Here is a 57,671-nt window from a genome sequence, read left to right as displayed (position 1 = left end):
CGAATCCCGTTATGATAAAGGCATATATGACCAAAGGAGGGCATTGGATGCGACAAGGTGACGCAGCGCTGGCAAGATGGTATGAAGAGCAAAAGGTCGTCAGAGAGCAGCGGGCTGCACAACAAACGGCTGAGGAACGTAAATTAGGACTGCTTGGTCTGCTTCATCAATCACTGGGAGAGTTCGAGCGGACATCCGGATTCGAGCCGGTCTTGCTGGAACGTACCGAGTGTGACGGTTACATACGAGAAAGAGTGGAGTTATCCGCTGTTTCGGGGCTGGCGTTCGGGGCGTATGTATTAATCCCTGAAGGAGCAAGCGGTCGCTTGCCTGGGGTTGTTGCCGTACACGGGCACGGCTATGGCAGCAGACAGATATGCGGGATGACGGCAGATGGCCAGTGGGATACGACGAGCGCGGGCGGCCACTCGCATTTTGCCGTGCAGCTTGTGAAGCGCGGCATGATCGTGATTGCACCTGATGTTATCGGATTCGGTGAACGGCGGCTTGAGAGCGATATTGCCAACGACCCGAATGCACCAAACTCCTGTTATAGGATGGCGACAAAATTATTGATGCTCGGCAAAACGTTAACCGGGCTGCGTGTTACAGAAATATTCGGGGCACTCGACTACTTCATGACTCGGCCTGATGTAGATCCGGCTCGTATCGGGATTGCCGGCTTCTCCGGCGGATCGGTCATCGGCTACACCGCGGCAGCGCTCGATCAGCGAATTGGCGCAGCACTGTTGATCGGCTATCCGAATACGTTCAAGGATAGTATCTGGGATATTCGGCACTGCATCTGCAATTATACGCCGGGCCTTCTTAGCGAGGCGGAATTGCCAGAGCTGCTTGGACTTATCGCACCTCGGCCGCTGTTCCTGGAGTCAGGCAGCAACGATCCTATTTTCCCAGCGGAAGGGTTCGAACGGGCGGCAGCTGAACTGCGAAGGCTGTACGGGGAAGCCAATGCCGAGGATCGGCTGGCTTACGATTTGTTCGAGGGTGGCCACGAGGTAAGCGGTCGCCAATCCTTCGACTGGCTGAAGCAGCAATTGGAAGCGATTCCGATTTTGTAACATTACTGTAATGTTCCACTCAGGTTTATTTCATCTAGCGTTTTTATAATAAGTGACAAGACCCCCCTTATTAATATAAAACTTGAACAAGCCTGCGGCCCGTTGCTGCAGGCTCCTTTTTTTGTCCGAGATTCGATCGCATTGTGGTATACTTCTTAATGGTATTTCAAGTCGAAAGGAAGATCACGATGGTTCGATTTATTTTGAACATTATTATCAGTTTGGCAATACTTGTGTTTTCCATCATTCGCCTGAGCGATGGTAATAATATTTTCTATGTAACGCTGGGATTGTCCATCGTTTCATTAGGCGCGAATGTGTTTATGATGATCAGAAAAACAAAACAGTAAGGTTCGTCTTACAAACCAAAAGCCTGCGGCAGCGCCGCAGGCTTCTTTTTTGTTCCCCGTTCATATCCCGGCTGCCGCAAACTCTTTGATACGTTTACGAACGCTCATCTGCATGTCGCTGATCACTATATGGATTGAAATTGAGACTTCAACGGTTGTTACAACGGCTATTTGACGATATTATAGTCCGTTAAGCCGCTAACGGTTGCCATTGAGGGTATTTCATGTGCAAGAGGTCATATGGCAGCTGCTAAGCGCCAGTACAACCGTTAGATTCCGGCAAGTGACGTTTTTAAACAATTAAGCACGGCTGCATCCGTTAACTGCAAGCTGCAAGCTGCAACGATCCCTATCCTTTTTGCCGTCCGTATGCGCACCTGCACTAGTCAATTCGTTCAATCCCGCAAGCAAAATGGCAAACGGCTGCCCGTTCAACTTCTCGAACGTCCCAACGTTGATTGGCATGCGGTTTGCTCCCGCCCTTTGCCGCCGCAGTCAATTTAACCCGTAAGTTTGCAATCTCAGCCAGCAACGAACGCGCCAAGCAGCTCCACAGCTCCTCATGTAATGGTTCGGTGAATAAACTACCAGCCTGCACCCTCATTATCACACCGTCTCCACGGACAGCCGCGTCTTCGTATCACGCCACACCGTGCTCGGCACCTCGCGCCGAAGCACGGGGGCAATGTCTTCAGCGAAACGCTGCATCTGCTCCCGCTGCTCGGCCTCGGTCAGACCGTCGACGCTTAGTGACAGCACTTGGTGGCCGAACGCTTGCTGGTAGTTCAATATTTTCTCAATGATTTGTTCCGCGCTTCCGACCAGGCTAGGCCCCCGCTCAATCACATCCTCCAATGAGGTAAAAGGCGACTTGTTATGCTGCGCGGCAGCCGTCGCTTGATGCGCATCGTAGTATGGGCGGTACCGCCCAATCGCTTCTTCCGTCGTATTGGCGATGTACAAGCTGCCTGCACCTGCGCCGACGACAGCCTTGCTCGGATCATGGCCATAGTAGGCAAGCCGCTCGCGATAATGCTCGATCAGCTCTTTATACTTCGCCTGCGGGTGGAAGCTGTTCGAGGAGAAGATCGGCTCGCCATAGCGAGCCGCAAGCTCCGTCGACCGCGTGCTAGAGGCACTGCCGTGCCAGATTGGAATCGGCTGCTGCAGCGGCCGCGGCTGTGTCGTCACCCCATCAAGCGGCGGCCGGTATCGGCCCTGCCACGATACATTTTCCTCCCGCCACAACCTTCGCAGCAGCTCATACCGCTCCTCCATGGAATCCCACTGCTCCTCTTCGGTAATGCCGAACAGCGGATAGTGCCGTGGATCATTGCCTTTGCCGATAATCAGCTCCAGCCGTCCGCCGCTGAGGTGATCAAGCGTTGCATAATCCTCCGCGACTCGAATCGGATCAAGCACGCTTAGCACCGTTACAGCCGTCAGCAGCCGGATGCGCGATGTTCTTGCGGCAATAGCTGTGAGCAATACGGGCGGCGAGGACGACAGGAATGGGTCGCCATGACGCTCGCCGATCCCATAGCCATCGAAACCAAGCTCTTCTGCCAGCTGCGCCTGTTTAATGATATTCTCGAATTTCTCAGTCGTCCCGAACTGCTCGCCCGTCACCGGATTCCTCAAATTCATCACGAGCGAGAACCATATGAATTTCACAAGCTTTCACTTCCTTTCGACGTACGGAATGAGGCCGCAGTCTGTCTTCTGCCCAGCAGCATCGAGACCGGAATCGCACACGCCACAATAAAGCTGGATAACAGGAAGACGTCATGCATGCTGTGCACATACGCTTCCTTATAAGGCTGCTCCGCCTGATGAACAGCCAGACGCGAATAAAACAACGAGGTGCAGATGCCGAGCGCCATCGCATTAAATACCTGCCGCAGCCAATTCAACATCGCTGAAGCGTGACCAAGCGATTCCTGAGGAACCGATGACATGCTTGCATTCGTCGCCGGCGTCATCGCAAGACCCGTGCCCATATTGCGGATCGCCAGCCAGACAACAATGGCTGTAAGACTCGTCCCCGCATGAATACCACTGAAATAATAGGTTGTAATGAACAAAATACTGCCGCCCGCAATCATCAGCTTCACGGGCCCCAGCCTGCTATACCACCGTCCCGAGGCAAACGTAGCCGCCGTAAGGCAGCCCGCTGCTGGCAGGAAGATCAAGCCGGTCTGAAATGGCGTCAATCCCTTCATCTCGACTAGAAACAGCGGTAGAAAATAAACGACGGAATAAAGCGCGAACGACATGATGAGCGAGGCCGTTAGACTAAGCGCAAATCTCGCGTTGCGCAGCAGGCCAAGCTGAAGCAGCGGATGCTCGCTTTGCAGCGCCTGCACAATAAAGAGCGCGAAGCAGGCCGTTCCTGCAACCAGCAGGCTCCACGTAAGCGGACTGTGCCAACCCCAGTGGCTCATGTTGCCGAACAGCAGGAGCAGCAGCAAGCTTCCGACTGTTGCAAGCAGCAGGCCTAACCAATCGAGCTTGGCTTGCGCATTGCCTCGGTCCTGAGGCAGTACAGCATAGCCCGCTGCCCAAGCGACAACACCAACCGGCGCAGTAACAAGAAAGATCAGATGCCAATCCACACTTTGCAGAAAACCACTGAGCGTCGGGCCGATTGTTGTGCCTAACACGGTCGAGAATGACCAAACACTAAGCGCAAATGCCTGCCGCTCGGGTTTAATGCTGCGGTAAATGAGCGCGAGCGAGACAGGCTGAATTAGCCCGCAGAATAACCCTTGTATAATCCGAAACGCGATTAGCGTCTGAACATTCCAAGCCAAGGCGCACAGTATGGAGCTGACGGTTACACCACCGATCGCGAGCAAAAACAGTCGTTTGCAGCCGAATCGATCCATGGCGAAGCCGCTGACTGGCACGATGATGCCGCTGGCGAGCGTGAAGCCCGTCAGCATCCACTGTACAATTCGAAGCTCCGTATCGAAGATATCGATAAAGCCTGGGAGCGATACATTTAGAGAGACGACGTGATACATGCCTGCGAAGGAGCCGAGGAAAATCGCGGCAAGAACCGGCCAGAACGCCGGATAAGAAGCGGGTGTTTCCGTTGGTATGATAGGTACACGTCTCATACAAGCGAATAATGGCAGGCGACATAACGGTCATCATCCAGTGGACGAAGCGCTGGCTGCTCCTCCTTACAGCGTGCGGTCGCAAACGGACAACGGGTGTGGAATCTGCATCCGCTCGGCGGATTGGATGGCGATGGAATTTCGCCTTGCAGAAGCGGCGTATCCCGACGTTTTCCTGGTATCGGCTGCGGAATGGAGTCAATGAGCAATCGAGTGTACGGATGCGCTGGCCGGAGGAACAGCTCCTCGCTGGGTGCAATTTCAACCAGCTTGCCAAGATACATAACGCCAATCCGGTCTGAGATATGACGCACAATCTGAAGGCCATGCGCGATGAATAGGTACGTCAAGCCAAGCTTCTGCTGAAGATCCTGCAGCAGGTTGACGATTTGCGCCTGCACGGATACATCAAGCGCGGATACAGCCTCATCCGCAAGAATAAAGCTCGGATTAAGCGCAATTGCTCGGGCGATGCCAATCCGCTGCCGCTGTCCGCCGGAGAACTCGTGCGGATATTTGTTCGCACTGGAAGCATCCAACCCAACTAGCTGCAGCAGCTCCTCCGCTCGCTCACGACATTCACGGGCTGTCAGCACGCCGTGAACCTTGAGCGGCTCCGCGATGCTGTCTCCCACTGTCCACCTAGGGCTAAGCGAGCCGTATGGATCTTGGAAGATGACCTGCATCTCCCGCCGCAGTGGTCTTAGCTGTGCCGCGGTCAGCGAGGTTAGATCCGTTCCTTGAAAATGGATCTGGCCCGATGTCGCCTGCTCCAGCTGCAGCAGCACGCGGCCAAGCGTCGACTTGCCGCTGCCCGACTCGCCTACTAAGCCGAACGTCTCGTTCCGACGAATCGAGAACGACACATCATCGACCGCCCGCACATACGAACGTGGTGCTGTGAGACTCTTTCGTTTGAGCGGGTAGTATTTATGTAGATTTACAACCTCGAACAAATCATCAGACGTCGAAGGTGATGAGGATTGCCCGCCATGCAGCTCATCTGTCGAATGAAACACGCTGCTGAGCGTAGCGATCACGGACGACGATGCTTCTCTCGTCACAATAAAGCTCTCCTGCAGGCCGCTTCTCTGATCCTCTGGCCTCACGCCTTCTGAGCGGGCCACAGCAGATGTAATCGTGTCGATATGCCAGCAGGCTGCCTCTCTGCCTGCCTGCCCGATTAGCGGCGGCGCCTCTGTCCGGCAGCGATCCGTCGCATATTCGCAGCGCGGATGAAATAGGCAGCCGCTCGGCAGCGCAGCAAGCGACGGGATCGCACCTTGGATCGCATGCAATCTAGAGCCTCGGACGCTGTCCAGCGGTGCAGCAGATTGCAGCAGTCCTCTTGTATAAGGATGCAAAGGCTGTGCGAACAGCTCTGCCGTCGCCCCTTCCTCAACGATCTGGCCCGCATACATGACGATGACACGATCAGCGATTTCGGCTGCGATGCCAAGATCATGTGTGATGAGCAGAATCGACATGCCCAGCTCATGCTTCAGCTCCTGCAGCAGCTGCAAAATTTGCGCCTGAATCGTCACATCCAGCGCTGTTGTTGGCTCATCTGCAATAAGAAGCTCCGGGCCGCAGGAGAGAGCCATCGCGATCATCGCCCGCTGCAGCATGCCGCCCGACAACTCACCAGGATATTGCTTCATTCGAAGCTCAGGCTCAGGGATGCCAACCCGCTTCAGCAGCTGTACCCCCCGCTCCCAAGCCTCACGCTTGCTAGCCCGTTCATGGCGCAGAATCGTCTCTGCGATCTGCTGACCAATCGTGAATACCGGATCGAACGCTGCCATCGGCTCCTGAAACACCATGGCGACGCGTTTGCCCCGAATGCGTCGAAGCTCCGCCTCTGGCAGCTTAGCCACATCCTGACCCGACAGCAGCACGCTGCCCTCGGTGATCCTGCCGCTCTCGTGCTCGATCAGCCGCATGATTGCTTTGGAGGTAACCGTCTTCCCACTGCCCGATTCGCCGACCAGACAGACGGTTTCGCCAGGCTGGATGGAGAAGGAGACCTCGGATATTGCCGTCAACAGACCATGCTTAGTCTGAAAATCGACGGACAGTTTGCGGATATCTAGCAGCGCTCCCACGATCGCCTCCCCCTAACCTTTTGTATTTTTCTTCGGATCCAAATTATCCCGCAGCCGGTCGCCAACGATATTGACGGCTAACACGAACAACGTAATGGCTACACCAGGAAACGTACAAATCCACCATGCCACGGTCAGGTAGCCGCGCCCTTGAGACAGCAGCGTACCCCAGTCCGGAATTTCGCGCAGAACGCCAAGTCCCAGGAAGCTAAGGCCTGAGCCCGTCAATATTGCAGTCCCTACACCGATGGTTGCCATGACGAGCAGGGGCGACAGTGCATTCGGCAGCACATGCTTCCAAAAAATATGAAGGGGCTTCGCGCCGACCGATCGGGACGCCGCAATGAAGGTCCGTCCTTTGATGCTAATGATCTGGGCACGCATAATGCGCGCATAGCCCGGAATGGAAGAGACAGCTACCGCCAGCACAATATTAAACAGCCCTTTGCCAAGCGCACTTGCGATAGCAAGCGCAAGCAATATCCCAGGAATCGTCATTAGAATATCGTTGCATCGCATGAGCACGCTGTCGACCCATCCACCCGCATAGCCAGCGAGCGCCCCGACAGCACCGCCTGCCAATCCTCCGACAAGAACGGAAGCGAAGCCGATAAAGAGCGAGTCGCGACTGCCGTAGACGACAACGCTGAATATATCCCGGCCAAAATAATCCGTGCCGAATAGATGCGCACGGCTCGGCGCCTGCATAATGCTGTCCGTCAGCATCGCGGTTGGTGAATAAGGTGCGATCAGCGATGGCACAGCCGCACAGGCAATAATGAATGCAATCATAATACCAGCGCCGATCAAGAACGAATCGGCTGCTGCGAGACGGCGCAGCCTGAGCGTTGCAAACCGCGCTCTCCCACCTCTTCGCCAGACTGTGCTGGCCGTTACAGCTTCCCGCATGCTTTCCTCAACTCCTTTCTACTTATGCCGAACGACGTACCCTCGGATCAATGAACGTATAGGACAGGTCGACAAGCGTATTTACGATCACATAAACAAAAGCAGAGAAGAAAATAACCCCTTGAACGACCGGAAGATCCTTCGCCATCAAAGCATCCGATATGATGCGTCCAATCCCCTGCCGTGAGAACACCGTCTCGATTACGACCGTGCCCGCCAGCATCTCGCCGATCAGCATGCCGATCATCGTTATGGCAGGTATAAGCGCGTTACGAAGCGCATGCTTATACATGACTGCCCGTTCCGACAACCCCTTGGAGCGCAGCGTCAGAATAAAATGCTCGTCGATAATATCAAGCATGCTGCTTCTCACCATCCGAACGATGAAACCCGCTCCAACAGTGCCGAGCGTAATCGCCGGCAGTACGAGCGTCTTCCAGCCGTCAGACCCCATTGCCGGGAACCAGCCCAGCTTCAAGCTGAGCAGTACAATGAGCAAAATGCCCGACCAGAAGGTCGGCATCGAGATGCCGAACAAACCGACAATACGGGCAATCAGATCAATCGGGCGATTGCGGTGAACAGCCGACAGGACGCCGAGCACAAGGCCGATGCTGACCGCAACAAACGAGCTTGCCGCCGTCAGTGCCAGCGTGGCTGGGAAGTGATCGAGTATTTTGCCAAGCACCGGTTCCGAATTCATCAGCGACTGTCCAAAATCGCCTCGTATCATATCGCCGAAATAGCGAGCGAATTGGATATAGAACGGCTGATCGACACCAAGCTGATGCCGCAGGTTCGCCACCACCTCCGGCGTAGCAACCGACGGATCGATGATCGTATCCGTCGGATCGCCTGGCAGGACGTACAGGATGGCAAACACCAGAATGAGAGAGCCGATGATGACGAGCAGCGAAGAGAACAGCCGTCTAGCAAGAACACCTGCCATCCTATGGTTAGCTCCCTTCTATTTCTTAATTGAAGCCGAGTTGAAGATCGGATAGCCGAGCGTATCGAAGACGATGCCTTGCACCGAGCGATCTGCCGCAACCGTGTAAGGGAATACGTAGATTGGCAGGACAACCGCCTGATCAATAATGTAGTGTTGGATTTGCTTGTAGATTTCGGCACGCTTCGTATCGTCCGTCTCTACAAGTCCCTGCTCCAGCAGCTTATCGACATCCGGGTCGGACAGACGCGGCAGCGTCGGAGTGCCGTTCGGCTTCGCTGTATGATAGAACGAATACAACGCGTTTGGATCGGAGTTCACTTGGCTGTTGCCGTACAGGTCATACGCACCGTTCGTGAATACGACGGTACGAACATCCTTCGTAATTTCCACCTCTACGGAGATGCCGATCGCCTTCAACTGCTGTTGGATGATGACGGCGATATCGTTGCGCTTCTCCCGATTCGGCGTGCCATCCACGTAATGAATGGTCAGCTTCTTGCCGTCCTTCTCCCGAATACCGTCTGCACCTTTCACCCACCCGAGCTCATCAAGCAGTGCATTCGCCTTCGTAAGATCCGGCTTCACACTGTTCTCCAGTGAAGGATCATAGCCAAACGTTCCTGGTGTAAGCGGCGACCAAGCGCGGTCGTAAGTACCCAGGTAGAGCGTCTTCACGATACTGTCTACGTCAATGGCCAGCTGCACCGCCTGCCGAGCCTTCGCTTCATTCCATGGCGGACGCTCTTCGTTGAAGAACAGCGTATAAGGCAGACCAACTGTATTAGCCTGAAGGAGCTGCGTCTTCTTGTCGTCCTTGAGGGCGACGATATTTTGCGGCGGTACCGTCTCTGCTGCGAGCACTTGCCCACTCTGCACGCTGCCGATACGCGTTGCTTCCTCTGGAATGATCTTGAACGTAATGCCATCGAGATACGGAGCGCCTTTGTTCTCAACCGTCTCAGGTGCCCAGTTATAGTCGGGGTTACGCTCGACTTGAATCTCCGCATTTTGCTCCCACTTCACGAACTTGAACGGTCCAGTGCCAACCGGATTCAGACCGAACTGGTCGCCATCCTTCTTCGCAGCCGTTGGCGACACGATGCCGAGCAGCGCTTGACTTAAGTTGCCGAGGAATGCTCGAGACGGGGTCGATAGATTCAGCTTAATCGTATAGTCATCGATAATTTCGGAGGACTCATAAGGTGCAAGCAGCGCTACGGCGTTCGCTGCTTTGGTCGCAGGATCAAGAATACGGTCGTAGCTGTATTTCACCGCCTCGGCGTTGAATGGAGTTCCGTCCTGGAACTTCACATCTTGGCGAAGCTTGAACGTATAGCTCTTGCCGTCGTCCGATACTGTCCATGACGTAGCAAGCCACGGCTTGATCGAATTGTCGGGCAGCTGAACAACAAGTGAATCATAAATTGTCCGTAGGACGCGCACAGCAACAGCCAAGCCGCTGCGATGGGGATCGAGCGTATCAGGCGAGGTCGCTAGTGCGTAGGACAGCGTTCCCCCTTGCACAGCTGCGCCTCCCTCGCTGCCATCCGTCTTCGTATCTGCTGTTGCTGCTGCAGGCTGCGCCGAATCGGCGGCATTCTGCTCTTTACCCTTGCTAGAAGAGCAAGCCGCCAGCACCAATGCAAGCACAAGCAGCATTGTGGCTGTTAGGATTAGTGGTTTTCTTTTATTCATAGGAATGCTCTTCCTCTCATCAATTAGTTCACTGCTGCACCCGTCTGCTTGCGGGCCGTTGTGTAGCGATTCTCCGGCACTGGAATGCCCAGGTTGCCGCGAAGCGTATCGGCTTCGTACTCCGTACGGTATACGCCGCGCTCTTGCAGAATCGGAACGACCAGGTTCACGAAGTCATCCAGGCTGCCTGGATAGCTCGATGCGATAATGAAGCCATCCGCACCTTCCTCTTCAAACCACTGCTGCACCAAATCCGCTACATGCTCCGGCGTGCCGATGAACGCGTTACGAGGCGTCGCAGCCTGCAGCGCTACCTCGCGCAGTGTCAAATTGTGCTCCTTCGCACGCTGCTTGATCCGATCCGTGCCACTGCGGAAGCTGTTCGAGCCGAGGTCGCCTACATCCGGGAATGCCGCATCCAGATCGTATTGCGAGAAGTCGTGATGCTCGAAGAAGCGGCCCAGATAGTCCAGCGCATTCTCGATCGTCACAAGGCTGGTGAGCTGCTGGTATTTCGCTTCCGCTTCCTCCTGCGTGCTGCCGATGATCGGACCGATGCCCGGGAAAATCAACGTATGGTCCGGGTTGCGGCCTTCCTTCGCTACCCGCTCCTTCACGTCGCGGTAGAACGCCTGCGCTTCCTCCAGCGATTCATGTCCCGTGAACACGGCATCTGCCGTCTTCGCCGCCAGCGTGCGACCGCTATCCGACGAGCCTGCTTGGAACACGACCGGCTGCCCTTGCTTCGAACGCGCGATGTTGAGCGGTCCTTGTACGGAGAAGAACTCTCCTTTATGGTTCAGGCGGTGCAGCTTCTCTGGGTCAAAGAACACGCCGCTCTCTTTGTCACGAATAAATGCGTCGTCCTCCCACGAATCCCACAGCCCCTTCGCTACCTCAAGGTATTCCTCTGCAATTCGGTAACGCTTGGAATGCTCGGGATGATCTTTGCCGCCGAAGTTGAGTGCGCTGCCCTCCAGTGGAGAAGTAACAACGTTCCACCCTGCCCGGCCGCCGCTAATGTGGTCAATGGAAGCGAACTGACGCGATACTGTGAATGGCTCGCTGTATGATGTCGACAACGTACCGACCAGTCCGATCCGTTCTGTAACTGTCGCCAGCGCCGACAAAATCGTAATAGGCTCGAACCGATTCAGGAAGTGCGGAATCGACTTCTCCGTAATGTATAAGCCGTCTGCAATGAACACGAGATCGAACTTGCCTTCCTCTGCCTTTTGCGCCTGCTGCTTGTAGAAGCCGATGTTCACGCTCGCGTCGGACGGAAGCTCAGGATGTCTCCAGCCCGATGTGCCGCCACCTACGCCATGAATGATCGCGCCTAATTTCAGTGAACGTTTCTTTGCTTGATTTGCCATGATTACGCACCTCTTTGATTAGATTTAGTCATATACTCAGATAGACTGAGTGAATTTTATATTCCCCTATCTGTTTAGTAGGAATTAACCTTGGCAATACTCTATCATCCCGATTTGGTCCGCACAATGCATTATCGATGTCTTCTATAGACGGTTCGTGATGATCTATCGGTCGGGATTATACGGGACAGCCTGGTACTCAACAATGCTCGTGGGGTAGGCGAGCAAAGGAGCTGCCGTGGCGGATTAATGTACAAATAAGTATCCTAAGTCTCGCGCTCGGGCCAACGTAGCTACTTAGTGTACATTTATGTATCCTAACCCCCACCACCGTGCCGCCGCAGCTACTTAAAGCACATATATGTATCCTAACCCTCGCCATCGGGCCAACGTAGTTACTTAGAGTACATATTATGTATCCTAGCCCACGCCATCGGTTTGCTCTGTTGAGGCGTTTTTTCGCCTCTATCCGAGCGGATGAGCGGACGCCCCCCTGTTAGCGGCATTTTTTCGCCCCTATCCGGGCGGATGGACAGACGCCTCCCTGTTAGGGGCGATTTATCGCCTCTAGCTGGGCGAACGGCCGAGCTCCTCTCTCTTAGGGGCGGTTTATCGCCTCTATCCAGGCGGACGGACACGCTCCTCACTCTTAGCGGCGATTTATCGCCTCTATCCGAGAGGATGAGCGGACGCCTCCCTGTTAGCGGCGATTTATCGCCTCTATCTAGATGAGATAAGCGTGTGAGAGACACCAGCTGCCCGTACGAAGGCCGAGCTCCTCTCTCTTAGGGGCGGTTTATCGCCTCTATCCAGGCGGACGGACACGCTCCTCACTCTTAGCGGCGGTTTATCGCCTCTATCCAGGCGGACGGACAGGCGCCTCTCTGTTAGCGGCGATTTATCGCCTCTATCTAGATGAGATAAGCGTGTGAGAGACACCAGCTACCCGTACGAAGGATCTCCTTCACACACAACAAAAAAACACCAACGAGGCCCGGCATTACGCCGTTCTCGTTGGTGCTTCCTACTAACCTTTGCCGCCTTCCACCGCGAGGTGGACAAGCAGCTTCACCCCGTGCGCAAGCACGGATTCGTCGAGATTGAACCGTGGGCGGTGCAGCCCATCGGTTATGCCCAGCTCGGCATTGCCGCAGCCCAGCAGAACGAACGCGCCCGGCACTCGGTCGAGGTACCAGCCGAAGTCCTCGCCTGCGAGACTCGTCTTTTCCAACTGCAGCACGCTACCACGCCCAAGCACTGCCGAGCCGCTGCGAATGACCTCCTGCACAGCGTCTGCGTCATTAACAACCGCAATGCCTTCGCGCAGCGCCAGCTCGTAGGAGCCGCCGTATGACAGCGATACTGCCTGCGCATGGCGATGCAGTCCGTCCGTAATGGCGGTAACCGTCTCTTTGCTGAAGGCACGGAACGTACCCGAAATCACGCTCTGCTCCGCAATCGCATTAATAACCGTTCCGGCTTGAACGGTCCCGAACGCGAGTACAGCCGATTCCGTCGGATCCACGCCGTGTGCCATCAGTCCATTGACCGCTTGAATGTAAGCTGCGGTCATTTGGATTGCGTCGACGGCGAGGTGAGGCGTGCTATGATGCCCGTTCTTTCCCTTCAACGTCACATGAAAATGGGAAGAGGCCGCCATCGCATAATGCGAATGGATGCCGATCGTACCAGCCGCGAGCTCCGGCCATACGTGCAGAGCGAAGCAGCGGTCCACCCCATCTAGAATGCCAGCTTCGATTATATCTCGCCCGCCCGAGAGCAGCCGCCCGTCCAACGGACTAGGCAGCGCGCCTTCTTCAGCGGGCTGTAAGACAAACCGAAACTCTCCTGCAATGTGATCTCGGTGAGCAGCAAGCGTCTTCGCAGCGCCGAGCAGCATTGCTGTATGCGCATCATGCCCACAGGCGTGCATGACTCCATCGACGACTGAACGGTAGTCGACGTCATTCAGCTCGACAATCGGCAGCGCATCCATGTCCGCCCGCAATACGGTCGTTCTGCCACCAGGCAGCGTGCCCCGCAGAATACCTACGACACCTTTGCCAAAATGCGGCCCGACACCAGAGACGACATGCAGCCCCCACTCCTCCAACAGATGCACAACGATTGCCGCCGTCCGATCCGTATCATATAGCAGCTCCGGGTGACGATGCAGGTCACGTCGAATCTCGACAAGCTCCTCGTGCAGCGACTCCGCGTATCCAAGCATTCCGCGGAGCACCTCACCTTCTTCTTGCCTTAGTACCTCCACCGTCTCGCGCAAGCTCAAGCTCACACCCGCTCTTCCGTCTTCACATACCGGTTCGCAGGGATTGGCAGACCTAAGTTGCCGCGCAGCGTGTCGCTTTCATACTCCGTGCGGAACAGGCCGCGTGCTTGCAGGATCGGCACGACGTGCTCGATGAAATCCTCCAGCCCGTGCGGCACGGACGAGCCAACCATGAATCCGTCAGCGGCGCCTGCTTCGAACCATTCCTGCACTTTGTCAGCTACTTGCTCTGGTGTGCCAAGGAATGCCGGACGAGGCGTCGCAACCGACAAGGCGACTTGACGCAGCGTCAGTCCTTTCTCCTTCGCAACCGCCTTGATACGGTCCGTCGTGCTCTGGAAGCTGTTCCGCCCCAAATCACCAAGGTCAGGGAATGGCGCATCCAGGTCATACTGCGAGAAATCGTGATGCTCGAAGTAACGACCCAGATAGAGCAGCGCGTTAGCAGGCGAGACGAGCTCGACAACCTCTTGATATTTACGCTCTGCCTCTTCCTCCGTGCTGCCGATAACCGGACCGATGCCCGGGAAGACGAGTACGTTATCCGGGTTGCGGCCGAAGCCAACTGCGCGTCGCTTCACATCTTGGTAGAAGGCGACAGCGTCCTCAACCGTCTCGTGACCCGTGAAGATCGCGTCCGCATGCTTCGCGGCATAGTCCTTGCCTACCTCAGAGGAGCCCGCTTGGAATACTACCGGCTGACCCTGCTTCGAGCGAGCGATGTTCAGCGGCCCTTTGACCGAGAAGAACTCACCCTCATGATTCAGCTCATGCAGCTTCTCAGGATCGAAGAATACGCCGGACTCCTTGTCGCGGACGAACGCGTCGTCTTCCCAAGAGTCCCACAGACCACGCGTGACCTCCAAATATTCCGTCGCAATCCGGTATCGCTTCGCATGGTCCGGATGCTCTTTCTTGCCATAGTTCAGTGCGGAGCCTTCAAGCGGGGAGGTGACGATGTTCCAGCCAGCGCGTCCGCCGCTGATCACGTCGAGGGAGCCGAACTGGCGAGCGACCGTGAAAGGCTCGCTATAGGACGTAGACAATGTGCCGACCAGTCCAATATGCTTGCTGGACGCAGCGAGCGCACTAAGAATCGTCAGCGGCTCGAATCGATTCAGGAAGTGCGGAATCGACTTCTCGTTAATGTACAAGCCATCGGCGATGAAGACGAGATCGAATTTGCCGCCTTCCGCCTTCGCGACCCATGACTTGTACAGCTCGAAATTCACGCTCGCATCCGACTGAATCTCGGGATGCCGCCACAAGGACGTGCTGCTGCCGACGCCATGGAGCATAGCGCCCAGCTTCAACTGTTTGAGCTGAGTCATTACACATTCCCTCCTTGTGCAGACGCTGGAGCAATGGAGCATGAAGAACCCGCCGAAGCTGGCGGCGCAACAGAGCACGAAGAGCCTACAGAAGCTTCCGTCTCATCCGATGATGCAGCTGCTGCTGCCTCGCGATTACGGTAAGCCGTACGAATCCGTTCGATTTGGGCCAAATGGTGCTGTACATGATTCGTGAAGCCGCGCACGATATCGCGAACGCGAACCGTCTCACCTTTGAAATTAACGCCAGCTTTATCCCAATCCTGCTCGCTCAGCCGCGCGAACAGCAGTCCATTGTATTGAACCAGCGACCAGAAAACAGCGAGAATGTCTTCGACATTGCCATCATTCGAATGCTGTCCAGCCACCCAACGGTCTTGATCAAAAGCTGGCAGCCGCGCCTGTGTATCGGCCAAAATGTCGCGAAGGCGGAACGATACGACGATATTATGATCGGTGAGGTGAGCGAGCACTTCCGTCACGCTCCACTTCGCTTCGGTTTGTTTCCATTTCAGTTCTTCCTCGCTAAGCCCAGCAATTGCCTGGGTCAGCTGCAAATGCGTATCTAGATACGCTTGAATGTTCACTTCGCTCATAAGAGTTCCCCCTCCAAAATATGAATGGCTTATCGACGATGCCAACGTGAAGCGTACAAGCGATAACGAGTCAGAAGGTCAGACGATTAATCCCCTGCCCCTGCCCCTGCACCGCTCATCCTCGTACTGCTCCTTCTTCGGACCCGGCACCTGCAATGCTCGCAGCTTCAGCGGCGAAGTGATTCAGCGCACGAACCGCCGTACCAGCGAAGAAGTCAGCTGCAATCGGCAGCGCCCGCTCATCCAGATCGAATGCTGGATGATGCCATTCATGCGGTCCTTCGGTTCCGAGGAACACGAACAGCCCCGGCACATGCTGCTGATACACGGCGAAGTCCTCGCCAGCAGGCGAAGGCACCGGAACAACAGGAATTAACCCCAGTTCCTCTGCTTCCTTCCAAGCTAACTCTGCCAATACCTCATCATTGCGCACCGGCGGCGGCCCTTCGATCCAGCGGACAGATGCGTTCGTCTCGAACGCCGCGGCGACGCCTTCAACGACCTGCTCGAACCGCTTCAGCACGCGGCGGCGCACGCCTTCCTCGAACGTGCGAATCGTACCGTCCAGCACCGCACGCTCGGGGATAATGTTCCATGCGGTGCCGCTATGCAGCTTCGTCACGCTGACAACCGCGCTGTCCAGCGCGCTCACATTGCGGCTGACGATCGACTGCAGCGCCGTCACGATATGGGCGGCCGTGACGATTGGGTCATTGCCTGCCTCGGGCACAGCAGCATGCGAGCCTTTGCCCCCTACCTCAACGACGAAGCCGTCGGCAGCTGCCATGATTGGACCGCCCTTAATGCCGATCGTCCCGACCGGCAGATCCGGCTTATTGTGCAAGCCGAAGACGGCGCTCACTCCTTCCAGCGCGCCGCTCTCGACTACGCGGCGAGCACCTACCGCTTTCTCCTCAGCAGGCTGGAACAGCAATCGAACGGTACCCTGCAGCTCCGCCTCGCGCGCTTTCAGCAAATACGCTGCGCCCAAGATGGCCGCCGTGTGGAAATCGTGACCGCAAGCATGCATCACGCCAGGAATCGTCGAAGCGAACGGAAGTCCCGTCTCTTCCTGAATGGGCAATGCGTCGATATCGGCTCTTAGCGCAATAATCGGACCGCCATTCAGCCCGCCTACTTCCGCAACAATGCCGGTACGCAGCGAATAATGAGCGATGCGAATATCCGCTTCTTCAAGCCATCCCCGAATACGAGCGGTCGTCTCGAACTCCTCGTTCGACAGCTCTGGGTAGCGATGCAGCTCCCTGCGAATATCGCTCAGACTACTCGCCAGCGACGCTGCGCTTACCAGCTCTAGCTCCTGTTCGTTACTCATCCTTACACCCCCAGTCGCAGCGCCTCATGCTACGCCTTCACTTCTGCGAATGCCTCACTGAGCAGCTCATAGGAACGAATCCGCTGCTCGAATGGCGCAATGTTCGTCGTAATAATGAACTCTTCTACACCTGCCGCCTCGTGCAGGGCAATCAACTTACTGCGAACAGTTTCCTTAGATCCCGCAGTAACTTGCGCATCCTTCTCCTCAATCGTGTAAGGCTGTCCCGATTGCTTGCCATAATTCTCCGCCTGCTCCACAGTGCCAAGCGTCACCTTGCGCCCATCGGCCAAGTACACTTTTACCAGCTTATTAGGCGGGATCAGGTCGATTGCTTCTTGATCCGTGTCCGCCACAATAGCCGACAGCGCGAGAATCGCATGCGGCTGTGTGCCGTGCTCGTAATTGAACGCATTGCGGTATTTCACGATCGAAGCAATCGCTGCCTGCTCGTCGCCGCCGATGAAGATCGAGAACACATAAGGCAGACCAAGGCTCGCGGCGAGCTCCGCACTGCTATCCGATGCGCCGAGCAAGTACAGTTCCGGCGCTACCGCCGGAATCGGCGATGCCTTCAGTCCAGCAAGCGGATGATCCTCAGCCAGCTTCAACCCGCCGCCCACATGGCCTTGCAGCTCAATGATTTTGTCCGTCAGCGTCTGCGGCTCGGACACGCCCTTCTGCAGCGCCTGCGTGCTTCGCGGCAGACCGCCCGGTGCCCGGCCAACGCCAAGATCGACGCGTCCCGGCGCCAGCGTAGCAAGGACGTGGAAGTTTTCCGCCACCTTGTACGGGCTGTAGTGCTGCAGCATAATGCCGCCAGAGCCGATACGGATATGATTCGTTTTGGCTAACAAATAAGAGATAAGTACCTCCGGCGATGAACCGGCTACATATTCTGAATCATGATGCTCCGATACCCAGAAGCGGCGGAAGCCAAGCTCCTCGGCCTTCTGTACCAGTGCCAGCGTATGGGCGAAAGTTTCTTCGGACGTCTCTCCCGGGTAGACCGGGCTTTGATCCAATATACTGATTGCAATCGTCATCGTATTCCCTCCCAAGGTTAAATCGAATAGCTGAACTCCGGCGTGTACCGCTTCAGGAACTGCTTCGTCCGCTCTTCCTTCGGATTGCTGAACAGCTCGGCTGGAGGGCCCTCCTCCACAATGACGCCGCCGTCCATGAACACGACATGGTTAGCGACATCTTGGGCGAAGGCCATCTCATGCGTCACGATAATCATCGTGATGCCTTCCTTCGCAATGCGGCGAATGACCGCGAGCACCTCGCCTACCAGCTCCGGGTCGAGCGCGGACGTCGGCTCATCGAACAAAATCACTTCCGGTTCGAGCGCAAGCGCACGCGCAATGCCGACACGCTGCTGCTGTCCACCTGACAGCTGGCTTGGATAAGCATCAAGCTTCGCGCCGAGTCCAACCTTCTCGAGCAGTTGAATGCCGCGCTTACGCGCCTCGTCTTTGCTCACCTTTTTGACAACGATAAGCCCTTCAATCACGTTCTCCAGCGCCGTCTTATGGTTGAACAGATTATATTGCTGGAACACCATCGCGGAACGCTGCCGCAGCGCATGAACTTCCTTCTTGCCCGCATGCTTGCAGTCGAGCGTGAAATCGCTAATATGAATCGTGCCGTCACTTGGCTTCTCGAGATAATTGATGCAGCGAAGCAGCGTCGTCTTGCCCGAGCCGCTTGGACCGAGAATGGCGACGACCTCGCCCTTCTCCACCGTCAGGTCAATGCCTTGAAGCACCTCCTGCCGGCCAAATGATTTGCGAATACCGCGCAGCTTGATCATGCTACCCCTCCTCGGTTGTACACGTTGATTTTGCGTTCGATGAAGCTCGTCGCCCGCTCGATGAGCAGCGTCAATCCCCAGAAAATAAGCGCCGCCGCCACATAAGCCTCGAAAAACTTCCAGTTCGTTGAAGCGACAATCTGCGCCTTGGCATTCAGATCAACGACCGATACGGTGAAAGCAAGCGTCGAGCCATGCAGCATCCCGATCAGCGAGTTGGACAGGTTCGGCAGGCTTGCTGCGAACGCTTGCGGGAACACGATTCGGCGAAGCGCCTGCGGCGTCGACATCCCCACAGACAGTGCCGCTTCCATCTGCCCGCGATCAACAGCGAGCAACCCCGAACGAACAACCTCCGACATATAGGCACCCGCCGTAATCGAGAAGGACACAAGTGCGAAGGCGATCATCGGAATGCGAGCCGAGCTCCAGCCTAGCCCGAACTGCGAAGATAGACCGTCAACCAGCATCGGCAGACTAAAATAAATGAGCAGCAAATGCGTAAGCATCGGCGTCCCGCGAATGAACGTGACATAACCCGAAGACAGCTGCGCAAGCACCGGAATGCGATAGATGCGCGCGAGTGCCGTAATCGATCCGATAACGAGGCCGCACAATACGGATACGAAAGTAATCTCCAGCGTGACCGGTATAGCCGACAGCAGCTTAACGAACGCCGTCCAGATAAAAGAAGGATCAAGCTTCATAACTTGGCACCTCCTTTTTCTCCAAATTCAGCTCACGCGTTAAGCGGTTGAGAGGCGGAACCCGGCGAAGACCGAACCAGCTCCTCTTCTCCTGCTCACGGCGCATATGCCGCTGAAGCCGGCGCTCGGCCAAGAGCAGAACACGTTCCAGCAACAGGCTGATGATCAAATAGATAATGGCAAGCGAGATATACGTTTCGAGAAAATGCTGCGACAACGCCCCAAGCGACTGCGCTTTGCCCGTCATCTCCATGACCCCAAGCGTGAAGGCGAGCGACGTCTCCTTCAGCATCGCGATCACGAGGTTGGAGAATACCGGCACGGCAATCGCCAGCGCCTGCGGCAAAATAATGCGGGTGAACGCCTGGTAGCCAGTCATGCCGACCGCGTAGGCTGCCTCTACCTGTCCGCGATTGACGGCGGTGACCGCCGCGCGAATCGTTTCCGAGATGAAGGCCCCCGCGTTCAGGCCCAGCGTGAATATAACGAAATACAGCACCGGCACCCTCGTGACGTCGATATAAACCAGCTTTAATATCTCGGGCAACCCGTAGTAGAACAGGAACAATTGAATCAGTACCGGCGTTCCCCGGAAGAACGATACGTACACCATCGACAGCTGCTTAAGCACCGGCACATGGTACAATCGAGGGAGGGCCACGAGTAAGCCGATGATCAGCCCCGTCGCAATGGCCCCCGCCACAATCAGCAGCGTCAGATCCAAGGTGCTCAGCAGCTTAGGTACGTATTTGAACACGTAGGCGAAATCAAAGCCATACTCCATCTTGCACCCTCACCTCACATTCGTTCTGCTGCGCGTCTACTTCGCCGTATCCGACGTGAAGTCCTCACCGAGCCACTGCTCACTCAGCTTGCCAAGCGTACCGTCCGCTTTAATTTCCTTCAGTGCTCCGTCAATCGCATCCGACAGCTTCTTCGAATCTGGATCATCCTTGCGGAAGACGAACAGAATGTCTGCCTCGGACAAACCATCGCCAACCGTCTTCAGCTTGTTCTGCGGATCGATGAGCTTATGCGTGAAGTCTGCACCGATCGTCGCGTCAACGCGGCCGGACGTAATTTGGGCTACCGTATCGTTCGTTGTTCCGCTCGAATACACGATATCGATCTTCTTGTCATGGTCTTTGTTGTAGTTTTCAAGAATTTGCGCCTCTGCGCTCGTTGCGCTAGTTAGAACCTTCTTGCCAACTAGATCATCAAGCGAATTGACCGCGTTGTTGTCCTTCGCTACGATGATTTTGTTGCGCCAGTGTGCATAAGGCTCGCTGTTGAACAGATACTTCTCCTCACGCTCAGGGTTTTTCTCCATCTCATGTGCGACAAAATCGATCTTCTTCGTCTCGAGGCTGAGCAGCAGGTTCGAGAATTCCATCGTCTGCAGATCGAATTCGTACTCTGGCAGACGTTTATCAACTTCGCGTACAAGCTCAACGTCGAAGCCCGTCAGCTTGCCGTTCTCATCCAAGAAGCACACTTGCGGGAAGCCCGTGCCTGTTCCGACTACGATCTTCGTTACTTTGCCAGTGGACGCTGCAGCGTCAGTTGAAACCGCAGCCGACGTGCTCTCCGATTTATTTGACGAGCCGCAGCCTGCAGCCACCAATACGAGTGCTAAGCTTGCTGGAATAAGCAGTGATTTTTTCATCTTCTTCATCTTCATGACCTCCAACGGTTCAGTGGTTTATTGGTTTATTGCTTCTGTGGTTCGAATTTTGTTCGTTATAAAATGTTTAGCTGGCGCCGACCTCGCCAGCTGCTTCCCGCGAGCGCGCGAATGCGGCTGAATCAACAACCTTGCGCAGCAGATGCATGACGCCGTCTCCGTTGCCAGGATCGAAGGCTCGGATGCTCTCGTATCCTCTGCGTTGATACATCGGCAGCAGCCAAGGGTGCTTCTCTGCCGTTCCGAGCGTTACCGCCGCAGCGCCCACCTTGTCGCGAATGATCGCGTTCTCGACCCAAGTGAGCAGCTTGTCTCCGTACCCTTTGCCCTGCTCACCTGGGTGAACAGCGAACCATTTGATGAACGGGAACTCCGTGACCGCTTTTACTTCATCCCCTTTGGACAACGTAATCGTTGCAACGATCTTGTCGTCCGCTTCCAGTACGTAGCATTCGTTCTGCTCGATGTTGTCCCGAATCTGCGTTACATCCGCATTCGCCGCCGGCCAGTGCAGCCCCAGCTCCCGAATGAGCGAGTACGCCTCGTAGATTACTTCATGGAGCCTCTCTGCATCTTTGACCCCTGCTTGCCGAAACCGTTCGCTCATGCTTTCACCCCTCTAATGTCTGAATCCATTTTGATTCAAATAATTCCTATAAATTTAGTATGAATTAAGATGTTACTAATGTATCATCTGCCGTGCGTTCGCGCTAATAGACTTTCTCTATCGATCGATTGATTGTACGAGAGGTTGTTCGGATGGTTATTCGAAGATGGATGGTTTGCGATAAGATTCATGCTGCACGGCACACCGGGGGATCGGAAGCGCCACGCAGCCGCAGCTGTAGGATAAGTGCTGGGTTTCGTGTATATAGAAGTGCTCTATCTCGCGTACCTGCTCCTCAAATACTGTAGAAGCTCACATTGTTCTTCGGGAGCAGCGCCTCAATAAACTCTTCGTTCTCGCCGGTGAGCGCGATCAGGTTGGTCTGAAGCGAGATGCCCTTCGTCTCTTCGATCTCGATCGGAATGAGACGGCCTTGGCTCACTTCTTCTCTTACGCACAAACCTGGCAGGAAGCAGATGCCTGCTTTTTGCATCACGAGCTTCTTGGCAGTCTCTGAATTGTCGGCATGGAGCAAAATATCGGGCGAATGCTCGAGCTGCTCGAACACGCGGTGCAGCCGCTGCCAATCCAGCGAACCGCATTCGAAGAACAGCAGCGACTGGTAGCGAATCTCTTGAATCGACACCTTGCCCACTGCGGCAAAAGGATGCCCCTCATACACGTATAACTTAATCGGATCCTCATAGAATGGATACGATTGTACCGACGGATGAGCCAGCTTGCGGACAAAAGCGATGTCGAGCTCGCGGTCCAGCACCTTTTTGACCAGCTCATCCGTTGGCGCAGTCGTCAGCTTGAACGAAAGCTGCGGATACTGCTGCTTCAGCTTCGGCAGCAGGTCGGGAATCAAATAATTCGATACCGACACCGTGCTCCCGATCCGCAGCTCGTGCGGGCGCGAGCCGCGCTCCTGCAGATGGAGCCGCCCCTTCTGCATCGTCTGAAGGATTTGCTGCGCATAAGGCAGGAACTGCTTTCCCTTCTCCGTCAGCAAAATCTGCTTCCCTAAACGGTCGAAGAGTCGGCAATCCAGCTCGCGCTCCAGCGTCTGGATTCGTGCGGTTACGGACGGCTGAGACAAATACAGCACCTCAGCCGCCTTATTGAAGCTGCCGTAGTGATTCACATACACAAAGGCTTCGATGTTCTCAATATTCATACGCTTCCCCCTCAGGCGTTCAACGATAGACATTTTCTATTCATCGTTCGAATTTATTTTTATCATATAGGATTAATCGGAATTATGGAATATAGTAAATGATAAATATAAATTGAGCAAATAAAGGAGTGACCCTAATGAGCATCAAAAGCAGCGTGACAATACGAGATGCACGGGAAGAAGACCAAGAGCCGTTCGTTCAACTGCTAGTTGAAGCGTATGGCCAATACGCGGACGTACTCCCCGATGATCGCTGGGAGCCGTATAAAGAGGCGCTTCAAGGGTCATTCACAGATGGAACACCAATAGCGAGAATTGTAGCGGTACGGGACGATGTCATTGTAGGCAGCGTGCAGCTATTCGCTTCCTCGGAGGAGGCCTATGGCCGACCGGAGCCGTTCATACCGAATCCAGTCATCCGATACTTAGCCGTATCTCCTCAAGCAAGAGGAGAAGGCATTGCAACGCTGCTCATTCAAGAATCGATCCGCCGCGCCCGCGCGCTGGGGGCCAATCGATTGAACCTGCACACGTCCGACATGATGAGCGCAGCGGTTCGGTTATATGAGCATCTAGGCTTCGAGCGGGCCTATGAGACGGACCTGTACAACGGCGAGACGCTGGTGAAAGGGTTCCGGATCGAACTGGATAAAGCCGCGCTTCGAATCTAGCCACGATTGAGATATCTCCGTTTGTCTCCCCGCATGAAAAAAAAGGTTGAGCCGATTAGCGAAAATTCGCCGATCTGCTCAACCTTCTTTCCTTTCTTACGATCCCCAACCATAAATCCGGCCGTCCCTTACAACGACGCTGCCACCTGAACGAACTGACGAACGCGCTCCGTCACGCGTTCATACTCGCCAGCGCGAATCCAATCGAGATTCACGAGCTTGCTGCCCATGCCGACGGCACAAGCGCCGGCGCGGAAGTAGTCGCCAATGTTGTCGATATCGACGCCGCCTGTTGCCAGCATCGGAATGTTGTTCAGCGGTGCACGAATTTCTGCGAGATATTTCACGCCCAGCGATGCCATCGGGAATACCTTCACCGCTTCGGCGCCAGCCTTCCAAGCACGAACAATTTCCGTTGGCGTCATGCAGCCCGGCCATACCGAAATGCCACGCTCCACTCCATACGCGATAACCTCTTCATCGAGGTTCGGCGAGATGATAAACTGCGCGCCTGCCGCGACCGCCTCGCGCGCCATCTCCACGTCAAGCACCGTACCCGCACCGATGCGAGCCTTGCCATCACCGAATTTCGTCCGCCATTGATTAATAATCGCCGTTGCACCTTCGGTGTTCATCGTTACTTCCAGCAAGCGCACGCCGCCATCGATAATTGCCTGCGCAGTCTGATCTGCATGCTGCGCCTCGATGCCGCGAAGAATCGCGACGATCTTATGCTGGTGAAGCATATCGAGAAGTTCGCTCATTCCTTCTATCCCCTTCCTTTAATCCCCCAATGCTGCTGCAGCAGCTTCAAGAACAAGTTTGGAAAAGCAAGCGTGTCCATCGCTTCAGGCCCGATCCACGCGTAGCCCGCTGGCAGTTCCCCGCCACCGCCAGCGTATGAACCATTCGTTTCCGCCACTAGCCCCAGCTCAGCGCTGCCCGAATCAGATGGCGCCGCACTGCTTGCCTCCGACACGTGCGACGGCATATCTGCTTCGAACACATCCATATGCCAATGGATGTGACTGAACACATGCTCCGCTTTCGTCCAATGTCGAAGCGGACGAATGAGCAGCCCGGCTTCCTCGTGAAGCATACGCGCCAGCTGATCCGCAAGCGATGCTTGCTCCTGCTCGCTCGCAGCTTCTTCCTTGCCGCCTGCTCCTTTACTGCCGCTCCGCAGCCGCTTCTCCGCATCCTTCGGCACGAGCACATGCGGCAGCTCCCACATGCGGGCAAGCAGCCCCGTGTCTGGCCGCTGTCTAACGAGCACGCGTCCAGCATGCTCGCCGCTGCCCTCAACGACAACGCCAAGCCGCCATTCCGGACGCGGCGGCTTCGCTTTCGTCTTGATCGGCAGCTCGGCCTCACGTCCCGCCAATCTGCCCGCACAGTGCTCCATCACCGGGCAAGTGAGACAACCCGGCGACTTCGGCGTACAGACGAGCGCGCCAAGTTCCATCAGCGCTTGGTTGAAATCACCCGCTCGGCCCTCTGGGATGATCGAGCGAGCCAGCTTCTCGATCTTCACTCGCGTCGCTGGCTTCGCAATATCGTCCTCCAGCAGCCAGAAACGCGAGAGCACGCGCATCACGTTACCGTCAACTGCCGGCTCTGGGCGATTGAAGGCGATGCTCATGATCGCGCCCGCCGTATAGGGTCCGACACCTTTGAGCGATGCTACCGAGGCAGCGTCATCCGGTACGATTCCGCGATAACGCTCAACCACCTCGCGGGCGCCAGCCTGCAAATTGCGTGCACGAGAATAATAGCCAAGCCCTTCCCAATGCTTCAATACATCCTCTTCCGGCGCCTCCGCGAGCGCCTGCACCGTCGGAAAACGCTGCATGAACCGCTCATAATACGGAATTACCGTATCGACACGCGTCTGCTGCAGCATAATCTCGGACACCCAAACGCGATACGGGTCCCGATTGATTCGCCAAGGCAGCTTCCGCTTCACGACGTCATACCAGCCTAGCAGCTCCCGTCCGAAAAACGCAGCCGTCTCCGCTTGCGTCATCTCCTGCTGTTGATCAATGCTGCTCATTTTTGTCCACTCCTTGCCCCGCTTCCACTTCTGCCTCTGCTGCCAACTCGACCCGAGCCTGCTGCTGCGGATTCGGATGCATCGTACCATCGATTGATTGCGACAGCTCCCGATAACGTCGAGGTGTAATGCCATACTGCTGCTTGAACATGCGGGACAAATAATGATTTTGCATCCCGACCCTGCTTGCGATGTCCGCTACGTTCAGCGTCGTCTCCGATAGCATCGTTCTCGCGAGCTCTAAACGTCGTTCATTCATATAGTTAACAGGCGATGAGCCAACCACGCTCTTGAATATCGTTGTAAAATAATTAGGATGCATGCACTCAATCGAAGCCAGCTGTTCAATCGATATGCTCTCCGATAGATGCTCCTCAATGTAAGCGAGCGACTCTCGGAATGGGTCAAGCTTGTCACGCTTGTCCATGAATGCCTGCTCAAGCCCCGCTCCTTCGAGGAAGCAGGCCATCAACTCCAGCAGCACAGCCTTCGTACGCCAACTCTGGAGCAGCGTATCCGCAAGCTGCAGCTCAATCAACTTTTCATAATAATCGGGTGCCTCATTCGTGTCTGGCGCAGCTACGACGAACGGAATGTCGAGCTCCGTCAGCAGCTGATAGCCGCCGATATTCATTTTGAAATGCGTCCAATAGAAGACCAGCTCTTCATCCTCTGTTCCATAGGCCAAATCCACAGCCCCTGGCAGCAAATAGAGATAACCGGGCTCCATTACGAACTTTTTTTGTTCAATTCGAAGCCATCCCTTCCCGTTGACCGGATAAAATAATCTGGTCAGGTCCGAGTTCTTCGCATCATGCGTCCAACCTGGCTCTTTGCGTGAGATGCCGCTTAAAGCATGCTCGACTTCGATCTGATTCAACCTGCGCAGCAACAAATCGTCGTATGCCAATATTCGAAAACTCCCATTGTTAGATTCATTATGCCGTACTATGCAACAAGCTCTTCTTCCCAATTATAAAGAGACTCCACTGCGATGAGAAGTTAAAAAACGCTATGATATACTAATAGGTAAAGATTGCATGAAACGAGGTCTAGCTATGACAAAATGGACGACCCGCCATAAATCCACCACCATATCGCTGAAGCTGCTGACTGCCATCTTCGCACTACTGGCGCTAGCCGCCTGCGGCAGCTCGAAATCATCGTCCACGCTGGATGGTCCGAAGGAAACGGTCGCGCTCTACAACGCCCGCTGCATTAGCTGTCATGCCACGGACCTAAGCGGAAAGGTCGGCCCAGACAGCGATCTGCGCACCGTTGGCAGCCGAATGACAAAAGAGCAGATTGTACAGGAAATTACGAACGGCGGCGACATCATGCCTGCCTTCGCCAGCAAGCTGAACGCAGACGAGATTAATGCGTTAGCAGACTGGCTTTCCAAGCAGCAATAAGAAAACCAGAACCAACACACGCTTATGTGACAAGCCAAAAGAAGCCGAACAGCATCATGCTGTCCGGCTTTCTTCCGCAAAGACCCGGCTATCGTGCTTACTCCTCATACGCACCAGTACGTAGGCGGTTCCCAAATCTAGCAAATGTCCATGTCGTCGGCCCCGCTTCGGGATGACTTGGAAACCGATCACCGCGGAACAATAGCAGCCGCCCGCCCCAGCTATCGGTATACAAGCCGTCATACAACACGCTTGCACCCGTCTTAAATCTTCTATTGCTCGCCGCCCAACGCTGATTCATCGCCATCCGCCCTTTGCAATCGTAGTATACGAATATTGCAATCTATTCCTACTATGGGCAAATGGTGCAGCCGCTATACTATAGTACGCGCGGCTCCCTCCTCATCCGAGCTGCTCGACGATTGCGAATGCGGAAGCAATCCCTCGATCATGGGTGATCGTGACATGCACGCGACGAGTGACCTTGCTTCCAGCATGGTCGTCCTCCCAGCCTAGCTTGCGTCGGGTTGCTGCTGACAGCAGCACTTCAGGCTTGCCCAACTCGTCTCGCCCAATCACAACATCATGCAGTCCTGCGATAGCACCGATCCCGCAGCCAAGCGCCTTCACGACCGCCTCCTTCGCAGCGAACCGTCCCGCAACGAACTCAGCGAGCCTTCTGCCCGCCAATTCCGCAGCCCTCTCCCGCTCCGTTCCCGCAAGCACCTTCTCGATGAATTTGGCTCCCGCACGCTTCTCCAGAATCGCCGCCACCCGATCGATATCGGCAATGTCATGCCCAATCCCGATAATCAAGCAAGCTTCCTCCCGTTCAACTGACACTCTAGTAAAAATCCAAAAAGGGGTACAACTCTCCCTGCACGCAATAAAATTGCCCCGTCTCCGTCCCTCATTCGACTAAAACATGCTCGAACAGAAGCTATGCCCCCAGGGGCACGCGACCCCAAGCACGCAGCAGCTTAATCGCACCTCTATCCCGCCAACGCCCCCTTCCGGGGTCCAGGGGGCGGGAGCCCCCTGGGGTCCTCCCTAGCAGGGAGGATTTAGGTGGGTAGAAAAACTAAAAACCGGGTGCCGCCGCGCTGCTGCGCGGCCGTCACCCGGCTTTCTCCCTCTTCGATGCATCGTTCTAGATGCCTGGAATAGGCGAGCGTTTATGCTCTGTACGCAAATATTGCTTCTCGATCTTCTCGCGGGCTTCCGGAGCAATCTCCTTGCCCTCGAGATAGTTGCTGTTATCTTCGTACGTGATGCCAAGCTCATTCTCGTCCGTTTGGCCTTCCCACAGACCTGCGGTAGGCGCTTTATCAAGTACGCTTTGCGGCACGCCTAGACGTGCAGCCACTTGACGTACTTGACGTTTGTTGAGCGAGCTGAGCGGCGTAATATCAACGGCACCGTCGCCCCACTTCGTATAGAAGCCGGTAAGCGCTTCGGATGCATGATCCGTACCAACGACGAGGAGATTCAGATCGAACGCGATTGCATATTGCATAACCATACGCGTCCGTGCCTTCACGTTGCCTTTGCCGCCGCGGCTCAGGTGACGGCTAATGCCGATTCCCTTCAAGCTATGCTCTACTTCAAGCGCGATCTCATCGACCGTCTCGCCGATATCCGTCTCCACCCGATGCGTCAGGTTGAATGCGTCTGCTGTTGCATAGCTGTCGGAGATGTCGACCTGCTCGTTATACGGCTGGAATACGCCGAGCGTGATGAACTCTTTGCCCGTCTCAGCAGACAGCTCATCTGTAGCCTGCTTGCACAGACCCGTCGCAACAGCACTATCGATACCGCCGCTAATGGCGATAAGCAAACCAGTCGTGCCCGACTTGCGTACATACTCCTTCAGAAAATCGACCCGTTTGCGAATTTCCGCATCGACGTCAATCGTCGGCTGAACGCCGAACCGTTCAATAATTTCGCGCTGCAAGCTCATCGTTCTTACTTCCTTCCTGACATCATGATCAAATTACCGGCAGAAGCGGTCGAATGCATTAGTCAGATCCGCTGCGATATCAGCTGCAGACCGGTTCTCGATCTGATGGCGCTCGATGAAGTGTACGAGCTCGCCGTCTTTCATCAATGCGATCGAAGGGGACGATGGCGGGTATGGTGCGAAATATTCGCGCGCCTTCGCTGTAGCTTCTTTGTCTTGACCTGCAAATACCGTGTACAGGTTATCCGGCACTACATCAAATTGGAGTGCTTCTGCAACGCCTGGACGGCATTGGCCCGCTGCGCATCCGCATACGGAGTTAACGACTACAAGCGTCGTACCTTTTGCGTTGTCGAAGCTTTCTTGCACTTCTTCCGGCGTACGGAGCTCCGTAATGCCGACGCGCGTCAAATCGTCGCGCATAGGTTGAATCATATCCAGCATATATCGTTCGAAGGACATTGACATGTTCTTCACTCACCTTTCAATCATCATAATAGCCTCATTGTTACATGATTATAATTATTATAAACCTCATGGAAAATGAATGTAAAGCAAAAGCAGCCGAGTTTTCACCCGGCTGCCACCCTCTCAGAGCATCCTCGATATACGGCCTCCGAGACTTTTGTCTAGCATCATCCAACCCCTGAATGCACGGTCCGATCCCCGCGGCAGGGCTGCTTCACGAACTTGGCTCATCGACCGCATAACCAACATCTTTGTCAGGATGCTGGAACATGCCGCCTCCCGTCTGCGGCTCACGGCCTTCCTCAAAGATCGCACGGTTGTCCGATGTGAGGAATCCAATATCCTTATACGGGTGCACCCACTCATCGCCAGACATAATCGCGGGATCCGTCTCCGTCGACCACTGCTCCAGCGGCGATTGGGTTGAAGCATACATATGGTCGCCAATGATGACCCCGTACCGATTGACGAAAGCGCCTCTCGGTCCACGCCCGCTGCGGTAAGCGGGCAAGAAGTTAATTTCGTACGGATCGAGCTCTGGATCATCCCTCAGCGAATCCGCAGCTGCTTCATACTCATACCGATCATTATCGCTGCTTCCTATATAACGCATCATATCACTCAATCTTAGGTCGATGGCCGGTTCGGTCCATCTAGCTTCTTGTCGAAGCCTGGCTCTTCCGCTGCTTTATTCGATGCAGAGCCCCGCTGTGCTGGTGCGGAAGCGCCTTGTTTGTTCGCTTTATTGCTCATTTGTCATCATCCTCCTTCCGTGCACTATTATGCACGTGGAGGAACACTTTTATCCGACAGAAGACACCGCATAACCAGCCCCCGCAGCTACCTCCGATAAGCTTTCCTCGATGGAAAAAGTAACGATGAAAGTCGTGCCTTCGCCGATTCTAGACTCCACATCAATGCGGGCGTGATGCTTCTCGACAATACTTAAGCAGACAGGCAGGCCGAGGCCGGTACCGCTTGATTTGGTCGTAAAAAACGGTTCGAACAGCTTATCCATCTGCTCCTGCGTAATGCCGATCCCCGTGTCCTTCACACGGAGCTCAACCTTACCCGGATAGGATCGCGTTGACAGTATCAGGCTTCCGCCGTCCTTCATCGCCTCAAGTCCGTTGCGGGCTAAGTTCAGTATAAGCTGCTTCATCTCTTTATCATTGAGCCGCAGCTCAGGCAAATCTGGCTGTGGGTTCCAATGCACATGTAAGCCGCGCAAGTTAGAATCCGCCTGAATGAGCGGCATTATCTCCGTTACGATATCGTTCAAGGAAGCGAACGCCTTGTCGATCATCCGGTTCTGGGCCAGCGAAAGAAAGTCATTAATGATCATGTTCGCACGATCAAGCTCATCCATAATAATGCGGAAATATTCATGTTGTTTCTCACCCGTACGCTCCTTCATCAGCTGTACAAAGCCGCGAATAACCGCCATAGGATTACGAATTTCATGCGTGATGCTCGCTGCCATCTGACCGACGAGGCTCAGCCTATCCATTCGCCCAAGCTCGTCCCGCAGCTTACGAAGCTCCGTGATGTCGTGCATAATAATGGCTGCACCTGTAATGGAGGCTAGGCCGACCAATTCATTGTCCCGTATCGCGAATGCCGTCTTCACCAACACTTGACCTTCGGTTTCAACGAGCTCCAATGAGCTTCGTTCACCTCCCAGTGCCTTGTTCAGCATGGAGATACACTGCCAATCGCGTACAGGATCAAACAGCTCGGTGAACAGCCGCCCCTTCATTTCAATAACACTGCGTTTCTTGTCTGGGCTCGGCAGCTGCTGCAGCGAAACCTCGTTCAGATGCGTAATTCGCCCCTCAGTATCAACTAAGACGACGCCAAGCGTCGTCTCATCAATAAACTGCTGAAGCTTCTGAACCTCCGCACGGTACTTATCCGACATCCTTCGGAATTGGCGATGCAGCAGCTCGTGCTCGCGCATGTTCTCGATAATAAGAATGGAACACCATACAACCAAATATGACATCGACGCCATGCCAATAAGCAGCAGCTCCGTCGATTGCAGCGACTCTGGCGCACTTAGCTGCACATTAATCATCATTGTCGTACTGAAGAACAGCTGCAGCACCGTGACAAGCGTCGCGCCAATTTTCAACTTGTCCGCTCGCTTCGCAAGCTGGAAGGGTCGAATCGACATCATGAGAAGTGGACAAAAAATAAACAACAATAGCCCGTATGAAATCCACTGGTTGCTTGTGTCCAGCAGAGGCAGACGGGAGATAATGTAAATGATCGTTAACGCCCCCATGCTCCAGTAGCCGCCGTAGAGCGACCCAACAACATAGGGAATTAATCGTGCATCGAATTGATAGCCGAAATCCGAGTGATGAGATAGCAGCATGCACAGAACCATCGAAATACCGCTCACTGCACCGATCAGTATCTCTCTAGCCTTCGGGTGATGATTCGGGCGATCCCGCCACATTTGGTAGGCAACAGCTGGAAGAATGGAAATGAATATTTGCAGAAGCATCGTTTTCCACATCATGGTTCCGGTCTCCTACTCTCTCCCGTACAAGGAGCTTTACTCCGCTTTTGCTGCCTATTCGCTCTATTATCACAAATTAAAACACAAATTGCTTATTTTTACTATACATAGACTGTTAAAGATTGCCACAGCGTATCGAAAGCTAGATACGAAAAAAAGCAGAAATCGGTTTGAATTTCTGCTCTTGCGAGATGAAAATTTTTCATGTGCAAAGATGAGCCTGCTCCAGCAGCCATGCTGTAATGCGCTCCATCGTATCAGGACCTTCTGGGTCATGATACAGCTCATGGTAGCCGCCTTCAATCGGCATGAACGTACTGCTTTCTCGATTGACATGCTCCATCAGCTCTTGGCTGGCTTCAAAGGACGTAATCCGATCTGCCGTTCCATGTACCAGCAGCAGCGGAATGTGCAACCGCGAAGCTTCTCGAATCGCCCACTCACCGCTATCTGTCATCGACACAAACATGGCAGCTGTAATGTTCCCATGCGACCACTCGTCACGCGGCGGTGCTGGGTTCGGGTGACCCGGCCGATACAAAGATCCTGAAGCAAGACCTGCTGATTGGGTAAAGGTCGGCCATATCCGCCCAATCGCCCGTCCAATCGTCACCTTCCACTTCGGCGGTGTGAAAGCCAGCCGCAGCCACGGGCTCGACAGCACGAGCCCTGCAAGCCCCGACTCATGACGAAGCGCATAATTGACGGCAACATTGCCGCCCATGCTATGTCCATACAAGAACAGCGGCAATTCAGGATAGCGGCGCCGCGCTTCTGCCAATACAGCCTCGGTATCATGCGTCAAATGCGTAATCGATGACGCATGTCCGCGTTTGCCCCCAGAACGCCCATGTCCCCGCTGATCATAGACGAACACTGTGAATCCTGCTTCATTCAATGGACGCACAATCGCGTCTTGACGTCCATGATGTTCGCCCATGCCATGCACAAGGCAGATGACGCCGACAGGCGGCTTAGATGTCGGCCATTCCGCTGCAAACAGCTTTAGCCCATCGACTGGACTTGTGAGCGGCAGCTCGCGCGGTTGCCCGCTATTTGATTTATTCGAAATCGGCGAGTGAGTCATTGCGCCAGCCTCCACATTTTCCGTAATCTTAATAGTAGTTCAGCACGATCGTATCTGAATTGCAAGCGATTTATCCATTCCTCATTAAGAAGCTATGCAGAATGCGGGTTTAGCAGAGCAAGGTTTTGCTAACAGGAAGCATTCCGTTTACAATGAAGGGCATAGATGGGACGACACGGAGGCTTAAGTACATGAAGTTTGACATTATTATTATCGGCGGCGGATCTGCCGGATTGATGGCTGCGATTGCGGCCAGCGAGCAAGGTGCGAAGGTGCTGCTGCTCGACAAAGGAGACAAGCTAGGACGCAAGCTCGGTATATCCGGCGGCGGCCGCTGCAACGTCACGAACAATAAAGATATGGATGAGCTGATTAAGCACATTCCCGGCAACGGGCGTTTTCTATACAGCGCTCTAGCCAGCTTCGGCAATAAGGATATCATCGCGTTCTTTGAACGCCTCGGTATTCGTTTGAAGGAAGAAGACAACGGACGGATGTTCCCGGTTACGGATAAGGCAAAGACGGTTGTCGATGCGCTCGTCAATCAAGTCGTCAAACAAGGTGTGACGATTCGGGTCAACGCACCCGTTGCAGATGTGCTGTATGAGAATGGCGCTGCTGCAGGTGTACGGCTGCGCTCCGGCGAGCGGATAGCCGCTAAAGCTGTTATTGTCGCATCTGGCGGCAAATCGGTTCCGCACACAGGCTCAACCGGCGACGGTTACGCATGGGCCGAGCAAGGCGGACACACGATTACGGAGCTATTCCCAACGGAAGTGCCGATTGTCTCGAACGAGCCGTTCATCGTCTCGAAGGAGCTGCAAGGCGTTTCGCTTCGCGACGTCACACTATCGGTATGGAACCCGAAGGGCAAGCGTATTATCGAGCACCGGGGCGATATGATTTTCACTCACTTCGGCGTGTCGGGCCCCATCGCGCTGCGCTGCAGTCAATTCGTCGTAAAGGCGCTCAAACAGTTCGCCGTCGGCAACATTATATTAACGATCGACCTGCTGCCCGATCAGACGGCGGACGAAATCTACAACGAAACCCTTAAGCTTGCCGCTTCCGAATCGAAGAAAGCAATCAAGAACGTACTGCACGGCTGCTTGCCGGAAAAAATGATTCCGCTCCTCCTCGCGAAGTCGGAGCTGAACGAGCAGTTGACTTACGACAACATCCCGAAGCAGGGCTGGCTCGAGTTCGCCCGCTTGGTCAAAGCATTCCCGCTGCGCGCATACGGCACGCGCTCGATCGAAGAAGCATTCGTCACCGGCGGCGGCGTCCACTTGAAAGAAATCGACCCGAAGACGATGGAATCGAAGATGACAAGCGGCCTCTATTTCTGCGGCGAAGTGCTGGATATTCACGGCTACACCGGCGGCTACAACATCACCGCAGCCTTCTCCACAGGCTACTCCGCAGGCAAAAGCGCGGCTGAAACCTTATAGACGTAAACGCACGAACAAATGGCGACAATCCAGTGCCCAACAGGCACCATATTGTCGCCATTTGTATTTCGCAATGGTTGTAACGCTCGAACAAAAGTTGTGCCCCAGAGGGGCACACGACTCGCAGCACGCAGTAACTCCCATCCGCCTCCCGCCGCTTCTTCGACCCCTTCCGGGGTCCAGGGGTAAAGGTTTCCGTAAGGAAACCACATCGGAAGCATATGCTTAACCCCCGGGGCCCTCCCTTGCAGGGAGGGTTTGGGTGGGTAGAACTCCTTATGTGTGCACGTCCCCCGACATGAAGTTATACGAGCCATCATCCGGATGGAAGCTCATGAGCTCCTCCCCGTCCTCATCGCGATTGTTCAATCCCGCGTCCTCGTCGACAATGTCATCACCCGTGCCTGAAGTATAGGTGTCCGTCCAATCCTCGTTCACGGTATGAGCGGGAATCGGGATGCTGTCCATACCATAGGCAAGCCCCGTCACGGCTAGTGGGTCTAACGGCTGTTGGTCCAAGAGTTCCCCGCCATGCGACATAGCAATCTCAAGCGCAGAGGTTAGATCGCTGCCATCCATATGAATATGCAGCTTGCCCCCTTCATGTACAACCGGGTCGTATCCTAACTCGCGCAGCGTCGCGCTCGCATCTTCTGCACTGCCACTATCAGCGAACTGGAACAAAATTGCCGAACCTTCCGTTCTATCCATTCGATTTGCTCCTTAAAGTTTTTGTGCTACCTCATTGCATACACTTCCCACAAACAAAAACTTACTTCGGAAGCATACGCTCCGCATTCATTAGCTAATTCACACACCGTTACACTTCCCAACGACACCCATTTTTAAACGAAATTTGTATTGTTGGACATGTCATTCAGGTAAACGATTGATTCCCCTACGTAGAATGTTACAAAAAATTATACACATATGTCATGTTCCATGACATCGTTCATGATACAATGGTAATATCTAAATTCTAATCGGTTTCAAGTCAAATATTCTGACGTTTGAGAGGTGCCTATACATGTACGATGTGTTTACGTTTAGTCCTGATTCAATCCTCATTGTTGACGCTTCGATGGATTTGATCCGCATTACGGATATGAACGATGCATTCTGTGAATGGAGCGGTTATCGCAAGGACAGTCTGCTTGGCACCACTCCGTCACAGCTTATTGAGTTGGAGCAGGTCAGTAATCCGTTCGAGCGGCTTGAGGGGTTGTCTCAATCGGTATCTTCCGCTTCGCCCTTTTACTGCAAATTCCGTTCACGCAACGGCATCATGTTCGAGGTTCGACTAGAAGTGCTGCGAATTGGACAATCCGATACACAGCTGAAGCGTTATGCTGTCGTGTTCCACGACGTAACGGAACAACGCTGGATCGACTCTATCATTCGTGAGGAGAAAGCGGTTGGCGCAGCTATTCTAACGAGGGACCATGCCATTCAATGGGTGAGCAGCTATGTAACGCCCGTGCGGCATGAGCAGTCGGCTTTTCTGAATCAACAGTTTCACCAATATGTCAGTATCAATGATCGCCGCCATGTGAAGCGTTCGCTGGATTATGCTTCTGCGAACCGCACGCCGCAGCCATGCTCCTTCAGCCTCGTCCATGATGATGAAGCGTATCTGGCCCGTGCGATCTTCATGTCGTTCCAACGCTGGAACGGCTCGGTACGAAGCCATGCGGTTGTGATGCTGCAGATGGAGCCGTTGCATACGGACGTCGACTCTTCTGCGAAGCTGAGACTGCTGATGACCGCGAAGAACATCTCCGTTACGGAGCTCGCACGTTCTACGCATATTTCACTGACGACGATCTCGAAGATCCGCAACGGTAAGATCAAAAAGCCGAAACGGATGACTGCTGAATTGATCGCGAGCCAGTTGGGTGTCGTTCCTGAAGCGATCTGGGGAGCGTACCATGTCAGCTACGGCGGCTTTTAGTCCATTGTCAGCTATGAGATAGCATCGTTTATAAAACAAAAACGCCTCCTCGTCGCGATGACCAGGAGGCGTTTTTCGTTATATCGACTAGTTGCGGTAAGCAGCGAGCGCTTCGTTCAGGCCGCGCGTTTGCTCGTACACTTGCTGGTAGATACGGAACAGGCCTGCATACGTCTCAACCGCTTCGGCGTTCGGCTCATAAGATGCGCCGCGCTTCACGAATTGGTCTGCGCATGCGTCGAGGCTTGGGAACCAGCCGCAGCCATACGCTGCGAGCATAGCTGCGCCAAGGCCAGGTCCTTGCTCGTTCTCAAGCGCAACGACCGTCGCGTTGAAGATGTCGGCTTGCATTTGCAGCCATACTGGGTTTTGCGCGCCGCCGCCGATCGAGATTACCGTCTCGATCTTCTTGCCAGCTTTACGGAACAGATCAACGGATTCGTTCAGCGAGAACGTGATGCCTTCCATTACCGCGCGTGCAAAATCAATGCGCGTATGCGAACCGTCTACGCCGATGAAGCTCGCGCGAATGCTCGGGTCCGCATGCGGCGTACGTTCGCCGACGAGGTAAGGCGTGAACAGCAGTCCGCCTGCGCCCGGCTTCACATCGCCAACGCCTTCAAGCATCTGGTTGAACGATTCGCCCGCTGCGAACGTGTTCTTGAACCAGCTCAAGCTGTAGCCAGCTGCAAGCGTAACGCCCATTGCGTAGAATGCATTTTCCTTACCATGGTTGAAGAAGTGAACCTTGCCTGCGAAGTCAGCGTCCTTGTCGTTCTCGTAGTTCAGAATAACACCGGACGTACCGATCGAAGACAGCGTCAAGCCTTCGGACAAAATGCCAGCGCCGATTGCGCCGCATGCGTTGTCCGCGCCGCCTGCGAATACTTTGACCGAAGCCTGCAGACCCGCACGCTCAGCAACTGCTGGCAGCAGTGTGCCTACAAGACCATGCGAATCTACGAGCGCTGGGCAGAACGATGCCGGAAGACCGAATGCAGCCAATACATCGCCGCTCCACTCTTTGCCCGCAACGTCCAGCAGCAGCGTACCTGCGGCGTCGGAGTAGTCCATGTGCAGCTCGCCCGTCAGGCAGTAGCGAACATAGTCTTTCGGCAGCAGGAACAGCTTCGCTTGCTCGAATGCTTGCGGCTCGTATTGACGAACCCAGAGGATCTTAGGAAGCGTGAAGCCTTCCAGCGCCGGATTGCGCGTAATGCCGAGCAGCTTGTCGCCAAGCGTGCGCTCGATCTCGCGGCATTGTGCCGTCGTACGCGTGTCGTTCCATAGAATCGCGTTGCGAACCGGTTTGCCTTCGCCGTCCAGCAGCACGAGTCCGTGCATTTGACCGGAGAAGCTCATGCCTTCGATGTCTGCCGCGTTGATGCCAGCTGTACCGGACAGCTCCTTCAACGCTTCGATTGTTGCTTCCACCCAGTCATCCGGCTTTTGCTCGCTCCAGCCGGAATGCTCGTGGAACAGTGGGTATGCGCGGGAAGCCTCGCCGCGCACGACGCCTTCCTTGTCGATCAGGAGCGCTTTAACAGCGCTTGTTCCGAGGTCGATACCAATTACATAACTCATCGTCCATTATTCTCCCTTTTGCGTTAAGTATTTTCTCGTTCAAAAAAGCCAGCACTTATGCTGACTTTTTTGAACTTGCCTATTTGATGAAGCGATAAGTCGCTTGTTATTAAACGCTGAAGATTACTTCGCTAAGCAGCAGGCGGAGACGCTCTTGACGGCCCGACTTGTTAACGATTGGGTTGTTTTGCAGCGCATATTGCTCCAGGGAAGCAAGCGTTGCTTTGCCGGAAACGATGTCAGCGCCGATGCCGGATTTGAAGCTTGCATAGCGGTCTTCTACTACGCTGTCGAGAACCTTGTTCTCGATCAGTTTCGCAGCTGCTTTCAGGCCCCAAGCGAAGCTGTCCATACCTGCGATGTGAGCGAGGAAGAGGTCTTCCACTTCGAACGAACCACGGCGAACTTTCGCGTCGAAGTTTACGCCGCCACGGCCCAGGCCGCCAGCTTTGAGTACTTCATACATCGTAAGCGTCGTCGAGTACAGGTCCGTAGGGAACTCGTCCGTATCCCAGCCGAGGAGCATGTCGCCTTGGTTCGCGTCGAGCGAGCCGAGCATGCCGTTGATTGCAGCTACGCGGATCTCGTGCTCGAACGTGTGGCCAGCCAGTGTTGCATGGTTCGCTTCAAGGTTCAGCTTGAAGTGCTCTTTCAGACCGTAGTTTTGCAGGAACGAAATCGTCGTTGCAGCGTCGAAGTCGTATTGGTGTTTAGTAGGCTCTTTCGGCTTAGGCTCGATCAGGAATTGTGCGTCGAAGCCGATTTCTTTCGCGTAAGCGATCGACATGTGGTACAGGCGAGCGAGGTTGTCCAGCTCAAGCTTCATGTCCGTGTTCAGAAGCGTTTCGTAACCTTCGCGGCCGCCCCAGAATACATAGTTTTCAGCGCCGAGCTCTTTACCTACTTCAAGGCCTTTCTTCACTTGTGCTGCAGCGTATGCGTATACGTCAGCGTTAACTGCCGTGCCAGCGCCATGAACGAAGCGTGGGTTCGTGAACATGTTTTGCGTGTTCCAGAGCAGTTTTCTGCCGGAAGCTTTTTGGCCGTCTTTCAGCATAGCAACGATGATGTCGAGGTTTTTGTTCGTTTCTTGCAGCGTAGCGCCTTCAGGAGCGATATCGCGGTCATGGAAGCAGTAGTAAGGAAGGTTCAGCTTATCCATGAACTCGAAGTTTGCTTCAACGCGAGCTTTAGCTTTATCAAGAGCGCTCAGGCTATCCCATGCACGTACTGCCGTACCAGCGCCGAATGGATCCGTGCCGTCTGCAGTGAAAGTGTGCCAGTATGCTACTGCATAACGCAGGTGCTCTTCCATCGTTTTGCCGAATACAACTTCGGATGGATTGTAATGTTTGAATGCAAGTGCATTGTCGGAGCCTTTGCCCTCGAACTTAATTGTTGGAATGTTAGCGAAATAGGACATCGTTAACGTAATCCTCCTTCAAAATGTAAGATGCATGATTGCCATGCGTTTGATTGTTGAAAGCGTTATTGCTTGTGTCTAACGACAGCATACCATTTCAGAACTTGGTTTGTCTATTAAACAAACTAAGTTTTTTTAAAGTTTTTTCGTGTTTTGCTCGCACCCTTGCGTATTATGGCTTCGTGTCTTGCGAAGCATGCGCGAAGATTCCACCCGCCGCGCTCCTATAGGTTTCAACCAACCTATTCCTCCCTGCTAGGAGGCCCCCATGGAGCTAAGCGTAAGCTTCCGATATGGTTTCCTTGCGGAAACCTTAACCCTGGCCCCCAGGAGGGTTGATGGTGGCGGGACTGTTGCGCAAGGAAGCTGCTGCGCGCTTGGAGTCGCGTGCCCAGAGGGTTACAGTTATTGTGGGGAGTTTTCAGTGGTCTAGGCACTTATGCGCACCACGCGCGTCTTTCGGCGCACGGTGTTCGGTCGCACGTCGGCAGTCGAACCTCGATTGCAATTCGTACAATGGAAATGGCTTGTTCGCCTCTGCTCAATAGATGTGTTGTATCTCATACAAAATGCATGTAAAGGTGCAAAAGGTCCCTGATCACTCGACGGCGGTGGCCACCAAACACTAAACGGTTGTAGCAGCGCTAATTATGAGAAAAACCGTACCTTTCAGGGGTTAGCGGTTGCAACGGTGCTTATTTACTCCCCGATGAAGGAAAGCAATTTATTACCGTCGCAATAGGCTCTCGGGCAACCGTTAGACGCGAAATCGATAAGAATTGGACGATATAGGCGCTGTGGCAACTGTTAGGTCGTTCATCGTCGGTCGGATTCATTGCACAATTAGAAAACAAAGGGGCTGTCCCAAAAGTTTAATGACTTTTGGGACAGCCCTCATATTCTTCTCTACCTCTACCCCACGTTCCTGACTTTGCCGAGGAAGGTGTTGATGGCGTAGTAGGCTGCGCCGCGGACGGCGGAGCGGTCTTGCAGATCGGCGAACAGGATGCGCATCCGTTCGCGGTGGTAGGACAAGGTACGCATGTCGACTGCTTCTTGAACGGCTTCTTCGAGCCAGCGGCTTGCTTTGCTCATGCGATTGCCGATAATGACGACGTCCGGGTTGAAGACGTTGACGATGTTCGCAATGCCCGCTCCCAGATAGCTGCCGATCGAGCGGAACAGCGCAAGCGTGCGCTCATCGCCCGCCTCTGCGCTGGCGATGAGCTCGTCCAGTTCCTCTGGCAGCCCCTGCTTGCCAGCCTGTTCCAGCAGGGCATTTTCCGAAGCGTAAAGCTCCCAGCATCCCTGATTGCCGCAGCGGCATGGCTTGCCATTATACTCGATCGAGAGATGGCCAAGCTCGCCGGAGAAGCCGGATGCCCCCTTGTACAGCTCCTTGTGCAAAATAATGCCCGTGCCGATACCGATGCCGACACTGACATAAATCTGATGTGCGATGCCGCGCCCTGCTCCGTACTTCTGCTCCCCTTGTGCCCCTGCATTCGCTTCGTTGTCGATTGTGACGGGCACCCGGAACTTGTCCTCCACATATTGCTGAAGATCGACGCGGCCCCACTCCAGGTTCGGTGCGAACAGAATCGTACCTTTGTCATCCACAATACCCGGTACGCCGATTCCGATCCCGACAATCCCATACGGGCTCTCGGGCGCGAGTGCGATCAGCTTGTCGATGCATTCGGTCAGCTGCTTCAAGCCCGATGTTAAGTCTGGCCGTTTCATCGACCACTCACGTTCTTCTATTACATGGCCAAGCAGGTCTGTCAGTACGCCACGTATATAGTTAACTCCGAGATCAATGCCGATGGCATATCCCGCTTGTGCGTTGAATAGCAGCATTACGGGCTTGCGTCCGCCATTGGACTCGCCTTGCCCGATCTCCTCGACAAGCTTCGCATCGATTAAATCGAGTACGAGACTGGATACTGTCGCTTTATTCAGGCCCGAACGCTCCGATATTTGGGCGCGGGACAGCGGTCCGTTCTTCAGGACAGAGTCGAAAACAATCGCTGTATTTATCTTTTTAATCATTGTTTGATCGCCGGTCTGCTGTGATTTCACCATATCTTGACATCCTTTACTGCATTGATAGTCTGATTGTATCATAACCTTTCCAGTTTGTTTAGGCAGTAAACGAAGTTCCGAATGGAAAACATAGCAAACAGACAACTAACGATCTCCTCATACAAGGCCAACAAGCATTATTCATAGAGTCTGTATTCTTCTAGTTCTAATTGATTAAGCCCGAATAACTGCACCCTCTGTCCGATCACCTCGGCATACTTCGCAACGAGTAGATCCAGTACGCGGCTGGATACCGTCCCCGTCGCCTTATTCCATAAATTTGAGTTCACAATAGTGGTCCAATCTAAGGACAGAAAAGGTAAAAATAATGTATCATTAGTGAAATAGTGAAAACGAATCGATATACCAGCCAGCTAAAAGCTGCTAAGGCTTATATGTTCTAGGAGGATTGCTTGCATGGCAAAATCAAAGGTCCCCAAACGACCTACAAGAGACGAGTTTGTGTTAGAAGAGATCGGCAATCAGATAACAGAAGCTTTCCATGAGGAATCAACGATTCTTTTGACGATTTGGGCTTGGGAGGCTCCATTACGGGGCAAAATTGTTCATCTCGATTCTCGTACGGGCAAAGTGCATGTTCAGACGTCGCAGGAGCTCGTGAAAGTACCCTTCATGGACATCATGAGTCTTGATTATCCAAGAGATTGATCGGTTTTACATTCAAGAAAAGCCGTTTTTCCTAGCCCGATCAGTGGCTGGAAAGACGGCTTTTTGCTCTACTCTATGTCTCGTAATCATTTAATACTATGATTGCCCTCTCGCCGCCCACTTCGTTGCCGCTAAGAGCAGCCGTTGCACGGCTGGATGGCGAAGCGATTCGACGGTGTGGCCAGGCATGACGTTGATAATTCGGCCGAGACCGTATGATTGTGTCCAGACAGCCGGATACAACGTGCCTTCATGCTCATATTGAAGCAGTACCTCGCGATCACCGTTAGGCGCATCAGCGAACTCGTAACGATATGGCTCTTCGTCCAGCTCGAAAGGCTCAATAGCAGCAAGCAGCGCTGTGAAACGGTTAGCGCCCTCCGCTGCAACCGCCTCCTCCGCCTCTCCTGCTCCTTCTACTGAAGGGGCGAACTTCAATGGTTGAAACGGCGGATGTCCCGTAAACCTCGCGCCAAACAACGGCAGCAAGCGCTCGTGATTGGCTAGCGAAATGCCGCAGTGGAGCGACACCAAGCCGCCTCCCTCCCAGACATACGCCAGCAAACCATCTGCTGGTTCTTCCGCGAGCTTCTCCGTCCAGCGGTCTGCATACGAAATGATGACATCCGCGTCCAGAGATTCCCCAGCCAGCCATTCACCATAGTCCACAACGGACTCTACGTTAAAGCTTGCTGCGAGAATTGCTGCAACTTCTTGTTCCACAGCATTCAGCGGATGGTAGGGGGCATCGACGTCACCGATGAGAACTGCCGTCCCCTTTACCATGGCAGACGCGTTCCATATTCGGTATCGATATATGGCGGTTTGCCGTCAACGTCGGGCCAGTCGGACTCGTTCATGATAGCGCCAAGCACATTCGCAGCCGATTGTTCAATCGTCAGCCGTGCGGTTGTATTCAGTTCGCCATGCATGTAGCTCTGCACCCAGCCCGGATGCAGCACAAGAACTCTTCCGCCCAGCGGCTTCAGTTGGTTGTGAACGAGCGCCGACTGCATGTTTACTGCCGCCTTCGACATGCAATAGCCGTACCAGCTATCTCGACCGCAAGCGCCAACGCTTCCCGCCTCCGACGAGATATTCGCAACGATCGGACGCGCCGAGCGAAGCAGCAGCTTGCCGAACATTTGGGTCACGCGCAGCGGTCCCAGCGTGTTCACATTGAGAACCTGCTGCATCTCGTCAAAATCAAGCTCATCCGGCAGCTGTTTATCAATATCACCTAGAATGCCAGCGTTGTTAACGATAAGATCAATATGATCCGTCCAGCCAGAAGCCTGAGCAGCCGCTGCTCTTACGCTATCATCGCTGCCAATATCCAAATCATCTATAATGAGCAGGCGTCCTGTTGCCTGCTCCTCCAACTGCTTTAATTCCTCTGGAACTTGTCCATGCACACCAGCAATCACGCGCCAACCTTGATCGAGCAAGCCTTTCGCCAATCCAAAGCCAAGTCCTCGTCCAGCCCCAGTTACTACTGCTGTCCCTTTATGTATCGCCATGATCAACCGCTCCTTTATCATCGATGTAGAGGTTGCACTTTCATGGCTATTGTAGCACAATGCGGCTGGCATACTAGGTACAAAAATCAACGGATTTAGGCTTTTACACAGATCGGCCAGACGATGACATCATTATTGCTTCTTAAGCTCTCGATCCAATATCTCCTGACCCTGCTTCTGCATTCGCTCAATCATTTGGTCGAAGGTTTGCTTGTTCGACACCGCAGCGTCAACCTCCCGACTGAGCATATCTGCCATCTCCCCATAGGCTGAACCTAGGATCGTTCCGTTGTCAGACGGGAAGTGGGACGGCATCTGCTGATAGATCGATTTAATGATCGGGTCTTTCGCATACTCCGCGTAGGTCATGTTGCTTGGAATCGCAGCTTTGTCGTAGCTACCCGCTAAGCCCGACCTCACCTTTGCCACGTAATCGCCCATGATGAAGGCAATAACATCCCAGCTTAGCTGTGCCATTGACGAGCCTGCACGAATGCTCATGGTGAACCCGGGGTATACGCTGAAGCTTCGTGTACGCGTAGCCTCGTCGACAGGAGGTCCCACGGCACCAAGCTTGAATGGCACATCTTGATAGGCAAAATAATTGCCGACCACCATCCCGGCACGCCCTTCTGTGAATAGATCGGTCTGTCCGCTATCACCGGTGGAGGCAAGCAGTTGACTGCCATCATCTCCTACTGCATCATTCAACGCGAACGTTCCATTCCGATAGGCTTCAACAGCTGTTTGATACACACGCTGCCATGCGGGCATATTCACAGTCATCGTTCCGCTTGCCGCTCGATAAGGATAAAGCCCAAGTTGTTCCGTGATTCCAATGGAGCTGGCCAATCCGCTAGGGCCAGGAAACACCGGAAGAAAGCCAATCGCACGCTCATCCAGCGAGCTGCTGGACTGCGTAACGCGTTGGGCCAGCTGCAATATTTCAGCCCAAGTCATCCCGTCATGCGGAGGCTCGATGCCGAGCCGATTGAACAAATCTGCATTGTAGAACAACAATTGAGCTTGAAGATCGGGTGTCAGCGCATAGAGCGCCCCGTCTCGGTTGTACCTCATCTGCTCCAAAATACCGGGATGGATGTGCTGTTCCAGCTCCTTATTTTGTGCCAAATAGAAAGACAGGTCACCTAACAATCCTTCATCCGCCAGCGCCGTATACATCGAATCATCGCTCAGCATGATCAAGTCCGGCTGCTCGCTCTCGATCAATGCCTTCATACGCTTCAAGCGCTCAGCAGATGACAGCTTGTAATCCATCGCACTGCTCGATGGAATGACTTGAACCTCGACATTCGGGAAAGCTGCATTCACATAGTCGCCGTAGTTCGTGTTGAAGCTCCATTCATTGCTATCCAGCACCTTCAAAACCTGCTTCACTGCAGCAGAACTGTTGTCATCGTCCGCACAGCCTGTAAGCCCCATAAGACCGATAGCTGTGCACAACGATAATAGCAGCAGTCGATACCGAGCCATCACCATTCTTGTCCAAGTCATCCCTTCTGCCCCTTACTCCCTGCATTCGCTTTCGCAGCATCCAGCAGCTTCTGGCCCTGCTCCTGCATCCGCTTCAGCATGCCTTCTTCCGTTTGCTTGTCCGCCAGCACGTCGCTGATCTCCTGCTTCAGCATACTGTAGAATCCTTCATAAAACGATGTATCCACACCTGATCGATCATCCGGAGGCGTGATGGCCGGCATCTGTTTATACAATCCCGCCGCGCCTTCGTTATTCGCAAACTGCCCGTAAGACATACGACTCGGCACGCCAATATCATTCGCCTGCTGTGCGGATACTTTCGCCACATAGTCGCTGACCATGAATTGAATGAAGCCCCAAGCCGCCCGTACCTCCGATGAGCCCGCACGGATCGCCAGCTTATGATTCGCATAAAAGTCAGCGCTGCGAGAACGCGTCGAAGCGTCGACCGGCGGATTCACGGAACCCAGCTTGAACTTCACATTGCGGAACGACCCATAAGATCCAATCGTCATGGCTGCTCGGCCTTTGCTGAACCAATCCGCCGATAGGGAAGCCTCCTGATCGTAATACGTCGTTCCGTCGGTACTTATTTTGCCTTCTGGCGTGAACGAACGGAATGTGCCGTCCTTGTAATGCGACAACACGGTATGAAACACTTGCTGCCAAGCCGTTGTGTCGAGCGTCACCTTTCCGGCGTTCAATCGGTACATCGACAAACCTTCTGTACTCCCAATATACGAGGCAAGCTCCATCGGTCCCGAATAGGACTGATAGTAACCGACTGGAGCATCTGAAGAAGTAGACGCCGCTGTAAATCGATAGGCTAGCTGAAGCAGCTCTTCCCATGTCATCCCGTCACGAGGCAGATCAATGCCATACTCGCGGAATAGATCCTCGTTATAATACAGCTTCGTGGCTGTAAATATGGTCGCCATCCCGTAAGGCAAACCGTCTCTGTTCTGCTTCATCAGTTCCAGAACGCCAGGATGGATCTGCTCCGTTATACCCGACGATTGCATATAGGGAGACAAATCCGTCAACAAGCCTTCGTCAGCGAGCGATTGATAAATTTCATCATCCCGCAGGACAATAAGATCTGGCTGCTCGATCTGGACGAGCTGCTTCCAACGTTTCGCGCGTTCCTCGAACGATACCTTCCAATCCGAAGCATCCTTAGCCGAAATAAATTCGATTCGTGTATTCGGATAGGCGGCATTCAGGTAGTCCCCATACATGGAATAGAAATTATTCTCATCGATATCGGCCACCTTCAGCACATCCGGTTCCTTCGCCTGCTCTTGTCCGTCCGAGCACCCTGCCAGCACAAGCAGAAGCAACAACAATCCGACCAATGCCGCTATTGCGCCCCGCCGCATTACGATTTCTCCTTCTTCGCAGCCAGCGCATCCTGCTGCGCACGCTGCTCCAGCTGCTCCTTCAACTGAGCAAGCGCCTGGTCAACCGTAAGCGTACCTGCAATGACTTCCTCCAGCAGCGGTTCGCTGTATTGGTAGGCATAGCCTACAAGCGTATTGCTGATCGGGGAGCCTTCCGCTGCGTTCTGCCAATCCTGCGGCAATTCAAGCTTGCTCTGATAGAAGGCAGCTACTTGTTCCTCGCTGTACTTCTGCTGTGCATCCGACTGGCGGATCGGGGTCTGAGACATTCCCGTACCGATCAATCGCTTAGCGAATTCAGAGCCAGTCATGAACTTAACCATTTCCCAAGCCGCTTTGTCGTTGCTGGTCGTCGAGGATACCGCATAAATCTCCTGCAAATAGAAGGAGGACATCTGATTGCCTGGAACCGGTATAGTGATCCACTTCTGGTCATCTCCCCACGCAGACTGGATTTGCGATACGTAATACCCGCTGGTCACAACCATCGCCGCATTTCCTTTCAGGAACGGGTCCGATGCCGTGAACGATTCCACCTTCGACTTCTTGTCCGCTTCCTTATCCCGATAAATCCAGCCGTCCTTATAGCCGTGCGTAATCTTCGTCCACAAATCGGCCCAAGCTTGAGAATCGATCGTTACCTGCTTGCCATCCTGCGTGTCTGTCTGCAATCCTGTTGCTTGAGCGATCTTGTTAACCAATGAGCTTGGATTGTCGCCAAATGAAGAGGATACGAGCCCTGCCGTACCCGTCCCCTGGAATCTCGCCGCCGTATCCAGCAGTTCGTCCCATGTCATGCCCGCATGAGGCAGCGGAATGCCATTCTTCTCGAACAGCTCCTTATTGACGAACACAGCGTCCGTCTGGAAGACTGGCGACAAGCCATACATCTGACCCCCTCCGTATTCGCGCAAAATATCGATGACCGGCTCGTACATCGCATCCACGTCGACGTCATCATTTTTAATTAGCGTATCTAGCGGCTTGAGCTTCCCTGCCTTCGCCAGCTCATAATACTGCTGCAGACTAAGCCGAAGTACATCCGGATTCTCTTTATCCACCCATTCCAAGACATCTTTCTCCTGAGGCATCAACGACGTCTCTATGCTGACCGTCGGATGATGCAGCAGGAATGGCCTTGCATATTGGCTGTTGACGAAATTGTCATACTCACCAACCATTACTCTAAGTGTCGTGTCCTGATCCGCCAACACGTCGTTCTGCAGCGCAGCCGGAACCCCTTCCATCCCTTCTGGTTTCTGATTCAGCATGGAACCGATATTTTCTCTAAACAGCCAGCCGCCGGCCAGCATCACGGCAATTGCCGTAAGTGCCGCAGCCGTGCGTAACCGCCCCCGTGATTTATTCCTTTGTTCGCCCATTCGGATTCGTTCCCTCACTTTGCGTCCAATGTCTGAGGTGAATCCGTCATTGCGCATGGGCTGCCCCGCCAGCTGCTTCTCCCACTGCTCCGGATACTGAGCGCTCATGTCCATTCCTCCTCGCCGTATTCGGCCGACGCCTCACGCTGCTTGAACTTTCGGCTTGCTTGCTCGCGCGCGCGGAACAACCTCGACTTTACGGTCCCTTCGGACACGCCGAGCAGCTGCGCAATTTCTTTCATTTGCAGACCATGATGGGCAGAGAGCAGCAGCACCTCTCGGAGCTTGGCAGGCAGGTCGAGCACGACCGACCACGTATCATGAACCAATTCACGATCGAGCGCCTCTCTCTCGGCCGATGGCACCGAATCCGCCGTAAGCAGACGCTGCGGGAGAAGCATTACCCGCTTGAACCATGACGAACGCATCGCATCAAGCGCCGTATTCCGCGTAATCGCGAGCAGCCATGTCCGGACAGACGACTCGCCCCGGTAGGAATACAGCTTCTCATATACTTTGACGAACGCGTCCTGCGTGATATCGTCTGCGAGCTCGCGGTTCCGAGTCAGGAATAAGGCATAGTTCCAGACGTCTCGTCCATAGGTTTTCATCAGCTCGTCCAGCACCGCGGATCGATCGAGCCCGGCTTGCACATGCTCCAAATATTCGAAAGACAACACATTCACCTCGACAAGTAGACGAATCAGCTCGGGGATAGTTCCCTATTTTTCCAAATAAATATTATAGAGGGTAATGGAGCAAATAGAAATGATTGAGAGGATCATAGGAGATTACGATTAAGAGACAGCTATAAAGAAAAACTCCCCAAGCGCCACTGCATGCAGGTCGCATGAGCAGACACTTGAGGAGGTTACGTAAAGTGCAAGTTAAAAAGTAAGTACAGGATCTGCTGGTTTTGCAGGCACTGTAGAATCCACTGGAGCCGTAGGGGTCGCAGGAGCTGCAGGATTCGCAGGCGTGACTGGCTTCACATGATGCCGTCCGATCGGCACGATCAATGGCGTACCGGACACCGGATCTTGAATGACGGCGCTGTCCATGCCGAAGATATCTTTCACTAATTCGCTCGTGATAACCTCGGATGGTGCTCCTTCAGCTACAAGCTTGCCCTGGCGCAGCGCGAAGATATGATCGGCATAACGCGACGACAGGTTGATATCATGAAGCACCATAACGATGGTCGTTCCATGCTTGCGGTTAAGATCCGTGAGCAGATCGAGTATCTCGACCTGATACGTAATATCGAGGAACGTTGTTGGTTCGTCGAGGAACAAAATATCGGTTTGCTGCGCCAGCGCCATCGCAATCCAGACCCGCTGACGCTGACCGCCCGACAGTTCATCAATATTCTGATTCGCCAGCTCCGTAATCTTCATGATCTCCATCGCTTCGGCGACAGCCTCGTAGTCCTTCTTCGACCAGCCGCTGAACAGCGTTTGGTGCGGAAACCGTCCGCGGCCAACCAAGTCCGCGACCGAAATGCCTTCCGGAACGATCGGAGACTGCGGCAGCAATCCGAGCACGCGAGCCAGCTGCTTCGGCGGGATTTTGTCGATCTGCTTGCCATCGAGCGTAATGCTGCCCGAAGTTGGCTTAATAAGTCTTGCCAGCGTCTTCAGCAGCGTCGACTTGCCGCAGGCGTTCGCCCCGATGATGACGCTTATTTTGTTGCTTGGGATCGACAAGCTGATGCCCTGAACAATCGTCTTGTTCTCGTAGCCCGAAATAGTCTGCTCCGCTTGAAACGTATGTGTCGCCTTCATTATAAGTCTCCCTTCCGATTCATCCGAATTAGCAAGTAGATCAAGTACGGTGCTCCGAGTATGCCCGTTATGATGCCGACAGGGAATCGAGTCTCAAAAGCAAATTGTCCGATAAGATCTGATGCCAATACGAGAATAACGCCGACCAGACCAGCAGGAATGGCACCCGAGAAGCCCGCTCCTACTAATCGTTTGGCAATCGGACCCGCAAGAAATGCAACGAAAGCAATTGGACCCGTAATCGAAGTAGCAATGGAGATCATAATGACCGCGCTCACAATAAGCGCGACGCGCGTCTTGTTCGCGTTCACACCAAGCGAGGTTGCGGACTGCTCGCCAAGCTCCAATATGCTTAAATGTTTGCCCAGCAAAATGATGATTGGAGCAAATATAACAATCGTCACAACAAGCGGCGGAAGCTCATTCATCTTCGAGTTGTTGAGACTGCCGCTGAGCCATCTCATCACGGCTGGGAGATCGTATTGCGCGCTTTTTAACATCAAATACGAAATAACCGAATCCAGCATAGCCTGTATCCCGATACCGATCAGAATCAATCGACCGATCGAGAACGTTCTGCCATTGTTGGAGAGCAAATAAATAATGATGGTCGTCACAAGACCGGCAGCAACCGAAGCGATCGAAACGACCGTATCGCTAGCATGGATCATCGTAATACAGAATACCGCCGCCGCGCCTGAGCCCGATGTAATGCCGATTACATTCGGGTTCGCCAGCGGGTTGCGCAGCATCGTCTGAAACGTATGGCCGGCGATGCCGAAAGCGAATCCAGCCAGCAAACCTGCCAGCATTCTCGGCAACCGTATCGTGTTCACGGCGAAGGAGACGCCTTTAATCTTCTCTCCGGCGAGCGCACGAAGAACGTCTTGGACAGGATAGATCGTGTTCCCCAGCATCAGCATGGCACAGCACAACGCGACGGATAGAACGGCCAGTATGCTCGTAACCATAATCCACCGACGTTGGCGCACACGTCTTCCTGCCATAATGTAAGCAATCGTATTAGTTGTCATAATGAACGCACTTTCGCTTTCATCGCTATTAGAATCAGAATCGGAGCACCGACGAATGCGGTAACAACACCAACTTCAAGCTCGCCAGGGCTGCCGACAACTCTGCCGATTACATCCGATAGAGTCAACACGATCGCCCCGGAAAGGGCTGACATCGGGATAACGTAACGTAGATCAGACCCCAGCACTAAACGCATAACGTGCGTAGCGAGCAGTCCGATAAAGCCGATTGGACCAGCCAGCGCCGTCACCGCGCCGCATAATAGGACGCCTGCAACCGCAGCAATCAATCGGAGCGTTCCCGTACGAACGCCTAGCCCCGTCGCAACTTCATCCCCGAGAGCCAGCGCATTCAATGCCGGGGCAGTAACAAACGCCAGTATAATGCCGACGATCAGAAACGGCGCGAACGTTCCAATGACATCCCAATTCCCTGCTCCGACGCTGCCTACTTGCCAGAATCGGAATTTATCCATGACGAAAGATCGCGGGATCATAATTGCACTAACAAGTGAAGATAGGGCAGCGCTTGTGGCGGCTCCTGCTAATACAAGCTTAAGGGGCGTGGCGCCGCCACGTCCCATAGAGCCGATTCCGTATACGAATATTGCGGTGAGCATCGCACCGACCAATGCCAGCCAAATATATTGGCCGGCGGTGTTAATGTTCAAGAACGCAATCCCACAAACAACAAACAGCGATGCCCCTGTATTGACACCTAGAATACTAGGGTCTGCGATCGGGTTTCGAGTAACCGCCTGCATAAGCGATCCGGATACGCCAAGCGCTGCTCCGCAGAACAGTCCGAAGACTGTCCGCGAAATCCGCTTATGTACGACACTCGCCTCGAAGGAATCGGCGTCCGGGTGGAACAACCCGTCAATCAGATCATTCCACCGCACCACACGAGATCCGAACACGAGAGAAGCAAGCACACATAGCGCAAGCAGGATGATGCAGATCACCAGCACTTTCGTAAAATGCTTCGGTATATGCAGGCTTACCTGTCTGTTGGTTGAAGTCGTTGTACTAGCCATTGATTTTGGCTACAGCTGCGTCGATCAGACCCAGGTATTCGTCAATCGTGTATGCGATCGAGAGCGGGTTCGGGTTGCCTGCTGCCGCGAGCGGCGTGCCGTCTTTAATGAATACGACAGAGCCGCGTTTGATTGCTGGAATTTTGCCGAATACAGGATCCGCTTGCAGCGTCTTCAGCACAGCATCATCCGCATAGCTTACGATGATATCTGCATCATTCAGAACGTCCGCATTCTCAGCGCTCAATTGGAGATAGAAGCCGGAATCTTCTTTAACGAGATTCTTAACGCTGTCCGGGAACACCATGCCGATCTCTTCAAGGAACTCACCGCGTGGATCACCAGGTGTATAGATCGAAACGGAAGACAAATCTTGCGGCGAGATGTAAGCAAATACGGCTTTCTTGCCTTTGATGCTCGGATGCTCAGCTGCTTTATCAGCAATCAGCTTCTCCGTATCTTTAATGAGCTGCTGGCCTTCCTTTTCCATACCCATGCCCTTAGAGTTGAATTCAACCTGCTCACGCCAGGACGTTACCCAAGGCTGCGATTGATAAGCGATAACTGGTGCGATTTGGCTAAGCGTCTCATACTCTTCTTTCGTGATACCCGAGTATGCAGCGAGGATGACATCTGGCTGCGCATCCGAGATCTTCTCGTAATCAAGTCCGTCCGTATCTTGGAAAATGTTTGGCGTATCTGCGCCGAGCTCTTTCAGCTTCGCAGCCGTCCATGGCAGCATTCCGCTTCCGTCCTCAACGCCGTAGTTCGCCGCCGAGAAACCTACAGGCACGACGCCGAGTGCGAGCGCAACGTCATGGTTCGCCCATGAAATCGTAGCAACACGTTCAGGCTTCTTCTCGATAACCGTCTCGCCAAACGCATGCTTGATCGTGATTGGGTACTGCACTTCAGCGTCAGCCTGTTCAGTCGTAGAACCTTCCGTCGTTGTCGCGTCCGTGCTTGCCGTATCACTCGTCTTAGCCGGCTCTGTCGTCGAATCGGATTTGCTGCTGCTCGAGCAGCCCGCAAGCGCGATGATTAGTACGATCGAGAGAATAAAGAGCGTTCTGAAAGAGATGTTACGTTTGGTATTCATTGTGACATGACCTTCCCTTATTTATATTTTTGAAGTTGTTGATAATGATTATCAACGTCACTATAAAGCCAATAGAAATGGTTGTCAATGAAATAATTTGGAAGATAGGTCCACGAGCTTAGTGCGGGCCGACTATCAGGGTTATCGGCGCTGCGATTATTACCTTAAACCTCCCTCCAATCTCCAGTTGCTGAGAAAGGAGAGTGCCCCATTTTTCTCGGAAATATCGTTATATTTCGCCATTGTCCGGTATGGAGGATACACCTATGCAGCCGGAGCCATCCTTAGAGGTCATTCAAGCGTTATTCGTTACAAGGGTTTAGAGCGGTGTTGACCATTTATGAACATTATGTGAAGCCGGGATGGCTTCTGGAGCCTACACTGGTAACGGGGAGCCTTTCTTTATCACTTCTTTATCACTTCTTTATCTACCTTATAAATCTATCTATGCTACAATATGACTGGTAAAAATTAACTAGGAGGTTCATTTGTGAAATCAATTAGACGCTCTATCGCAGGCTTGCTAGCGCTCGTACTAGCGTTCAGCATTGGACTCTCTCAGGCATATGCAGCCAACGACACACTCATTACAAGAGGACAGCTGGCAGCATTGATCAATGAGACGTTCCAAATCACAGTAGACAACCCGCAACAAACATTCTCTGACGTACCATCCAGCGATCCGAATGCCAAAGCTATCGCAATTGCTGTAACGGTCGGCTATATGAAGGGTAAGGGCGGAAACAAGTTTCAGCCTAATGCAATCGTAACAGGACCCGAATTAGCCGTTATTGCGTGTAATATTCTTTCATGGAAAGGCATCGAAGCCAGCGATAGCCTTGCGGACGTTCCAGTATGGGCTGCACCTTATTATGCAGCGTTGGACGATTTCGGACTATTGGACGACTTGGGCCTCTCTACTCACAATGTTACCGTTGAGCAAGCAAACAGCTTTGTAGCAACCCTCTCATACGTGGCACAAGCTGCGGCGAATAACCCTTACGGGGTCAAACAAGTCGGACTGAAAGACGACTTCTATCTGTACACGAACCGCAAATACCTCGCAGATCCGGTGATCTACCCTGGCTATCCAATGGCTGGAACCTTCGTGGATGTCACCAAGAAGCTGGACGACACCCGCTCCGAAATTATGGATCAACTGCTCGATAATAAAGATAAGGCCGTGAAAGGGTCCTCTGAGTGGAGAGCGGCTGAATTCTATGATTTGTATACGGATGTAGATGCACGTGAGAACGGTATCGATAAGCTCCGTCCTTATTTGGACGAGCTATACGCTGTCAAAGACGTCGCAGGCTTAAGAGCACTATCCGATAAGTATTGGGATCGGTTCAACTTCGTTCCGTTCATCGCTTTCCAGCCGTTGGAGGACACGATGGGCGACCGATCCAAGTACGCCATGCTGTTCGCAGGCTCCTCGCTTGGTCTAGGTTCCTCGATCTATTATTCCGACGATTCATCTATGAAGAATGTTCAAAAGGCTTACCGTTCTTACATTGAACAAGTGCTAAGCTATACCGGCGAGAAAGACCGTCTCTCCGAACGTGCAGAAGCGATTTTTGAGCTCGAGAAACAACTTGCCGCCAAGGCTACACCACCTGAGCAAATGCAAGATCCGAAAACTCTTTTTACAAAATCGACATGGGACGAGATGAAGAAGGCGACGGCAAACTCAGGGCTTGCTGACCTGCTGACTCGATTCTACAATCTGCCTGCCACGATGACGGTCTACTCACCAGAGCAGGACTATATCAAATTCGCTGACAGCCTCGTTACCGATCAGAATTTACAGACGATCAAAGATATGCTGACCGTCAACACGTACCAACAGTATAGAGATGCTTTCTCCGAAGACGCGCAAGACATCGGGAACGAATTAACGCAAGTATTGATGGGCATTTTGCCCGATAAGGTTCCAGTAGAAGAACGTGCGGCCGCTCTAGCACAAGCCTATGAATCTCAGGCGTTCGATAAAGCCTATGTCAGCCATTATTTCTCCGAATCCAGCAAGAAAGATGTAGAAAATATCGTGAACGAGATCATCGCCAAGTACGAGGTTCGGCTCAAAGACCTCACCTGGATGAGCGACGAAACAAAAGCAAAAGCGATCGAGAAGCTGAAAAGCATCAGCGTATACATCGGCTACCCTGACAAATGGGAATCGACGCTGAATTATAGCTTCACGAGTGCAGCGGACGGCGGCACCTTGTTTGATGCCATGATGCAAACGTCAGTCGTTTACGAATCGGCACTCAAGCAAGTATTTAACAAGCCGTACTCCTTGGACGAATGGAGTATTATGCCGGTAATGACAGTCAACGCATTTTATGACCCGACATCCAACAGCATTGTGTTCCCAGCTGCGATTCTGCAGGCGCCGTTCTATGATCCAAACGCAAGCCGCGAGCAGAACTTGGGTGCTATCGGTGCGATTATCGGCCATGAAATCTCCCATGCTTTTGATATCAACGGTGCGCAATACGACAAAGACGGCAATGTGAGTAATTGGTGGACGGACGAGGATTACGCCGAATTCCAGAAGCGTGCTGCCCAATTGGCAGCAGAGCTGTCCAACATTGAGTTCGTGCCTGACAATTACGTTAACGGCGAGCTGACGCTCGGGGAAACGATTGCGGACTTGGGCGGCCTGTCGTGCGTGCTCGATATCGCAGACGATGATCCGAACGCAGATTTGTCCCAAGTATTCGAAGGGTTCGCTCACGCTTTTGCCTTATGGATGCCTGTCGATACAATTATTGGATACTTGCAGTTCGACCCTCATCCGCCGGGCAAAGTGAGAGTAAACTTCGTGCTCCAGATGCTCGATAGCTTCTACAAGGTGTATGGCATCACGGAAGAAGATGAGATGTACTTACCGCCAGATGAGCGTGTCTCGATCTGGTAAGGATTTGTTCATGTTGCATGAGAAAAGCCATCCGTAATGGATGGCTTTTCGTTATGTTAAGACTTAGATAGCTGCGAATAGATCCTCAAGGTGATCCCAGTGGTCGCTAACCCAGTTATTTTCAACCCTAAACCGCTTGATCGGTGTAGAGTCATACTCCTGCTCTACCGTCACCCACTCCGCTTCCTTCCACCACGTTAGCTTGATGGATCGGATTAATTTTGGCGTGGATAACGCATTGTATTCCCGATACCCGCTGACAAAAGCACGTACTTTCTCAACAGGGAGCGTACGCGGATCTAACGCGCAAGACAAGATCGGCCGCGAAATATCGAACTCGGGATATACGTAATTCAAACGATCGAAATCAAGAATAGCTGATACGGCATCTGGTTGAAACAATAGATTATCGGCGAAAAGATCCCAATGCCCCCATCCCCGCTCACAGTTCGAGAATAACTCTACGTCCGTCTTATCGAGAATTTTCCGCTGAGCCTCTAAAGCTTTGATTGTGGCCGCACACTGTCTCGTATTGGCATGAAGCCATCTGGTGTGCCAGAGCTCGTCCATCTCTTTCTTGCAACGAATATCCCAGTGCAGCGGCCTATCTGTGGGGTTTGCGTTTAGCAGCGTATGCATTTTGCCTACCACTTGTCCCAACGTATACATTTGAGTCTCATTAGCTGAGCCCGGTTGAATGATATTCCCCCCACATTGACGCATCAACACGAAACGCTCTCCAGAAGGAGTCACTAGCACGTGCTTCCCCTGATGAGCGAACAGCTCAGGGGTGGGAATTCCTTGCCTGTATAGATTGGATTGATGATTTAACGATATCTCAAGCCCATTCATGAGCCGATCCGGATACCGAGTCTTGTTGTACTGCTTGACGAACAAGCCTCCAATGTCGGTATCGATCATCCATTTTAGATTCAAGTATCCCTGCTCGATCTGCGTGTAGTCGTTGATATGAATTCCGAAGATGCTAGTAATACAGTTGAATAGATCGTCTCGAATGGCATCTGCTGTCGTCGTCACGGACATCTCGCATTCTCCTATCTGGGAGAGTTATCGGCATGTCACTACTTCCTCCCACACGCCATAAAGAACATCATCATTGCATGAGCGTCTGGGGAGCTGATAACAAGCTCATATGATCTTGTTAGCTTCTCCTCCGTCGTGATGAACTGGCTCGTATCAATCTCACTCATCCTTCTATACGACCACCTTTCTACGATAGCTCGATTTGATAATATTACCATGTGATAGAGCCTTCGAATCAGCCAAAGTTAAAATATTACAACAACGAGCCTCCCTCCCCCAAAATGATGATGGTCCGGCGTTGTTTCTATACAGTCTACCGAGTCAACTGTACGGTTGTGACAGGGCTTATTCGTTTCTATTAGTGTCTGTTTCAACTCTAAACATTCCTGTAGAGTCTAAGATTTGAGCTTGGACAAAAAAAGGAGCGCCTCGTATGATGGGGGTTGAACGGATCAATGTCCTAAAACCCATC

The 57,671-nt window shown here is 53.5% G+C and carries 52 protein-coding genes; 7 read left to right on the top strand and 45 right to left on the bottom strand.

Features of this window, described 5'->3' with window-relative positions; translation table 11 throughout:
- Window positions 1–47 precede the first annotated feature (47 nt).
- Window positions 48–1,082 carry a dienelactone hydrolase family protein gene (locus DFQ01_RS21875; protein WP_110046049.1) on the top strand — a complete coding sequence of 345 codons (1,035 nt, stop codon included), beginning with the start codon at window positions 48–50 and terminating at the stop codon, window positions 1,080–1,082.
- A gap of 650 nt (window positions 1,083–1,732) precedes the next feature.
- Here the strand turns inward: DFQ01_RS21875 and DFQ01_RS31205 are convergent.
- The 19 genes from DFQ01_RS31205 to DFQ01_RS21785 form a co-directional block, all read right to left on the bottom strand.
- On the bottom strand, window positions 1,733–1,897 hold the full coding sequence (locus tag DFQ01_RS31205; protein ID WP_174812833.1) for a hypothetical protein: 165 nt from the start codon (window positions 1,895–1,897) through the stop codon (window positions 1,733–1,735).
- A gap of 141 nt (window positions 1,898–2,038) precedes the next feature.
- Window positions 2,039–3,106, bottom strand: coding sequence for an LLM class flavin-dependent oxidoreductase (locus tag DFQ01_RS21870; protein WP_110046048.1), 1,068 nt, complete (start codon window positions 3,104–3,106; stop codon window positions 2,039–2,041).
- Window positions 3,103–4,554, bottom strand: coding sequence for a DHA2 family efflux MFS transporter permease subunit (locus DFQ01_RS21865; RefSeq protein ID WP_110046047.1), 1,452 nt, complete (start codon window positions 4,552–4,554; stop codon window positions 3,103–3,105). The genes DFQ01_RS21870 and DFQ01_RS21865 overlap by 4 nt, the downstream gene beginning before the upstream one ends.
- Window positions 4,551–6,659, bottom strand: a complete 2,109-nt coding sequence (locus tag DFQ01_RS21860; RefSeq protein WP_174812834.1) for an ABC transporter ATP-binding protein — start codon at window positions 6,657–6,659, stop codon at window positions 4,551–4,553. Before DFQ01_RS21860 ends, DFQ01_RS21865 begins: the two co-directional genes overlap by 4 nt.
- Before the next feature lie 12 nt (window positions 6,660–6,671).
- Window positions 6,672–7,568 carry an ABC transporter permease gene (locus tag DFQ01_RS21855; protein ID WP_110046045.1) on the bottom strand — a complete coding sequence of 299 codons (897 nt, stop codon included), beginning with the start codon at window positions 7,566–7,568 and terminating at the stop codon, window positions 6,672–6,674.
- A gap of 22 nt (window positions 7,569–7,590) precedes the next feature.
- Window positions 7,591–8,517, bottom strand: coding sequence for an ABC transporter permease (locus tag DFQ01_RS21850; protein ID WP_110046044.1), 927 nt, complete (start codon window positions 8,515–8,517; stop codon window positions 7,591–7,593).
- 18 nt (window positions 8,518–8,535) lie between these two features.
- The gene (locus DFQ01_RS21845) at window positions 8,536–10,215 is read right to left on the bottom strand and encodes an ABC transporter substrate-binding protein (protein WP_174812835.1); all 1,680 of its coding nucleotides are present in this window, start codon (window positions 10,213–10,215) and stop codon (window positions 8,536–8,538) included.
- A 23-nt stretch (window positions 10,216–10,238) separates the two neighbouring features.
- Entirely contained in the window at window positions 10,239–11,591 is a 1,353-nt protein-coding gene (locus tag DFQ01_RS21840) for an LLM class flavin-dependent oxidoreductase (RefSeq protein ID WP_110046043.1), read from the bottom strand.
- Window positions 11,592–12,618: 1,027 nt separating this feature from the next.
- On the bottom strand, window positions 12,619–13,887 hold the full coding sequence (locus tag DFQ01_RS21835) for a M20 metallopeptidase family protein (protein ID WP_245946822.1): 1,269 nt from the start codon (window positions 13,885–13,887) through the stop codon (window positions 12,619–12,621).
- The gene (locus DFQ01_RS21830) at window positions 13,884–15,212 is read right to left on the bottom strand and encodes an LLM class flavin-dependent oxidoreductase (protein WP_110046042.1); all 1,329 of its coding nucleotides are present in this window, start codon (window positions 15,210–15,212) and stop codon (window positions 13,884–13,886) included. Before DFQ01_RS21830 ends, DFQ01_RS21835 begins: the two co-directional genes overlap by 4 nt.
- Window positions 15,212–15,808, bottom strand: a complete 597-nt coding sequence (locus tag DFQ01_RS21825) for a DinB family protein (protein ID WP_110046041.1) — start codon at window positions 15,806–15,808, stop codon at window positions 15,212–15,214. Before DFQ01_RS21825 ends, DFQ01_RS21830 begins: the two co-directional genes overlap by 1 nt.
- Before the next feature lie 115 nt (window positions 15,809–15,923).
- On the bottom strand, window positions 15,924–17,144 hold the full coding sequence (locus tag DFQ01_RS21820; protein WP_110046040.1) for an amidohydrolase: 1,221 nt from the start codon (window positions 17,142–17,144) through the stop codon (window positions 15,924–15,926).
- Between the two features lie 29 nt (window positions 17,145–17,173).
- A complete protein-coding gene (locus DFQ01_RS21815) occupies window positions 17,174–18,190 on the bottom strand; it encodes an LLM class flavin-dependent oxidoreductase (RefSeq protein WP_110046039.1) in 1,017 nt (338 codons plus the stop codon).
- Between the two features lie 17 nt (window positions 18,191–18,207).
- Window positions 18,208–18,960, bottom strand: coding sequence for an amino acid ABC transporter ATP-binding protein (locus DFQ01_RS21810; protein WP_110046038.1), 753 nt, complete (start codon window positions 18,958–18,960; stop codon window positions 18,208–18,210).
- Window positions 18,957–19,667, bottom strand: coding sequence for an amino acid ABC transporter permease (locus tag DFQ01_RS21805; RefSeq protein ID WP_110046037.1), 711 nt, complete (start codon window positions 19,665–19,667; stop codon window positions 18,957–18,959). The genes DFQ01_RS21810 and DFQ01_RS21805 overlap by 4 nt, the downstream gene beginning before the upstream one ends.
- Complete coding sequence (locus DFQ01_RS21800; RefSeq protein WP_110046036.1) at window positions 19,657–20,451, bottom strand: amino acid ABC transporter permease; 795 nt, start codon at window positions 20,449–20,451, stop codon at window positions 19,657–19,659. The genes DFQ01_RS21805 and DFQ01_RS21800 overlap by 11 nt, the downstream gene beginning before the upstream one ends.
- A gap of 36 nt (window positions 20,452–20,487) precedes the next feature.
- A complete protein-coding gene (locus DFQ01_RS21795) occupies window positions 20,488–21,333 on the bottom strand; it encodes a transporter substrate-binding domain-containing protein (RefSeq protein WP_110046082.1) in 846 nt (281 codons plus the stop codon).
- A gap of 85 nt (window positions 21,334–21,418) precedes the next feature.
- A complete protein-coding gene (locus tag DFQ01_RS21790; protein ID WP_110046035.1) occupies window positions 21,419–21,958 on the bottom strand; it encodes a GNAT family N-acetyltransferase in 540 nt (179 codons plus the stop codon).
- Between the two features lie 295 nt (window positions 21,959–22,253).
- Window positions 22,254–23,138, bottom strand: coding sequence for a LysR family transcriptional regulator (locus tag DFQ01_RS21785; RefSeq protein WP_110046034.1), 885 nt, complete (start codon window positions 23,136–23,138; stop codon window positions 22,254–22,256).
- Window positions 23,139–23,275: 137 nt separating this feature from the next.
- Here DFQ01_RS21785 and DFQ01_RS21780 point away from each other — a divergent pair, with 137 nt between their 5' ends.
- Window positions 23,276–23,809 carry a GNAT family N-acetyltransferase gene (locus tag DFQ01_RS21780; protein ID WP_110046033.1) on the top strand — a complete coding sequence of 178 codons (534 nt, stop codon included), beginning with the start codon at window positions 23,276–23,278 and terminating at the stop codon, window positions 23,807–23,809.
- Between the two features lie 128 nt (window positions 23,810–23,937).
- Here the strand turns inward: DFQ01_RS21780 and DFQ01_RS21775 are convergent, their stop codons facing one another.
- Genes DFQ01_RS21775 through DFQ01_RS21765 form a run of 3 tightly spaced genes read right to left on the bottom strand, consistent with a single transcriptional unit; the run spans window position 23,938 to window position 26,772 of the window.
- Window positions 23,938–24,573, bottom strand: a complete 636-nt coding sequence (locus DFQ01_RS21775) for a bifunctional 4-hydroxy-2-oxoglutarate aldolase/2-dehydro-3-deoxy-phosphogluconate aldolase (protein ID WP_110046032.1) — start codon at window positions 24,571–24,573, stop codon at window positions 23,938–23,940.
- A gap of 5 nt (window positions 24,574–24,578) precedes the next feature.
- Window positions 24,579–25,862 (bottom strand): A/G-specific adenine glycosylase, encoded by a 1,284-nt coding sequence (gene mutY, locus DFQ01_RS21770; RefSeq protein WP_110046031.1) that lies wholly within the window; start codon window positions 25,860–25,862, stop codon window positions 24,579–24,581.
- Window positions 25,849–26,772 carry a helix-turn-helix domain-containing protein gene (locus tag DFQ01_RS21765; protein ID WP_110046030.1) on the bottom strand — a complete coding sequence of 308 codons (924 nt, stop codon included), beginning with the start codon at window positions 26,770–26,772 and terminating at the stop codon, window positions 25,849–25,851. The genes mutY and DFQ01_RS21765 overlap by 14 nt, the downstream gene beginning before the upstream one ends.
- A gap of 148 nt (window positions 26,773–26,920) precedes the next feature.
- Between DFQ01_RS21765 and DFQ01_RS21760 the strand changes: the two genes are divergently transcribed.
- On the top strand, window positions 26,921–27,274 hold the full coding sequence (locus DFQ01_RS21760; RefSeq protein ID WP_110046029.1) for a c-type cytochrome: 354 nt from the start codon (window positions 26,921–26,923) through the stop codon (window positions 27,272–27,274).
- Window positions 27,275–27,371: 97 nt separating this feature from the next.
- Here DFQ01_RS21760 and DFQ01_RS30870 read toward each other — a convergent pair whose 3' ends face one another.
- The 8 genes from DFQ01_RS30870 to DFQ01_RS21730 form a co-directional block, all read right to left on the bottom strand.
- Window positions 27,372–27,575, bottom strand: a complete 204-nt coding sequence (locus tag DFQ01_RS30870) for a hypothetical protein (protein ID WP_146216910.1) — start codon at window positions 27,573–27,575, stop codon at window positions 27,372–27,374.
- A 101-nt stretch (window positions 27,576–27,676) separates the two neighbouring features.
- A complete protein-coding gene (gene acpS, locus DFQ01_RS21755; protein ID WP_110046028.1) occupies window positions 27,677–28,090 on the bottom strand; it encodes a holo-ACP synthase in 414 nt (137 codons plus the stop codon).
- A 334-nt stretch (window positions 28,091–28,424) separates the two neighbouring features.
- On the bottom strand, window positions 28,425–29,234 hold the full coding sequence (nadE, locus tag DFQ01_RS21750; RefSeq protein ID WP_110046027.1) for an ammonia-dependent NAD(+) synthetase: 810 nt from the start codon (window positions 29,232–29,234) through the stop codon (window positions 28,425–28,427).
- A gap of 33 nt (window positions 29,235–29,267) precedes the next feature.
- The gene (locus DFQ01_RS21745; RefSeq protein ID WP_110046026.1) at window positions 29,268–29,702 is read right to left on the bottom strand and encodes a BrxA/BrxB family bacilliredoxin; all 435 of its coding nucleotides are present in this window, start codon (window positions 29,700–29,702) and stop codon (window positions 29,268–29,270) included.
- A gap of 214 nt (window positions 29,703–29,916) precedes the next feature.
- On the bottom strand, window positions 29,917–30,318 hold the full coding sequence (locus tag DFQ01_RS21740) for a DUF3905 domain-containing protein (protein WP_110046025.1): 402 nt from the start codon (window positions 30,316–30,318) through the stop codon (window positions 29,917–29,919).
- Between the two features lie 11 nt (window positions 30,319–30,329).
- The gene (locus DFQ01_RS31965) at window positions 30,330–30,455 is read right to left on the bottom strand and encodes a hypothetical protein (RefSeq protein WP_281272035.1); all 126 of its coding nucleotides are present in this window, start codon (window positions 30,453–30,455) and stop codon (window positions 30,330–30,332) included.
- Window positions 30,456–30,504: 49 nt separating this feature from the next.
- Complete coding sequence (locus tag DFQ01_RS21735; RefSeq protein WP_110046024.1) at window positions 30,505–32,229, bottom strand: ATP-binding protein; 1,725 nt, start codon at window positions 32,227–32,229, stop codon at window positions 30,505–30,507.
- Between the two features lie 202 nt (window positions 32,230–32,431).
- Window positions 32,432–33,316 (bottom strand): alpha/beta hydrolase, encoded by an 885-nt coding sequence (locus DFQ01_RS21730; RefSeq protein WP_110046023.1) that lies wholly within the window; start codon window positions 33,314–33,316, stop codon window positions 32,432–32,434.
- A 191-nt stretch (window positions 33,317–33,507) separates the two neighbouring features.
- On the opposite strand from DFQ01_RS21730, the gene DFQ01_RS21725 reads away from it, so the two are divergent.
- The gene (locus DFQ01_RS21725) at window positions 33,508–34,767 is read left to right on the top strand and encodes a BaiN/RdsA family NAD(P)/FAD-dependent oxidoreductase (protein WP_110046022.1); all 1,260 of its coding nucleotides are present in this window, start codon (window positions 33,508–33,510) and stop codon (window positions 34,765–34,767) included.
- A gap of 276 nt (window positions 34,768–35,043) precedes the next feature.
- Here DFQ01_RS21725 and DFQ01_RS21720 read toward each other — a convergent pair whose 3' ends face one another.
- Complete coding sequence (locus DFQ01_RS21720; protein WP_110046021.1) at window positions 35,044–35,478, bottom strand: hypothetical protein; 435 nt, start codon at window positions 35,476–35,478, stop codon at window positions 35,044–35,046.
- Between the two features lie 316 nt (window positions 35,479–35,794).
- Here DFQ01_RS21720 and DFQ01_RS21715 point away from each other — a divergent pair, with 316 nt between their 5' ends.
- Window positions 35,795–36,718 carry a helix-turn-helix domain-containing protein gene (locus tag DFQ01_RS21715; protein WP_110046020.1) on the top strand — a complete coding sequence of 308 codons (924 nt, stop codon included), beginning with the start codon at window positions 35,795–35,797 and terminating at the stop codon, window positions 36,716–36,718.
- Between the two features lie 87 nt (window positions 36,719–36,805).
- Here the strand turns inward: DFQ01_RS21715 and xylB are convergent, their stop codons facing one another.
- The 3 genes from xylB to DFQ01_RS21700 all read right to left on the bottom strand — a co-directional run bounded on the left by xylB (window position 36,806) and on the right by DFQ01_RS21700 (window position 41,810).
- The gene (xylB, locus tag DFQ01_RS21710) at window positions 36,806–38,302 is read right to left on the bottom strand and encodes a xylulokinase (protein WP_110046019.1); all 1,497 of its coding nucleotides are present in this window, start codon (window positions 38,300–38,302) and stop codon (window positions 36,806–36,808) included.
- A 109-nt stretch (window positions 38,303–38,411) separates the two neighbouring features.
- A complete protein-coding gene (gene xylA, locus DFQ01_RS21705; RefSeq protein ID WP_110046018.1) occupies window positions 38,412–39,725 on the bottom strand; it encodes a xylose isomerase in 1,314 nt (437 codons plus the stop codon).
- Window positions 39,726–40,637: 912 nt separating this feature from the next.
- On the bottom strand, window positions 40,638–41,810 hold the full coding sequence (locus tag DFQ01_RS21700; protein ID WP_110046017.1) for an ROK family transcriptional regulator: 1,173 nt from the start codon (window positions 41,808–41,810) through the stop codon (window positions 40,638–40,640).
- 417 nt (window positions 41,811–42,227) lie between these two features.
- On the opposite strand from DFQ01_RS21700, the gene DFQ01_RS21695 reads away from it, so the two are divergent.
- On the top strand, window positions 42,228–42,479 hold the full coding sequence (locus DFQ01_RS21695; RefSeq protein ID WP_110046016.1) for a YolD-like family protein: 252 nt from the start codon (window positions 42,228–42,230) through the stop codon (window positions 42,477–42,479).
- A 96-nt stretch (window positions 42,480–42,575) separates the two neighbouring features.
- On the opposite strand, the gene DFQ01_RS21690 is transcribed toward DFQ01_RS21695, so the two are convergent.
- The 10 genes from DFQ01_RS21690 to DFQ01_RS21645 all read right to left on the bottom strand — a co-directional run bounded on the left by DFQ01_RS21690 (window position 42,576) and on the right by DFQ01_RS21645 (window position 53,232).
- Entirely contained in the window at window positions 42,576–43,265 is a 690-nt protein-coding gene (locus tag DFQ01_RS21690; protein WP_110046015.1) for a ThuA domain-containing protein, read from the bottom strand.
- Window positions 43,259–43,999, bottom strand: a complete 741-nt coding sequence (locus tag DFQ01_RS21685; protein ID WP_110046014.1) for an SDR family NAD(P)-dependent oxidoreductase — start codon at window positions 43,997–43,999, stop codon at window positions 43,259–43,261. The genes DFQ01_RS21690 and DFQ01_RS21685 overlap by 7 nt, the downstream gene beginning before the upstream one ends.
- A gap of 132 nt (window positions 44,000–44,131) precedes the next feature.
- The gene (locus tag DFQ01_RS21680) at window positions 44,132–45,514 is read right to left on the bottom strand and encodes an ABC transporter substrate-binding protein (protein WP_110046013.1); all 1,383 of its coding nucleotides are present in this window, start codon (window positions 45,512–45,514) and stop codon (window positions 44,132–44,134) included.
- On the bottom strand, window positions 45,511–46,875 hold the full coding sequence (locus DFQ01_RS21675) for an ABC transporter substrate-binding protein (RefSeq protein ID WP_110046012.1): 1,365 nt from the start codon (window positions 46,873–46,875) through the stop codon (window positions 45,511–45,513). Before DFQ01_RS21675 ends, DFQ01_RS21680 begins: the two co-directional genes overlap by 4 nt.
- On the bottom strand, window positions 46,875–48,386 hold the full coding sequence (locus DFQ01_RS21670; protein ID WP_174812836.1) for an ABC transporter substrate-binding protein: 1,512 nt from the start codon (window positions 48,384–48,386) through the stop codon (window positions 46,875–46,877). The genes DFQ01_RS21675 and DFQ01_RS21670 overlap by 1 nt, the downstream gene beginning before the upstream one ends.
- Window positions 48,383–48,958, bottom strand: a complete 576-nt coding sequence (locus DFQ01_RS21665; protein WP_342770008.1) for an RNA polymerase sigma factor — start codon at window positions 48,956–48,958, stop codon at window positions 48,383–48,385. The genes DFQ01_RS21670 and DFQ01_RS21665 overlap by 4 nt, the downstream gene beginning before the upstream one ends.
- Before the next feature lie 207 nt (window positions 48,959–49,165).
- Complete coding sequence (locus DFQ01_RS21660) at window positions 49,166–50,062, bottom strand: ABC transporter ATP-binding protein (protein WP_110046009.1); 897 nt, start codon at window positions 50,060–50,062, stop codon at window positions 49,166–49,168.
- Entirely contained in the window at window positions 50,062–51,096 is a 1,035-nt protein-coding gene (locus DFQ01_RS21655; protein ID WP_110046008.1) for a FecCD family ABC transporter permease, read from the bottom strand. Before DFQ01_RS21655 ends, DFQ01_RS21660 begins: the two co-directional genes overlap by 1 nt.
- A complete protein-coding gene (locus DFQ01_RS21650; protein WP_110046007.1) occupies window positions 51,093–52,133 on the bottom strand; it encodes a FecCD family ABC transporter permease in 1,041 nt (346 codons plus the stop codon). Before DFQ01_RS21650 ends, DFQ01_RS21655 begins: the two co-directional genes overlap by 4 nt.
- Complete coding sequence (locus DFQ01_RS21645; RefSeq protein ID WP_110046006.1) at window positions 52,126–53,232, bottom strand: iron-siderophore ABC transporter substrate-binding protein; 1,107 nt, start codon at window positions 53,230–53,232, stop codon at window positions 52,126–52,128. Before DFQ01_RS21645 ends, DFQ01_RS21650 begins: the two co-directional genes overlap by 8 nt.
- Window positions 53,233–53,722: 490 nt before the next feature.
- On the opposite strand from DFQ01_RS21645, the gene DFQ01_RS21640 reads away from it, so the two are divergent.
- Complete coding sequence (locus DFQ01_RS21640) at window positions 53,723–56,155, top strand: M13-type metalloendopeptidase (protein WP_110046005.1); 2,433 nt, start codon at window positions 53,723–53,725, stop codon at window positions 56,153–56,155.
- Between the two features lie 63 nt (window positions 56,156–56,218).
- Here the strand turns inward: DFQ01_RS21640 and DFQ01_RS21635 are convergent, their stop codons facing one another.
- Window positions 56,219–57,199, bottom strand: a complete 981-nt coding sequence (locus DFQ01_RS21635) for a phosphotransferase (protein ID WP_110046004.1) — start codon at window positions 57,197–57,199, stop codon at window positions 56,219–56,221.
- Window positions 57,200–57,671: the final 472 nt, after the last annotated feature.

The organism is Paenibacillus cellulosilyticus, assembly GCF_003182255.1.
Lineage (GTDB): Bacteria > Bacillota > Bacilli > Paenibacillales > Paenibacillaceae > Paenibacillus_T > Paenibacillus_T cellulosilyticus.
The sequence above is the reverse complement of the archived record's forward strand: the minus strand, read 5'-3'. Positions and strand labels throughout refer to the sequence as shown.

Excerpts from the sequence above, each read along its gene's own strand:
- DFQ01_RS21680 (WP_110046013.1), bottom strand. The coding sequence starts at position 45,514 with ATGACTTGGACAAGAATGGTGATGGCTCGGTATCGACTGCTGCTATTA.
- DFQ01_RS21790 (WP_110046035.1), bottom strand. The coding sequence starts at position 21,958 with ATGAGCGAACGGTTTCGGCAAGCAGGGGTCAAAGATGCAGAGAGGCTC.
- DFQ01_RS21670 (WP_174812836.1), bottom strand. The coding sequence starts at position 48,386 with ATGAGCGCTCAGTATCCGGAGCAGTGGGAGAAGCAGCTGGCGGGGCAG.
- DFQ01_RS21775 (WP_110046032.1), bottom strand. The coding sequence starts at position 24,573 with ATGAGCGAACTTCTCGATATGCTTCACCAGCATAAGATCGTCGCGATT.
- xylA (WP_110046018.1), bottom strand. The coding sequence starts at position 39,725 with ATGTCCTATTTCGCTAACATTCCAACAATTAAGTTCGAGGGCAAAGGC.
- DFQ01_RS21685 (WP_110046014.1), bottom strand. The coding sequence starts at position 43,999 with ATGGCGATACATAAAGGGACAGCAGTAGTAACTGGGGCTGGACGAGGA.
- DFQ01_RS21805 (WP_110046037.1), bottom strand. The coding sequence starts at position 19,667 with ATGAAGCTTGATCCTTCTTTTATCTGGACGGCGTTCGTTAAGCTGCTG.
- DFQ01_RS21845 (WP_174812835.1), bottom strand. The coding sequence starts at position 10,215 with ATGAATAAAAGAAAACCACTAATCCTAACAGCCACAATGCTGCTTGTG.
- DFQ01_RS21645 (WP_110046006.1), bottom strand. The coding sequence starts at position 53,232 with ATGAATACCAAACGTAACATCTCTTTCAGAACGCTCTTTATTCTCTCG.
- DFQ01_RS21745 (WP_110046026.1), bottom strand. The coding sequence starts at position 29,702 with ATGTCAATGTCCTTCGAACGATATATGCTGGATATGATTCAACCTATG.
- DFQ01_RS21735 (WP_110046024.1), bottom strand. The coding sequence starts at position 32,229 with ATGATGTGGAAAACGATGCTTCTGCAAATATTCATTTCCATTCTTCCA.
- DFQ01_RS21715 (WP_110046020.1), top strand. The coding sequence starts at position 35,795 with ATGTACGATGTGTTTACGTTTAGTCCTGATTCAATCCTCATTGTTGAC.
- nadE (WP_110046027.1), bottom strand. The coding sequence starts at position 29,234 with ATGAGCTTGCAGCGCGAAATTATTGAACGGTTCGGCGTTCAGCCGACG.
- DFQ01_RS21635 (WP_110046004.1), bottom strand. The coding sequence starts at position 57,199 with ATGTCCGTGACGACGACAGCAGATGCCATTCGAGACGATCTATTCAAC.
- DFQ01_RS21760 (WP_110046029.1), top strand. The coding sequence starts at position 26,921 with ATGACAAAATGGACGACCCGCCATAAATCCACCACCATATCGCTGAAG.
- DFQ01_RS21855 (WP_110046045.1), bottom strand. The coding sequence starts at position 7,568 with ATGCGGGAAGCTGTAACGGCCAGCACAGTCTGGCGAAGAGGTGGGAGA.
- DFQ01_RS21850 (WP_110046044.1), bottom strand. The coding sequence starts at position 8,517 with ATGGCAGGTGTTCTTGCTAGACGGCTGTTCTCTTCGCTGCTCGTCATC.
- DFQ01_RS21785 (WP_110046034.1), bottom strand. The coding sequence starts at position 23,138 with ATGAATATTGAGAACATCGAAGCCTTTGTGTATGTGAATCACTACGGC.
- DFQ01_RS21840 (WP_110046043.1), bottom strand. The coding sequence starts at position 11,591 with ATGGCAAATCAAGCAAAGAAACGTTCACTGAAATTAGGCGCGATCATT.
- DFQ01_RS21865 (WP_110046047.1), bottom strand. The coding sequence starts at position 4,554 with ATGAGACGTGTACCTATCATACCAACGGAAACACCCGCTTCTTATCCG.
- DFQ01_RS21830 (WP_110046042.1), bottom strand. The coding sequence starts at position 15,212 with ATGACTCAGCTCAAACAGTTGAAGCTGGGCGCTATGCTCCATGGCGTC.
- DFQ01_RS31965 (WP_281272035.1), bottom strand. The coding sequence starts at position 30,455 with ATGAGCAATAAAGCGAACAAACAAGGCGCTTCCGCACCAGCACAGCGG.
- DFQ01_RS21875 (WP_110046049.1), top strand. The coding sequence starts at position 48 with ATGCGACAAGGTGACGCAGCGCTGGCAAGATGGTATGAAGAGCAAAAG.
- DFQ01_RS21810 (WP_110046038.1), bottom strand. The coding sequence starts at position 18,960 with ATGATCAAGCTGCGCGGTATTCGCAAATCATTTGGCCGGCAGGAGGTG.
- DFQ01_RS21800 (WP_110046036.1), bottom strand. The coding sequence starts at position 20,451 with ATGGAGTATGGCTTTGATTTCGCCTACGTGTTCAAATACGTACCTAAG.
- DFQ01_RS21825 (WP_110046041.1), bottom strand. The coding sequence starts at position 15,808 with ATGAGCGAAGTGAACATTCAAGCGTATCTAGATACGCATTTGCAGCTG.
- DFQ01_RS21780 (WP_110046033.1), top strand. The coding sequence starts at position 23,276 with ATGAGCATCAAAAGCAGCGTGACAATACGAGATGCACGGGAAGAAGAC.
- mutY (WP_110046031.1), bottom strand. The coding sequence starts at position 25,862 with ATGAGCAGCATTGATCAACAGCAGGAGATGACGCAAGCGGAGACGGCT.
- DFQ01_RS30870 (WP_146216910.1), bottom strand. The coding sequence starts at position 27,575 with ATGAATCAGCGTTGGGCGGCGAGCAATAGAAGATTTAAGACGGGTGCA.
- DFQ01_RS21690 (WP_110046015.1), bottom strand. The coding sequence starts at position 43,265 with ATGGTAAAGGGGACGGCAGTTCTCATCGGTGACGTCGATGCCCCCTAC.
- DFQ01_RS21730 (WP_110046023.1), bottom strand. The coding sequence starts at position 33,316 with ATGACTCACTCGCCGATTTCGAATAAATCAAATAGCGGGCAACCGCGC.
- DFQ01_RS21820 (WP_110046040.1), bottom strand. The coding sequence starts at position 17,144 with ATGAGTAACGAACAGGAGCTAGAGCTGGTAAGCGCAGCGTCGCTGGCG.
- DFQ01_RS31205 (WP_174812833.1), bottom strand. The coding sequence starts at position 1,897 with ATGCCAATCAACGTTGGGACGTTCGAGAAGTTGAACGGGCAGCCGTTT.
- DFQ01_RS21725 (WP_110046022.1), top strand. The coding sequence starts at position 33,508 with ATGAAGTTTGACATTATTATTATCGGCGGCGGATCTGCCGGATTGATG.
- DFQ01_RS21660 (WP_110046009.1), bottom strand. The coding sequence starts at position 50,062 with ATGAAGGCGACACATACGTTTCAAGCGGAGCAGACTATTTCGGGCTAC.
- DFQ01_RS21740 (WP_110046025.1), bottom strand. The coding sequence starts at position 30,318 with ATGATGCGTTATATAGGAAGCAGCGATAATGATCGGTATGAGTATGAA.
- xylB (WP_110046019.1), bottom strand. The coding sequence starts at position 38,302 with ATGAGTTATGTAATTGGTATCGACCTCGGAACAAGCGCTGTTAAAGCG.
- DFQ01_RS21795 (WP_110046082.1), bottom strand. The coding sequence starts at position 21,333 with ATGAAAAAATCACTGCTTATTCCAGCAAGCTTAGCACTCGTATTGGTG.
- DFQ01_RS21655 (WP_110046008.1), bottom strand. The coding sequence starts at position 51,096 with ATGACAACTAATACGATTGCTTACATTATGGCAGGAAGACGTGTGCGC.
- DFQ01_RS21650 (WP_110046007.1), bottom strand. The coding sequence starts at position 52,133 with ATGGCTAGTACAACGACTTCAACCAACAGACAGGTAAGCCTGCATATA.
- DFQ01_RS21815 (WP_110046039.1), bottom strand. The coding sequence starts at position 18,190 with ATGACGATTGCAATCAGTATATTGGATCAAAGCCCGGTCTACCCGGGA.
- DFQ01_RS21720 (WP_110046021.1), bottom strand. The coding sequence starts at position 35,478 with ATGGATAGAACGGAAGGTTCGGCAATTTTGTTCCAGTTCGCTGATAGT.
- DFQ01_RS21700 (WP_110046017.1), bottom strand. The coding sequence starts at position 41,810 with ATGGTGAAATCACAGCAGACCGGCGATCAAACAATGATTAAAAAGATA.
- DFQ01_RS21675 (WP_110046012.1), bottom strand. The coding sequence starts at position 46,875 with ATGCGGCGGGGCGCAATAGCGGCATTGGTCGGATTGTTGTTGCTTCTG.
- DFQ01_RS21695 (WP_110046016.1), top strand. The coding sequence starts at position 42,228 with ATGGCAAAATCAAAGGTCCCCAAACGACCTACAAGAGACGAGTTTGTG.